Raw genomic sequence first — 57,671 nt, 5'->3', positions numbered from 1 at the left:
CGCCTCATAGCCCTTGCCGCGCAGGATCACCATCAGTTGCTGGCTATTGCCATCAACCGACAGGAACTGCTCCTCGCGCATGGGCGAGGTCTTGCCTTTTATGGTCGAGGTGCCGACGGCGTCCAGGTACGTGAGCGGCTGTGCCGGCTTGGGCAGTTGCAGGCGCTCGAGGGCGACCATCACCGATGGGCTGACCGGCGGCAACACCGCCGTGACGATCGGAGCCTTGAAGCGCGGGCTGAATGGCGCCAGCTGCGCGACTTTATCCTGCGTGGCGCAGGCCAGGGCGAACAGCGCCTGGTAGTCGGCGTTGCTGTCGGCCACAGGCTCGGGCTTGGGCAGTGACGGGACCATGCCGTCGGTGACCCGGTTGTTGGCATCGACATCGTAGCCGGCCAGCAGGGTGTAGGTACCGGTGCTGCAGTTGAAGCGGTGATGCTCACGCTTTTGCGCGTAGGGCGCGTTGTACGGCAGGTCGAGGAGGATGCTCGGCTGGTCGAAGGCGGCCCACAGGCTGACGTCGTTGCCCATCTTGTTGATGCTGTTGCGATCGACCAGCACCCATGGCTCGCCATCTTCACCTTTAAGCTTGCGCCAGTCGGCCTTTGCTTGAGTCTTGCAGGCCCCGGCGAAGCTTGGGTTGTTCATCAGGATGGCATGGAAGCGATCAGGCATCGGCTGCGGCGGGGCGTAGCCGCTGGGGTTCTTGAAGTAGGCGCGCTGATCGGCATCCAGGTACATGATCGCCACGTTCGGCTCAGCGCAGGAGGCTTCGAGCTGGAAGCTGCGATCAGTCAAGCCGTTGTTGGCCGGTACGTTAACCTGGAAACTCAGCACATCGCCTTCACGAAACAGGCTGTAGGTCGACAGCGGCTGGGCGAGCATGGTGCCGATATACTGGTCGAGGCTTTCCTTGGAGGGCGTCGCGCAGCCGGCGAGGGCGGCGGCGGACAGGGCGGTGAGGATCAGGCGTTGCACAACAGTCTCCGGTGAGTCCATTCAGGATGGCAGCATTGTATCGAATCGTGCCGCCGGTGCCTTGGGCAATTCGCGTTTGTGCCGGGTCTTGTCGTAGGCATTGATGATGATGGCTGCGACCGCGTCATCGACGTTTTCACCCTGCAGGAAGGCATCGATCTGCGCGTAGCTGACACCATGTACCTGCTCGTCGGCCAGGCCCGGGCGCAGTTCTTCAAGGTCGGCGGTAGGCACCTTGTGCACTAGGTGTTCCGGCGCACCCAGCGCGGCGGCGATGGCCCGCACCTGGCCCTTGCACAGTCCGCTTAGGGGGGCCAGGTCGCAGGCGCCGTCGCCGAATTTGGTGAAGAAGCCCATCACCGCTTCGGCGCCATGGTCGGTGCCGATCACCAGGCCATTGCGGGCGTTGGCCAGGGTGTACTGGGCCAGCATGCGCAGGCGCGCCTTGACGTTGCCGAGGACGAAATCCCGTTGCCCGTCAGCGAGCTCGGCCAGTTGCGGCAGTTGCCCGGCAAGGCCGTTGACGCCGTCTGCAATGTTCACCGTGATGCACTCATCGGCGCCGACAAAGGCCAGCGCCGCCTGGGCATCGGGCTCGTCATGCTGGGTGTTGTGCGGCAGGCGCATGGCGATGAAGCGATAGCCGCCGTCGGCTTGTTCGGCGCGCAATTGCTCGACCGCCAACTGCGCCAGGCGCCCGGCGGTTGACGAGTCGACGCCGCCGCTGATGCCCAGCACCAACACCTTCAAGCGCGCATCGAGCAGGGTCTGCTTGATGAAATCGATGCGCTGGCGGATCTCGTTCTGTACTGCCGCGTTATCTGCGAAGGGCGCCACCACGCCCAGGGCCTTGGCAATCTCGATCTGACGACTGTTCATGTGCTTCTCCTTTACTGGCCTTCAACCTTGAACACGTGCTTGAGGTAGCTGACGAAGTTCTCGTCACGGCATTGGGTCTTGCCTGGGCTGTCGGAGATCTTCGCCACCGGCGCGCCGTTGCAGGCGGTCATCTTGATCACGATGTTCATCGGCTCAACGCCGGGAATGTCGCAGGTCAGGTTGGTGCCGATGCCGAAGCTGACGTTGATTCGTGGGCTGAGCTCGCGGTACAGGTGCAGGGTCTTGGCAAAGTTCAGGCCATCGGAGAACACCAGGGTCTTGCTCTTCGGGTCGATGCCGAGTTTCTCGTAGTGGGCGATGGCCTTGTTGGCCCACAGCAGCGGATCACCAGAGTCGTGGCGCAGGCCGTCGAACAGCTTGGCAAAGTACAGGTCGCAGTCCTTGAGGAAGGCATCCATGCCGATGCAGTCGGTCAGGGCGATACCCAGCAGGCCGCGGTATTCCTTGACCCAGCACTCCAGTGCCGCGACCTGGCTGTCGATCAGCCTCGGGCCCAGTTGCTGGTGGGCCATGAACCACTCGTGGGCCATGGTGCCGATCGGCTTGATGTCCAGTTCGCGCGCCAGGTGCACGTTGCTGGTGCCGACAAAACGCCCCGGGAAGTCCTGCTTGAGGGTGTGCACCACGTGCTCCTGGACCCGGTAGGAGAAGCGCCGACGGGTACCGAAATCAGCCAGTTGCAGGCCGGCCAGTTCCGCAGGCGACGCTTCGGCCTTGAGCCAGTCGAGTTTTTCGTACAGGCGCTCACCCACTTGTTCCATCACCACTTCACGGTAGCGGTAGCGGTTACGCACTTCGGAGACGATCGCCAGCAGCGGGATCTCGTAGAGGATCACGTGCAGCCAGGGCCCGCGCAGGCGGATCGCCAGTTGCCCGGCATCATCGACGCCAACGTGCACGTAGCGCAGGTTGAAGCGGAACAGGCTGAGGAAGCGGATGAAGTCCGGCTTGATGAAAGGGATGCGCCCCAGGTACGCCAGTTGATCCTGAGTGATCGAGACCTCGGCCAGTTGCTCGATCTGGTAGCGGATCTCGGCCAGGTACGGGGTCAGGTCTTCACTGTTGCGGCAGCGGAACTCCCATTCCACCTCGGCGTTGGGGTAGTTGTGCAGCACCGCCTGCATCATGGTGATCTTGTAGAAGTCGGTGTCCAGCAGGTTCTGGATGATGCTTGGGCCGAAGACGCTCTCGCTCATGTTCATGCTCCCTTGAATGCGTTCAGTTGCTGGTCGAGGCTGGCGAGGTCGGCGCAGGCGATCACGCCCTGGCCGGTCATCTCGGCCATGGCCGCTGCGGCGCCCTGGGCGGAAATCGCCCGGCATGCCGGTTGGTAGATAAACACCTGCAAGCCTGCGGCCTGCAGTTGCAGGGCGGTGTTCTTGACGCAGAAATCCAGGGCCAGGCCGCCAACGATCACCGCTTGCACGCCTTGCACCTTGAGGTACTCGATGACCCCGGTGGAGCGGCGGTTGGCCAGGTCGTGGTAGCAGGCGCCGTAGGGGTGCAGGTCGGGTTCGATGCCTTTCCAGACGAAGAAGTCGTAGTCGATCGGCGCGGGCAGGCCGGCCAGCAGCTCGAAGCCCGGCGTGCCCGGCACGCAGTGGCTGACCCAGGTCAGGTCGGCGTTGGCCATGTCCAGTGGCTGCAGCATCTCGGCGTGACTACCCACCACCCAGGCGGCTTTCGGCGTGTGGGCATCCTTGCTGCCGATGCGCAGGCTGGCGCGCTTGGCCATGGCGTTGAGTGCCGGGGCGATCTCGGCGCCGCCGGGGACTGGCAACTCGGAGGGGGCGTTGTCGGTGAAGCCGTTTTGGGCGTCGACATCGAAGCTGGCGATTTTCATGGGGTGGCTCCTGCACTGGGTGTGGACACATAATTCACTAGGTGTAATATGTATGTCAACCGCTTTTTCTTTTTCAGAAGCAACCACGGTGGATATAGTATGCATAGTGAAATATATGAGTCGGGCCCGGTGCGGTTTCGTCTGGCTGTGTACGGTGGTGCTTTCGACCCACCGCACCCCGGCCACCTGAGCGTGATCACCCGGGCGCTGGAGTGGGCCGATCAGGTGGTCGTGGTGCCCAGTTACCGGCATGCCTATGGCAAGCGCATGGTTGACTTCGACCTGCGTTGTCGTTGGTTGCAGCGGCTGATCGAGCGGCTCGGGAGCGAGCGGGTCAGTTGCTCGGCCGTGGAGCGTGAGCTGGGCGGCGAGGGCGGGGCGGTGTACAGCTATGACCTGCTGTGCGCGTTGAGCAAGCGCAGCGGTATTGCCCGCGCTGATATCGCCCTGGTCATCGGCGAGGATAACCAGGCCAATGTTGCTGGCTTTTATCGAGGCCAGGAACTGCTGGACGACTTCGGCCTGCTGGTGGCCGAGGAGCAACTGGGCGTGCACAGCTCGGCCATCCGCGCCGGCCTGCGCAATGGCCAGGCGTTGCCGGCAGCCTGGTGCCTGCCCGACATCGTTGAAGAGTTTGAGGTGTATAGGAGTCCACAGTGAGTGCTGCAGAAGTACTGGCCAGCGTCGACATCGTCGCGTTGCGCCTGAACCCCGAGAGCAAGCAGCTGGAAGTGCTGTTGTACCGGCGTGAGCGTGCGCCCCACGAAGGTGAATGGGCGCTGCCGGGGGTGATCGTCAACGGCCGCACCCCGGACAACACCCTGGCGGCGGCGGCTGACCGGGCGATGAGCGAAAAAGCCCGGATCCTGCCGCGTCACCTGGAGCAGGTGGGCACCGAAGGCAATGCCTTTCGCGACCCGCGTGGCTGGTCGATGAGCACCTACTACCTGGCCTTGCTTGGCCCGGACGTCGAGGCCGGCACTGAGCAGCTGTGCTTTGTCGAGGTCGCCAGCGTCATCGGGCGCAAGCGGGTGCTGCCGTTCGACCATAACCTGCTGGTGCAACTGGCGTGCGAGCGCCTGGCGTCCAAGGCGGTTTATACCAACCTGCCGCTGTACCTGGCGCCCGAGCGCTTCACCGTGCTCGATGCACTCAACGCCGTGCAGGTCTGCCTCGGTCACCCGGTCAACAACACCTCCCTGCGCAAGCGCCTGGAGCGCATGAAGGAGGAGGGCTGGATTCGCGACACCGGCGACAAGAATTTCCCGAAAATGGGCCGGCCCCAGCAACTGTTCGAACACACGCCGAAAGCCGAGACGCCCTTCGTGTTTGACCGTAGTCTGTTGCCCGAGCGCTCGGGCACCTGAGCAAAACATAAAAAGGACTGCACATGCCGAACCTGGAATGGCTTGAACACCACATGCAGCACTGCGACACCTTCGCCGAGCGGCTGTATCGGCAGTTCAGCTACGAGTACGCCGATATTTCGCTGGAAGCATGGCAGCGAGAGTTCGCCGAGGGCCAGCGCAACGGTGACTGGCAATGCCTGGTTGCGCTCGATCAAGGACGCTTGCTCGGTGGCGCTGCGCTGGCCCGCGATGACCTGCCCGGGCGCCCGGAGCTAGGGCCCTGGCTCGCTTGTGTGCTGGTCGAGCCGCAGGCTCGCGGGCAGGGTCTGGCGGAAAAACTGATTGAAGGGATTTGTCAGCGAGCCCGGGAGCGCGGCGTGGCCACCTTGTACCTGCACACCCATGACCAGAGCGCGTACTACGCCAAACGCGGCTGGAGCGTGCGCGAGCGGTTCGAGGCCTGGGGCAAGGAGCAGTGGTTGATGTCGCGGGAGTTGCTCGGCCAGTAGGCCCTCGGGGTTGCCTTGCAACCCATCGCTGGCAAGGCCAGCTCCCACAGGTTTGCCGCTGTTCTCAGGAAAGGTGCAGGGCCTGTGGGAGCTGGCTTGCCAGCGATGAGGCCTTCAAGTCAGCAGGTAGCGGCCCTGAGAGTCTTTGAGTGGTTGCGCAATCTTCAGCACCTGCTCGACCGCCTTCAGCTCCCGACCTTCCAGCTTGCGCCGGCCAAACGAATAGAAAGCCCCGCCCGGGTCGACATGCGCCGAGAACAGCCCGACAACCTCATCGCCTGTCACCTCGAGTATCAGCTCCATATGCGCTTCGAACGGCGTGCAGGCATTCAGATAGGTCAGCCCATCGACCACCGCGCTGGCACTCCAGCAGGCTTCCTCCAGGGCAAAGATCTGTCCCACCTCGCCACCGACTTGCTGCAGTGCCCAGGCGCCCTGATCGCGGGGCAGGGACCTGAGCATTGGCAGTAGCCGCTCACTGCCAAGGATGTCGAGTTCATAGGTGTCGCCCATGCTGCTGAGCACGAGCGCAGTCAGCAAGTAGCTCAGGGCAATTTCCGAAGGCTGTTCGCTCCAGCCATTGACGGCAGACACCGGAGGGCACCAGAGCAGTTGCACGGTATCGCCAGCCTGCACCGTGTCGCGCCTGTCGAACCGCGCCCAGGCCTTTTCGCCGGCGTTGGGCACAATGGCCTGCAGGTCGATGGTCGCTGCGCTGTAGTCGAGGCCGGGCACATTGCACCAGCCTAGGGGCCAACAGGTTTTCAGTGTTGCAGGCATGGGATGGGTGTTCTGGTGTGCCAGGGGTAGTGCCGATGCTAATGAGTGGTTAGCATAGATGTCCACCTCGCAAGGATCGCAGATGAACCTCCTGAAAAAGCTACTCGACTCATTTAAACGACCAGCGCCCCAGGAAGATTCGCCAATCGCGCAAGCCGAAGATGCCAACCAGGCCGCGAGGCTTGCCGGTGAAGCCTGCCTGGATCGTCACTGGAGCAGCGTCGGTAGCGTGGAACGGGATGTCCTTGCCTACCTCATCAGCCCGAGTTTTTCCGGCGGCCCGCACTGGCCCTCGACCCGTCAGGCCTATCGGGTAGTGCGCCGTGGCGACTCAATTATCCTGGCGACCGAAGGCTTGTCCGACCCCTTCGATGATGCCCAGGGGCAAGGCAATGGTTTCGAGATGGAGTTGTTCGTCGAAACGCCGGACATCCCGGAACATGCCCGTGGACCTTTGGGCGAAGTCGACCCGTTCAAGCGCAGCTGGGCATTCGAGTTGATCGAGAACATCGCCAAAACCGTGGCCGATGCCGGCGGCATCACCCAGCAGTTGGCAAGGTACGGTGCGTTGTCTCTGGAGCTGCCCGGCTTCAGCCAGTCGCACCACATCAGCGGCCAGCTTCCCGAGCATTTCGTGACCGAGGACGACTGCATCGGTGTGCTGCTGGGCGGCCCGGCGCCGGATTTCCCGACCCGTCTGGAGGGCATGCCGCTGTCGCCGGTGACCCTGGTGCCGGTGGTGTTGATCACCGCGGCCGAGCTTGAATACATCCGCGCAGGTGGCGGCGAGGCCCGTGGCGATCTGGTCAGCCGCTTGCAGGCGGCCGGTGTGGGACATGTCAGCAGCCTGCAGCGCGCCAGCGTGGTGTGATGCAATAGCTGGAGTAATGATTTACGGCGCCACTAGAATATGTCGACGCATGCGCTACTTGGTTTCAGGTTTGGGGGGGCTGTTCTTGAGGAGCAGATCAATGAGAGCCATGGAGAGGCTTAGCATTTCTTCGACAAAAGTCAGCACTTCATTTTGGTGGTCTTCGGGGGCGTCGAACTGCAGGGCCGCGACCAAGGTCGAGTGTGCAGACGAGGTGGAAAGGCTGCGGTACTTGCTGTGATATAAGAATTCTAGGCCTGCTGTTTTCGACATCTCGTGCAAACTGGCGCCTTGATATTTTTCTTCCTTTGTGGCGGTTAAATAATCACTTAAATCACTTGCGTTTTCTTTGGTGAGGGTGCTGGAGGATAAGGCGTCGTTGTGTATTGCATCGGCCTGCTTTCTAAGCTCTTTACTTAAATTATTGGTTAGTTTGTCCAGTGTTTCAGGTTTTTTTACCAAGGCCCCGAGGTGGAATAAGTTTTCCAAGGCGAGTCGTGTCGTGGCCATTGCCTCATTTTCAAAGCCTTCACGCATCAGCAGCAGGGCGGCATTACAATTGCTGATAAGTTGTTTCCAGAAGGCAATGACCAATTGCTCGGGTCTTCCATTGAGGCGGCTGCTTGTAGTAGTTAAGAGCCTATTTGAGTCGCTAAGTAACTCGTTAATTTTTTTGGTGCGCTGCTCTTTTGTAAGGGGGGCGTGCTCAATGCTCATCTAAAGATCCTTGCAGGTAGCTGTTGAAATTTCTATCGTCCGTGATGGCTATATAGAGTAGTAAGTCGAAGGAATTTAACCAAATACCGCCCTCTGCCAATGCTCCTCGCTAACAATCGCAATCCCTCCCCCAGCCTCCCTGATCTCCACGGCCTTCTTGATCTTCGTACCATAACTACTGTGCAGCCATTGCTCGTTCCCGACACTCCCGACCACCAGGAAGTGCACCTTTTTGCTCACCGAGCCGCCAATCAAGCCTCCGCGATCTAGCACAAGGGCCTCACACTCCTTACGTGGCCCATAGGCCATGGCGCCAGTAAAAAGGTACACCCTATCTGGCCAGTCGAGGGCAGGTGCTGGATCATTAAGGGGGAGTGTGGTGGGCGCAGTAAAAGGGCGAGGACTATTACTGGGGGCACCGGTAAATTGCTGGAGTATCTCCAACAATTCCGTCGACTCGTCGGCATCCAGAATTCCATCGCTGAGCATATTGGCCAGGCGTCGGTAGAGCAGGTTGATCACTGGATCATCCAGGTGTGCCAGATGCTGCTCGATCCAGTTTTTTAGAAACTCAGCCTCTCGCTGGTTGATGGTGTTATCTGCAGTGAGCCCTGCGGCAATGCCGAGTAAGGCGTCCGCCGAGCGTCGGTCGATACGGGCCTGGTGGTAGAAACGACTGTTTTCGAATTCCTGATGCAAGTCGACCATGATGCAAGCTTCCTTACTCTTCGTTTTCAACCTGTGAGTTGTAGTATTTGCTTTGCTCGGGTGTGAAAGTCACGACCATCCCTGTACGGCTGCAGCTAATCGTCAGTTCCGCTGTGGTATCGATTTGCAGGTCGTCACCGCGTAAACCTTGCCAGTGAGCCAGATACTTGAGCGAGCCGAACTTCTCGAGTTTCTTCAAGGTGCGTTCGACACCACCTTTCCAGCCCAGCACGGGGAGCTCACCGGCGATGCAGCGCCGGGCAATGTCGGGATGTTTGAGGGCTCGTTCACGACCAGCCTCCCAGCAGCGGATCAGACCTTGGTCAGGGCCCTGCCAGGTATCGGACCAGCCGAGAGTGGGGCGTAGAGCTGCGTGGATGGGTCGATGGACAATCGTGTTCATTTAGCCTCCCTGGCTGGTGATAGTCGTATTGAGTTACGCAGTCCTGCTGATTGGATGCTACTAAGTGGCCAGTATTGATGTCCAGCCCAGAGAGTCGGGGCTTGATAGTTCATCGTTGGGTAGGTCTTTGGAGGTTGGACGCAGGATTTGTGGGAGCTGGCCTTGCCAGCGATGGGCCGCACCTGCGGCCCCAAAACCAGGCACTTGCGTCCCCCTGGATTGTTACCTGGCTGCCTTGCGCTCCAAGGCTTGTGCCTCGATCCCATCAAGCAAGGCATCCACCAGTCCCTTGGCCATCTCGACCGAGTGCAGTGTCGCCCAAATCGTTCCACGGGCGTCGGCATCAACCTTGTCGCATGCCTGCATGCCAGTGTCATGGGCGCAACGCAAATACATCGACGCATGCACCAACGCGTCATGCGCCTCGATACCGGCGCGTACAGAAAACAACGGGGGATGACCTGCAGCACAAGCCCCGAAAGGCGTGTCGGCAGTGTGAGGAAGGGCGCCGGCTGGCGGTGGATCAGGAACGATCTTGATCATGCTGCATCTCCTATATCAGCCAGGAAACTGCCAGCATCCGCTTGCACACGAATGGGTGGCAGCTGTGCGCAGGTGTGCAAGACCGAGGATATAGGACCCGGCAGACCCGAAGGCCTCCCACGCACAGCCACCATAAAACTATTCCTCGGACGCAAAGACGCGCCGGGAAGGTCTCAAGGTACTGATTGCTCCACATCGTTCGGGCTTGCACACCCGGTCGCTGAATTGGCAGCGACTGAAGGAGGGTAACGGGGTTGGGGTGGGTATTCAAGCGTGGTGTCGACCAGGGTTGATGCATTGTCTGTGGGAGCGGGCTTGACCCGCGATGTCGCCGTACAGCCAACACACCAGGCATTGCCTGAGATACGAGCGCTACGCGCTCGATCACTGGCAAGTCCAGCTCCCACAGGATTTGCGCTGCTCTCTAGATCAAGCACCCTGGCGGCGCATGGTCAGGATCGCCGCACCAAAGCAGATAAACGTCGAGCCCACCACCCGGCTGACCCACCTGGAAAACTCAGGCCGGGTCAGTACGCCCTTGGCCCGCGAGGCCAGGGCGGCATACAGGCTCAAGGAGGTCAGCGACAAGGCCATGAAAATCGCGGTGAGGATCAGGAACTGCGGCAGCAGCGCAGCGCTCTGGTCGATGAATTGCGGGAACAGGGCGGTAAAGAACATCGTTGCCTTGGGGTTGGTGGCGGCGGTGAGGAAGGCCGACTTGTACAGCTTCAAGCGCGATGGCTTGACCGCTGCCTGGCCCGCCGCAACGTCGCTCGCCAGCATCGGGCTCTTTTTCATCAGCTGCTTGGCACCGAGATAGAACAGGTAGCCGGCGCCAAGAATTTTCACTGCGTTGAACAGCCACTCGGAGCTGGCGAGCAGCGCGCCGAGGCCGAGCATGGCCGCCGCCGACAGGCAGAACAGCCCGCTGGCATTGCCCAACGAGGACCACACCGCATATCGCGGCCCATAGGCCAGGCTGTTGTTGATCGCCATCAAGGTGGCGGGGCCGGGGCTGGCGATGGCAATCGCGGCAACCAGGGTGAAGGCGAGAAGTGCGTGAAGATCCATTTTCAGGCTCTGGAGGGTTGGACAGGCGGTAAATGTAACAGGATCAGCGACCGTGCTGCTCGGCAAACCACTGCATTACCACCGCGCACGCCGGATGCCCAGCCCCTGCGGCCTGCAGGCACAACGAATAGACACCGCCGGTTTTCAGCGGCTGGCCGAACGGCATGGAACTGAGCGCCAGCCTTACCCGGCCGATGACTGACGCCGAGTTCAGTGCCATCGCCCGCCTGAGCACGCGGCTGTGGACCAAGCTCAAGTCCAATACCTGAAACCAGGGCGCTACCGCGCGCGGACTAATTTGTCGGGCCTGTCGCTCGTTCTCTAGAACGCCAGCGTACGCCACGCGCGTGACGGGCCCAATCAATCCAGGAGACAGGCAATGACATCCGTATTCGACCGCGACGACATCGTGTTCCAGGTAGTGGTCAACCACGAAGAGCAGTATTCCATCTGGCCCGACTACAAGGCGATCCCGGCGGGCTGGCGTAGCGTCGGCAAGAGCGGCCTGAAGCAGGAGTGCCTGGCATACATCGACGAAGTCTGGACCGACATGCGCCCGTTGAGCCTGCGCCAGAAGATGGCCGAAACCGCTGCGGCGCAGTAAGGGGCACCTGTGTCTGCATTGACCCTGTTGTGCCTGCCGTACTCGGGTGCCAGTGCCATGGTCTACAGCCGCTGGCGGCGCAAGCTGCCGGCCTGGCTGAACCTGCGCCCGGTGGAGCTGCCCGGGCGTGGCGCGCGCCTGGGCGAGGCGCTGTTGACCGACATGCAGGTGCTGGCGCGCCAGCTTGCCCATGAGCAGCGCCTGGCCGCCAGCCAGCCCTATGCCTTGCTCGGGCACAGCCTGGGGGCCTTGCTGGCCTTCGAGCTGGCCCACGAACTGCAGGCCCTGGGCTGCCCGCCACCGGTGGCACTGTTTGCCTGCGGCACGGCTGCGCCAACCCGCCGCGAAGATTACGACGGCGGCAACTGGCGCGAGCCCAAAAGCGATGAGGTACTGATCGACGAGCTGCGCACGCTGCAGGGTACGCCGGAAGAGGTGCTGGCCAACCAGGAGCTGATGAGCCTGACCCTGCCGGTGCTGCGTGCCGATTTCATGCTGTGCGGGCGTTATGTGTATCGCCAGCGTGGGCCCTTGCGTTGCCCATTGCATGTGTTGGGCGGGGAGGCCGACAAGGCCAGCGAAGCGCAATTGCTGGCCTGGCGCGAGGAAACGCTCGGCGACTTCTCGCTGGACATTTTCCCTGGCGGCCACTTCTTCATCCATGAGCATGAAGAGCGGGTGCTCGGCGTGCTCAGCGCCGCCCTGGAACCTCATCGCCTGTCGGCTTGAACGTTGACGCAGCGACGGCGAATGGGCGAGCCTTGGGGTTTAGCCAGAGCACAGGTGCACGCGATGTTGATCAAGCCGAACCAGGCCAGCCTGCTGGTCATCGATGTTCAGGAAAAACTCATTGGCGCGGTTAGCGACCCGGCCGGCACCCTGGCGCGCACCCGCTGGTTGTTGGCGGCGACCGCTACCCTGGGCCTGCCGACGGTAATTTCCGAACAGTATCCCAAGGGGCTGGGGCCGACCGTGGCGCAGCTCAAGGAGGCCTCGCCGGCGGCTCAGGTGGTCGAGAAGCTGCACTTCTCCTGCGTCGCTGCCCAGTGCCTGCCGGCATCGCTGCTGGCCCGCGAGCAGGTGATCGTCTGTGGCATGGAAACCCATATCTGCGTGCTGCAAACCGTGCTCGACCTGCTGGAACTGGGCAAGCAGGTATTCGTGGTCGAGGACGCCTGTGATTGTCGCGGCGCCCACAACCGCGATGCTGGCATTGCCCGCATGCGTGCCGCCGGGGCGCAGATCGTCACCCGCGAGATGGTCGTTTTCGAGTTGCTCGGCAGCTCGGCCCACGAACAGTTCCGCGCTGTCAGCAAGACCTACATGGTTGGCGAGCAGCCGTGAGCGTCGGGCTCGGGCACTGGCCAGTGGTGTTGTGCGCGGCGCTGCATTAAAGTGCGCGCCACTTCATTGCTTACAGGATGTTCAGATGAAACCGCGTGCACTGCTGACTATCGGCTCGACCCTGACCCTGGTCTGCCTGCCGTTGTTCGCCCAGGCCCAGGCCACTGTCGCCCAGGTCTTCAACGGTGAAATGCTCGGCACCAACCTCAAGTACTTCGAGTCGGTCGCAGGCATCGCCCGCACCAGCTTAGGCGACAAGCACACCTACAAGGTGCAGGGCTGCGAGATCACTGCCGACGCTACCGGTGGCAGCATCAACGACCTGCGCCTGGAGCTGTCGCCGACCTGCAAGGCCGACCTCAGCTCGTTCATCGGCACCTTCGCCCCGCCAGCCAACCAGCCGCTGACCTTTGCTGCGCTGCATGAGTCTACCGGTGGCCCGCTGGAGTTCTATGCCGACTGCCTGGAAATGTGTGGCAACGCCGCCGATCCGTCGGTGTATGCCCTGTGGGAAGGGCCGCGTGCGGTCGGCTTCACCCAGGTCCTGGCCGAAGTCATGCTCACCGACGACGCGGCCATCGCTGCCTCGAACACATGGGCGGACGAGATGAAGAAGCACAAGGGCGAAGACTTTGTCATGGAAACCAAATACAACTGCGAACGCAGTTTCGACCCGGTCGCCTTGCAGAGCTTCAAACCGGTGGCGATCACCGCGGTGACCATCGGCACGCAACTGAGCAAACCAGGCTGCTGATTGCAGTCGTGCCCGACCGCCGCTACTGTGCAGCTGTTGCCAGATGTGGCGGGAGAGCCCATGCAAGTACCCGGTTGGCTGGTGGTTTTCAGCGTGCTGTTAACGGTTCAGGGCTGCGTCACCCAGCGTGAAGCGCCTGAGCAGGCCCCGGCCAAGGTGCGCGCACAGATCGTGCGCCTGCTGCCGGCCAGCACCAAGGACCGTGAAGGCTGGGCGCGGGATATCCAGAGCGCCTTCGCCGCGCAGAAGATCAGCGCCAGCAAGAGCAACCTGTGCGCGGTGCTGGCGGTCACTGAACAGGAATCGACCTTCCAGGCCGACCCGAAAGTGCCGGGCCTGGGCCGCATCGCCCGGCAAGAGATCGACCGCCGCGCGGCCAGCCTGCACATCCCCAAACTACTGATCGACGCCACCCTGCAAACCCGCTCGCCGACCGGCAAAACCTACGGCCAGCGCCTGGATGCGGTGCGAAGCGAAAAAGAACTCAGCGACCTGTTTGATCAATTGATCGGCGCCTTGCCCATGGGCAAGACCCTGCTCGGTGGTTTGAACCCGGTGCGTACCGGTGGGCCGATGCAGGTGAGCATCGACTTTGCCGAACAGCATGCCCAGGGCTACCCCTACACCTATGGCGGGACCATCCGCCAGGAAGTCTTCAGCCGCCGTGGCGGCCTGTATTTTGGCATCGCTCACCTGCTCGGCTACCCCACCCACTATGATCGCCCGCTCTATCGTTTTGGCGACTTCAATGCCGGCTGGTACGCCAGTCGCAACGCGGCGTTCCAGAGTGCCTTGAGCCGCGCCACGGGCGTGCAGCTGGCCCTGGACGGCGACCTGATCGCGCCGGGGGCGATCATGCCGGGTACCACCGAGCAGGCAGCAAGGCGCCTGGGGGTGAAGCTGGATTTGCGCAACGTCAGCATCCGCGACCAGCTGGAGAAGGGCGACAGCCTGGCGTTCGAAGACACCCGCTTGTACAAGGGTGTCTATGCCCTGGCCGATGGCACGGCGGGCAAGGCCGTGCCGCGGGCGCAGCTACCGGGCATTGAACTGAAGAGCCCGAAGATCACCCGCAAACTGACCACGGCCTGGTTTGCCAAGCGGGTGGATGAACGCTATCAGCGCTGCATGAAACGTTGAGTCGGTGGTGGCTTCATCGCTGGCAAGCCAGCTCCCACAGGTCTTGCATACACCCTGAGAACACTGCAATACCTGTGGGAGCGGGCTTGACCCGCGATGAGGCCCTCAGCTGCTACCCGCCAGCAACGCCCCCACCACCTGCTCGACACTGGCCTTCAGCCCCGCCAGCGAATCCTGCGCATCGGTCTCCACCACCAGCAGTTTGGCCCCGGACGTGGCGATCACCTCGGTCACTGCCTGGCCTGGCTGCTTGTGATGCAGCACCAGCGCCACGTCCTGGCCCTTGAGTTCATCGCCCAGACGCTTGAGCGCCGCCGCATCCCACTGGTCATCGGCCACCTGCGGGTGATCGATCAGGTCCAGGTTCAAGCCGCTGACCAAGTAATCCAGGCGATCCGAGAGGTTGACCACGCTGAGGTTGTCCGCTTCGGCCAGCCGCGCTTCGCTGCCGGCGCTGAGCTCCAGCAGTTGGCGCTTGAGGGCCGCCAGGTTGCTCTGGATTTTCGGCTGGTCCGCCGGGCTCAAGCGCCCCAGGTCGTTGGCCAGGACATCGGCCATGCGCCCAAGGTTGCTCGGGTTGAGCCAGGGGTAGCCGGCAAAGGCATTGCTGCCCTGCACGGCGATGCCCGGCAGGGCGCCATCCACCGGGCGCGCGGCGTCGATTTCGACGATGCGGATATTGCTGCGCCGGGCCACCGGGTACAGCGGATCGTCGCTCCAGATCGAGCGCAGGCCGATCACCGCATCGGCGCCGCCGGCCGCTTTTTGCAGGCTGGCGCCACCACGGCCGCTGAAGTACGACGGTTGGCGCGAGGCCGGAATATTCGCTGGCGCTGCCCGTTGCAGTTTCACCGAGGTGCCGTCGAGCAGGGCGCTGGCCAGGCTGTGGGTCACCGGCAGCGACGCCAGGACGGTAACCCCGGCCGCTGCTTGCTTGGCCGCTGCCGGGGCGCTCTGGGCCAGGCTCAGGGTGGGCAGGCCGGCGAGCGCCAGGGCCAGGCACAGGTGCTGGAGTTTGAAGGTCATGCCGGGTTTCCTTGCAGGCGTGGAACAAGGCCGCGGGCGAGGGCGGCGAGGGCGAAGCAGCAGCCGGCGACGAGGATGATCGCCGCACCCGAAGGCACCGGCAGGTCGAAGACGATCGGCAGCAGAATGCCCACCAGGGTGCTCAGGGTGGCGATCAGCACCGAGGCCCAGAAAAAGCCCTTGAGCGACTGGCTGATCAGGCGCGCCGCGGCTGCCGGGATCACCAGCAGGGCGCCGACCAGGATCGCGCCGATGACTTTCACCGCTGCTACGGTGACCAGGGTCACCAGTACCACGAACAGGTAGTCCAGGCGTTTCACCGCGACGCCGCGTACCGCTGCCAGTTGCGGGTTGAAGCTGGCCAGCATGATGCGGTTGTACAACGGCAAGGCCAGGGCCAGCACCAGGCTGGCGACGATGCCGAGCACCAGCAGGTCCTGGCCACTGACGGTCAGCACCGAGCCGAACAGCACGTTCTCGAGGATGTGCACGTTGATCTTGCCGGCCAGCATCAGCAGCAGGCTGGCGCCCAGGGCCAGCGACACCGAGAGGAACACGCCGATCAGGGTGTCGGGCGACAGCCCGGTGCGGTTGCGCAAAAAGTTCAGCAGGATGCCGAACAACAGGCAGTAGCCGAACAGGCTGCCATAGGGGCCGGTGTAGGGCTCGCCAAGCAAAATGCCGATGGCCACCCCAGTCAGCGCCGCATGGCCGACGGCTTCGGAGAAGAAGGCAAAGCGCTTGACCACCACCAGGGTGCCGAGGCCGCCGAGCACCGGGCCGATCATCAGGCCGGCGAGCAGGGCATTGACCACAAAGCCATAGGCCAGGGCTTCTGGCAGGTAACCGGCGGTAGCCCAGCCCTGGATCAGCAGGCGAAATTCTTCGTAGTTCATCAGGCGGTGCTCTCGCTGCGCGGGTGAATGGAGAACAGGCTGAGCAGGCGCTCCGGGGTCAGCGCCTGGGTTGGCGGCGCGTCGAACAGCACCCGGCGGCTGAGGCCGGTGACGCGGTCGGCCAGGCGCGCCACGGCTTGCAGGTCATGCTCGATCCACAGCACCGTGGTGCCGGCGGCGCGCCAGTCGTGCAGCAGGCGTTCGAATACCTGGATACCGGCTTCGTCCAGCGCCGACATCGGCTCGTCGAGCACCAGCAATTGCGGTGCCGGGATCAGCCCCTGGGCCAGCAGCACGCGCTGGCGCTCGCCACCGGAGAGGGCGCCCATGCGCCGCTTGCGCTTGTCGAGCATGCCGACCCGCTGCAGCGCGGCATCGATGGCCGGCGCCACCTTGCGTGACAGGCCAAGAAACGCCGGGCGACGCTGGCACATGGCGGCCATGAAGTCATCGACGGTCATCGGCAGGCCACGGTCGAACTCCAGGGCCTGGGGCACGTAGCCGATGATCTGCTCGTCGCCGGGCCAGGTCAGGGTCAACTGGCCCTGGTGCGGCATCTGCCCGAGCAGGGTCTTGATCAGCGAGCTCTTGCCACCGCCGTTGGGGCCGACCAGCGCATGCACGCTGCCGGCGGCGACGTTGAAGCTGACCTTGTCGAGGATCCGCGTGCGGCCCAGGGTCAGGTCGACCTCGGCAAAGGCGATGTCCGGCCCGCAGGCGCGATTGAGCAGCGGCTGGGCCACGGTCATGCCTGGGACTCCTTGATCGCCCGCACCACGGTGTCGAGGTTGCGCTTCATCTCGACTTCGTACTTCTCCTTGCTGTAGTCGCCGTAGGAGATGTGCGTCAGCGGGTAGATCTTCACCCCCGATTCGCGCTGGATGGTTTCGACATAGGCCGAGGGGAAGTCCATCTCCGAGAAGATCACCTTCACGTCCAGGGCCTTGAGCTGGTCGATGGTCTTTTTCAGCTGGCTGGGGCTGGGTTCGATGCCGTGGGCCGGCTCCACCACTGCGGTGACTTCCAGGCCGAACTCGCGCACCAGGTAGTCGTAGGCGGCGTGGATGGTCGCCACGCGAAATTCAGCGCCCGGCGCTTCGGTGACCTGGGCCAGGGCTTCGGCGCGCAGCTTGCGCAGGCGCTTGGCGTAGGCGCGGGCGTTCTGGCTGTAGTACTTGGCGTTGTCCGGGTCGAGCTTGCCCAGCTCGCGGGCGATGTTGTTGACCTGGGCGATGCTGGCGCTGATCGACAGGAAGGTGTGCGGGTTGACCACCTTGCCGGCGCCGCGTGCGGCCACGCCGGTAGCGGCCAGCAGCGGCACGTTGCTGTTGGATTCGATGGTGGTGATGTTGGGTTTTTCGCTGGCGGCGATCATCCGGTCGGCAAAATCATCATGGCCAACGCCGTTGAGCACGATCACGTCCAGGGTGCCGATGCGCTTGATGTCCTCGGCGCGCGGCTCGTAGGCGTGGGGGTTGAAGCCGGCCGGAATCAGCGGCACCACCTCGGCCTTGTCACCGACGATGTTGCTCACGTAGCTGTAGTACGGGTGCAGGGTGATGCCGATGCGCAGCGGCTTGCCGGTATCGGCCAGGGCCAGGGCGGGCAGGGCGCAGGCGAGGAACACACTGAGAAGGCGACGGGCGAGGGTGGCGCGAAACATGGGGCGTCCTTGTGTCAATGACGATGCTGGCGGGTGACGCCGGCGTCGTAGTGGGCGGCGATCTGTTGCCAGCCGGCGGCGATCAGGGCGGCCTGGCTGAAGTCGGCAGGCACGCTGGCGCTGGCGCTGCGCTGCAACCAGACGTCAGCGGCGCCGTCCTCGGCTTCGGGCACCAGCAGGAGGAAACTGCCGGCCACCTCGCGGGCCTGGCTCAGGCCCAGGTAGGCGCGCGGCGCCAGCAGCTGCCACTGGTGCTGGCCGCGGCTGGCGGCGCTGGCGTCGGCCACGAAGGGCGGGAAGCCTTCCTCGGCCAGGACCTCGACGGCCAGCAGTTGCGGCTCGTCTTCGCGGCGCGCCTGGATCTCGTCGAACGCCACCCGCAAGTCGGCGTACACCCCTTGTTCGGCGGCATTGAGGTCGCGGCGGGCATCCAGCTGATGGGCCTCGATGCTGACCTCGTCAAGGCGTTCGCCGCGCAGGGCAACGATGCCGGCGGCCACGGCCAGGATCAGCAGGCTGACCAGCAGCACGTAAAGGGTTTCATGCCCGGCGCCGGCCGGGCGCACTACCTGGACGCGGCTCATTGCTCGATATCTGCGTAGTCGATTTCCACCACGTGGCCGGGGCCGGCGTCGAACAGCACGTAGAACTCGCCGTCCGGGCGCTTGAAGGTCAGCTTCGAGTCATCGCCAAGCTTGCCGGGCACCAGGATCGATTCGTCATAGCCGATCACATCGAGGGTGACCCCCGGCGCGCCGCTGCCATCGGAAAAACCGCCGGTGCACTGGATCTGGCCGCCATCGACGGCCTTGCATTCGCACATCGGGTTGTGTGCCAACGCCTGGCCGGCAGCGCCGAGCAGCAGCAAGGGCAGGAGCTGCTTACGAAATTTCATCATTTGCCTCCTTGTTTGTTCAGCCAGGCAACGGTAGCCGGCGAGGCCTTGCTCAACGGCACGGCGGCCTGGTGCATGCTGCCGTCCCAACCTTCGAGGGTGATCCAGAGCTCGGCGTCCGCACGGGTCTTGAGCGGGATCGGCAGGCCGGTGCTCATGCGGTACGGGGTGCCGAAGAAGATCGTCCCGGCGGCGCGCAGGCTGCGCGGCTTGCCGATGCGCAGGTAAGCGGCCTTGACCTCGGCGATGCAGGCCTGGCACAGGGCGATATTGAACGCCTTGAAGTAACCGGCAGGGCCATCGGCGCGCGGTGCCTCGTCGCGCAACTCGGCCAGTTGCACGCTCCACGGGCCGACCTTGACCTCGCCGAGCTCACGCTCGCCCAGGCCGCTGTCACCGCGAAACATCGCGGCGTCGGCAAAATACTTGGGCATGAAGCCAAGCGGGATCAGCAACAGCAGGATGTTCAGGTGAAAGCGCCATTTGTGCCAGAAGCGGCTCAGCGGGCTTTGCGGCATAACGGCTGCCTTGCTCATAGGCTCGCCTCCGTGACGGTATCGGTAGCGGTGGTGGGCTGCTTGTGCGGCTTGCGCTCGCGCTTGAGGGCAGCGGCGGTGGCCTGGGCGGTGCGCTTGGTCCAGATCAGCAGGCCGCTCAACACCATCATCGACAGCACCAGGCCGAAGAAGGCCCAGATCAGCTTGATGGTCAGGCCGCCGAAGTCACCGGTGTGCAGCGGTCGCATGGATTCGGTAACGAACTCCAGGGTCGAGCGGTCGTCGATCAAGAACTGCGACTCGATCTTGCTGTTGTACGGGTTGACGTTGACCGTCTGGAACATCAGCGGGTACCAGCCGCGCCCGCCCAGGTAGAGGTGGGCATAGGCGTTGCCGGGCAGGGAGACGAAGCTGACGTCCAGGCCGGCGATCTGCTCCTTGGCGATGCGCGTGGCGTCATCCAGGCTGATGCGCGGGGCAGGTGTGCCGGCTTCGGTGCGTGGCACGTCTTCGCGGGCAATTACTGGCACCACCGGCTCGGTGGAGATCGTGACGTGGTTGTCGGCCAGGATCGCCTGGATCAGGAACCAGGTGCCGGTGATGGAGATCACTGCAATGAACCAGATCGACCAGATGCCGCTCAGGCGGTGGAAGTCGCCCCAGAAGATCCGCGCGCCATGGTTAAAGCGCAATGTCGGCTTGAAGAAGCCCTTCCAGAACCGTTTATAGACCACAAGCCCGGTGACCAGCGAGGCCAGCATCGGCAGGCCGAGCAGCGACACCAGGTACCAGCCCCAGCTGTAGCCGTTGGTGAACGGCACCAGCCACCAGCCGTGCAAGGCACGGGTGAAGGCCTCAAAGTTGAACGATGGGCTCTTGCCCTGGATCGCCCCGGTGTAGGGGTTGACGTACAGGGTCGGCGCGCTGCCATCGGGGAAGGTCACCGCCGCGGTCAGTGCAAAGTGCGAACCGTCCGGCTGGCTGATAAAGCGCACCGCCATGTCCGGTTCGGCCTTGTGCAGGGCATCGAGCACTTGCTGGAAGCTCAGCCGCTCGGCGTCGCCATCGGGCTTGCTGGCGCGCACATCGGGGTTGGCCAGCCAGACGATTTCCTGGCTGACCACCGCCAGGGTGCCGGTAACGCAGACGATCAGGACGAAGAACCAGATCGGCAGGGCAAGCCAGCTATGGACCAGGAACCACAGTCTGGATTTGGACTTTTTCGGTTTTTGGGACATTGCAGGTGTCTTTTCAGAGAAATTGAGGTCGAGCCGATGCTCAGCCTTGGGACTGCAATAGATAAGACGAACGAGAATCGTAAAACCCGCAGGGTTAGTTGAAAGCAAATGTTTCAGAGGCACCGGGGGATCTGGCCAGTTGCGCTTAATTTTCCTTCGCAGTCATCCGTTTTTCTTGAATTACCGGGCCTGCGGGCTCGTTGTTCCTCTGGATGGATGAAAGTCGATGAATGCCGAAGATGCTCGCAAGCTTGCCCGCCGATTCATAGAGTTGCCGCTGGAAAAGCGCCGGATCTTCCTCGAAAGCCTTCGCCGCGAGGGTGTCGACTTTGCCCAGTTTCCGATTCCGGCGCAGATTGCAACGGCCGATCAGGGAAGCCTTTCGTATGCGCAACAGCGCATGTGGTTGCTCTGGCAACTGGAGCCCGGCAGTGGCGCCTACAACCTGCCCAGCGCCGTGCGCCTCAACGGTGCCCTCAACATCCAGGCGCTGGAAGCGGCCTTCGCCGGCCTGCTGGCGCGTCACGAAACCCTGCGCACCGCGTTCATCCAGGGGGCGGATGACCTGCCGCAGCGGGTGCCGGTGACGCAGGCGCTGCAGATTGCCCGGCACGATGTCAGCGACCAGCCTGAAGACCAGCGCGAAGCCTGGGTGCGGGCCGAAGCCGAGCGCCAGGCCCTGTTGCCGTTTGACCTGGCCCAGGGGCCACTGCTGCGGGTGAGCCTGGTGCGTATGGGCGAGCAGGCGCATGTGTTGCTGCTGGTCATGCACCACATCGTCGCCGACGGCTGGTCGATGAACGTGCTGATCGACGAATTCATTCGCCGTTACGACGCTGCCGACCGTGGCCAGGCGCTGGACCTGCCGGCCTTGCCGATTCAGTACAGTGACTATGCCCTGTGGCAGCGGCGCTGGCTGGAGGCGGGTGAGCAGGCCCGGCAACTGGACTACTGGCGCGCCCAGCTGGGTGATGAGCACCCGGTGCTGGCGCTGGCGCTGGATTATCCGCGTCCGCCACGGCCCAGCCAGGTCGGCGCCCGACATGAATTCAGCGTGCCGCCAGTGCTGGCCGAGCAACTGCGCGGCGCCGCCCGCCAGCACAACATCACCCTGTTCATGCTGTTGCTGGGCGGCTTCGGGCTCTTGCTGCAGCGCTACAGCGGCCAGGACGACATCCGCATTGGCGTGCCCATCGCCAATCGCAATCGCAGTGAGGTCGAGGGCCTGATCGGCTTCTTCGTCAACACCCAGGTGCTGCGCCTGCAGTTCGACCCCAGTGCCGCCGTCAGTACCTTGCTGCAACAGATCAAGGGCACGGCGCTGGGGGCGCAGGCCCATCAGGAATTGCCGTTCGAGCAATTGGTCGAGGGCCTGCGCGTAGAACGCGACAGTGGCCACAATCCGCTGTTCCAGGTGATGTACAACCATCAGCCGCAAGTCGCCGACCTGAGCGCCGTGCATAGCGCTGGCGGCCTGCAGTTGCAGGCGCTGGAGTGGACCAGCCGGACCACCCGCTTTGACCTCACCCTGGACACCTTCGAGCGCGGCGGGCAACTGCATGCGGCCTTCACCTACCGCAGTGAACTGTTCGCCCCGGCCACCATCGCGCGCATGGCCGAACACTGGCTGAACCTGCTGACGGCGATGGTCCAGGCGCCGCAGCTGGCGCTCGGCGAATTGCCGATGCTCTCGGCGCAGGCCCGCGAGGCGGTGCTCCAGCAGTCGGGCCCGAGCCCGACGGTGAGCGATGCGCGGTTGTGCATCCACCAGTTGATCGAGCGCCAAGCCGTTGCCTGGCCGCAGCGCACCGCGGTGACCTTTGCCGGGCGCAGCCTGAGCTATCAGCAGCTCAACGCCCGGGCCAACCAGCTGGCCCGCCATCTGCAGGCCCAGGGCGTAGGCCCGGATGTGCTGGTGGGGATTGCCGTTGAGCGCTCGCTGGAGATGATCGTCGGCCTGCTGGCCATCCTCAAGGCCGGTGGGGCCTATGTGCCGTTCGATCCGCAGTATCCGCGCGAGCGCCTGGCCTACCTGCTGCAAGACAGCCAGGTGAGCCTGCTGTTGACCCAGCAGGCCCTGCTTGAGCGCTTGCCGGCGCTGGACACGCTGCAGGTGCTGCTGCTCGATGGCGAGCAGGCATCGACCAGCGCATACCGTGACGATGACCTGCAGCTGGCGCTGGACCCCGAGCACCTGGCGTATGTGATTTACACCTCCGGCTCTACCGGCCAGGCCAAAGGCGTGACCCTGGCCCATCGCTCGCTGGTCAACTATGTCCAGGGCATCTTGCAGACCCTGCCGCTGGCCGGGGCGCAAAGCATGGCGGTGGTCTCGACCATTGCGGCCGACCTGGGCCACACCACCCTGTTTGGCGCGCTGTGCTCCGGTTGCACCCTGCATGTGCTCGACCTTGACCTGACCCTGGATGCCGAGCGTTTTGCCGCCTACATGGCGCGCGAGCAGATTGATGTGCTGAAAATCGTCCCCTCGCATATCGAGGCGTTGCTCAGCGACAGCCACCGTGGTGCCGGGTTGCCGCGCCAATGCCTGGTGCTGGGCGGTGAAGCGGCCTCGCCGGCCTTGCTTGAACGCATTGCCGCCTGGGCGCCGGCCTGCCAGGTGATCAACCACTATGGCCCGACCGAGTCGACCGTGGGCGCGCTGACAGCGCCGATCGAGCCGAGCCCGGGCAGCGTCCCGGCGTTGGGCCGGCCATTACCGAACCTGTGCGCACGGGTGCTGGACGGCAACCTGCAGGTGCTGCCGGCGGGCGTCAATGGCGAGCTGTTGCTCGGCGGCGCCGGCCTGGCCCGCGGTTATCACCGGCGCCCAGGGCTGACCGCCGAACGTTTTGTTCCCGATCCCCATGGCCAGGCCGGTCAGCGCCTGTATCGCACCGGTGACCTGACCAGCTACCGCGACGACGGGCAGATTCGTTTCCACGGACGTATAGACCATCAGGTGAAAATTCGCGGCTACCGCATCGAGCTCGATGAAATCAGCGCCTGCCTGCGGCGCCAGGTGGCGGTCAGGGACGCCGTCACCCGCCTGGCCACTGTCGGCGGCCAGGCGCAGATCGTCGCCTATCTGGTGCTGGACGAGTCCCAGGCCAACAGCGGCGAACATGCCTTTACCGCACAGCTGCAGCAGCGCCTGGGCGAGGTGCTGCCGGAGTACATGCTGCCGGCCCATTACGTCGTGCTGGCGGCGCTGCCGCTGACCTTGAACGGCAAGCTCGACTTGCGCGCCCTGGCGGCCATCGAGTTGCAGGCGCGGCAGGTGCCCTACCAGGCACCGCAGAACGCCGTGCAGGAACAGCTGGCACAGATCTGGGCACAGGTGCTGGAGGTCGAGCGGGTGGGGCTGCAGGACAATTTCTTCAACCTTGGCGGTCATTCGTTGCTGGCCACGCAGATTATTTCCCGGGTGCGCCGGCTACTGCAGGTCGATGTGCCGCTGCGCAGCCTGTTCGAGAGCGCAACGCTTGCCGAATTTGCCCGCCAGGTGCAACAGGCCGGCACCGCCAGCAGCCGCCCGGCGTTGCATCGGGTGTCGCCAGGGCAGCCGTTGCCGGCGTCGTTCGCACAGCAGCGGCAGTGGTTGTTGTGGACCCTGGAACCGCAAAGCCAGGCATACCACACGCCGATTGTGGTGCAGTTGCGGGGGCAACTGGAGCGTACCGCCCTGGAGCAGACCTTTGCCGCCCTGGTGGCTCGGCACGAGGCCTTCCGCACCCGTTTCAGCCAGCAGCAAGGGACCCTGTACCAGATTGTCGACGCCGATGATCCGCTCATTGTGCGCTGGGAGCGCCTGGAACAGGCGGACAGCGCGCAGATCCAGGCCAGCGTCGGCGCCGAGATCGCCACGCTGTTTGACCTGGAGCGTGGCCCGCTGCTGCGGGTCAAGGTGCTGGAAGTGGCGGCCGAGCACTTCATCCTGGTGGTGACCCTGCACCACATCATCTCTGACGGTTGGTCGATGGGCGTGCTGGGGCGTGAGTTCGCCGCCCTGTATGGCGCCTTCCAGCGCCAGCAGCCGCTGAGCCTGGCACCGCTGGCGGTGCAGTACGGCGACTATGCGCACTGGCAGCGCCGCTGGCTCGAAGGCGGTGAGCTGGCGCGTCAGCTGGACTACTGGCGTGGGCAACTGGGCAGCGAGCACCCGGTGCTGGAGCTGGCCACCGACCATCCGCGCCAGGCCGGCCAGCACTACCGGGAAGGGCGGGTCGAGCTGCACTTGCCGGTGGAGCTCGAACAGCGCATCCGCCAGTTGGCACGGCGCAACAACCTGACCCTGTTCCAGGTGTTCATTGCTTCGTTTGCCCTGCTGCTGCAGCGCTACAGCGGCCAGGACGATATCCGCATCGGCATGCCGATCAGCAACCGCAACGCCGAAGAGCTCGAAGGCCTGGTGGGCTTCTTCGTCAATACCCTGGTGATGCGCCTGCCGTTGGCGGCGCAGGCCTCGGTCAATGCCCTGCTGGCGCAGGCGCGCGATACCGCGCTGGCAGCCCAGGCCCATCAGGACCTGCCGTTCGACAAATTGGTCGAGGCGCTCAACCCGCAGCGTAGCCTGCAGCACAACCCGTTGTTTCAGGTGATGTACAACCACCTCAACACCGTCGGTGCCGCAGCTGCGGGCAACAGCCTGCCGCACTTGAGCGCGCAGGAAATGCTGCTGCCTGGCGGCATGGCGCAGTTCGAGCTGACCCTGGAAACCCTGGAAACCGATCATGGCATCCAGGCGGCGTTCATCTATGCCGCCGAGCTGTTCAATGCCGCGACCATCGAAAGCATGGCCCGGCACTGGCAGAACCTGTTGCGGGCCATGGTCGAGCAGCCTGAGCAGGCCATCGGCCAACTGCGCGTGCAGGATGACCGGCAATGGCAGGCGTTGCTCGCCGGTGCCTGCGGCCAGGCGCCGGCAGTGCATGCCGAATCGCTGGTCGAGCTGTTTGCCGCGCGTGTGCAACAGCAGCCCGAGGCGCTGGCACTGATCGAGGGCGAGCAGCGCTTGAGCTATGCCGAGCTGGATCGGCGCAGCAATCAATTGGCCCGTCATCTGCGCGCCGCCGGGGTGGGCCCGGAGGTGCGCGTGGGGCTGCTCGCCGAGCGCGGCATGGCGCTGGTGACCGCGCTGCTGGCGATCTTCAAGGCGGGCGGTGCCTATGTGCCGCTGGACCCACAGTATCCGCCCGAGCGCTTGAACTACATGCTCGAGGACAGTGGCGTGCAGTTGCTGCTCGGCCATCGGCAACTGCTCGATGGCTTGAGGCTGGACAGCACCTGCCGGCGCCTGGTGCTGGAAGACCCGCTGGGCAGTGGCTCGAGCGAGGCGCTGGAGCACGCGCAGGTCTCGGCGCAAAGCCTGGCCTATGTCATCTACACCTCCGGCTCGACCGGCCAGCCCAAGGGGGTGGCGGTCGAGCATGGCGCCCTGGCCATGCATTGCCAGGCAGCGGCAGCGCGTTATGCACTGAGCGCCGAAGATCGCCTGCTGCAGTTTGCCTCGGTGAGTTTCGATGCGGCCGCCGAGCAGATCTTCATGCCGCTGATCCAGGGTGCGGCGCTGCTGGTCGGCGACGTGACTCACTGGAGCTATGAAGCGCTGTTGGCCCAGGTTCAAGCGCATGGCTTGAGTGTCCTCGACCTGCCGCCCAGCTACCTTACCGGCATCATCGCGGCCGCCGCCCCGGGCAGCCCGGCGCTGAACGTGCGTGCCTGCATTCTCGGCGGGGAAGCCTGGAGCCAGCAGCAAGTGGCGGCGCTTGAGCACTTGCGCGGCGTGCAGCTGTACAACGCCTACGGCCCCACCGAGGCGCTGATCAGCCCGTTGATCTGGGCCTGCGAGCCCTCGGGTGAAGCGGCGCCGTATGCGCCGATCGGGACCCCGGTGGGGGCACGCTCGGCCTATCTGCTCGATGCCCAGCTCAACCCGGTGCCTGGGGGCGTGGTTGGCGAGCTTTATCTGGGGGGCGAGGGCTTGGCCCGTGGCTACCTGCAGCGCCCGGGGCTGACTGCGCAGCAGTTCGTGCCGGACCCGTTCGGGGCCTCCGGTGCGCGCCTGTACCGCAGCGGCGACCTGGGCCGTCAGCGCGCCGACGGGGTCATCGAGTACCTTGGCCGTATCGACCACCAAGTGAAGATTCGCGGCCTGCGCATCGAGCTGGGCGAGATCGAGGCGCGCCTGCGTGCGCACCGTCAGGTAAGTGCCGTGGCGGTACTTGCCCAGCCTGGCGCCCAGGGGCCGCAACTGGTGGCCTATGTCGTCGCGCCCGGGGCTGACCAGGGGTTGCTGGAGCAGCTCAAGGCGCACCTGCGCACCCGCCTGCCGGAGCACATGCTGCCGGTGCACTGGCTGCTGCTCGAGCAATTGCCGCTGAACGCCAACGGCAAGCTCGATCGCCAGGCCTTGCCGCTGCCGCAGGTAGCGGCACAGGCTGCGTTCCAGGCGCCGCGCAACGCCATGGAAAGGCAGCTGGCCGCCATTTGGGCCGAGGTGCTCAAGCGTGAACAGGTGGGCGTGCAGGACAACTTCTTCGAGCTGGGTGGCGATTCGATCATCTCCATCCAGGTGGTCAGCCGTGCCCGCCAGGCCGGCATCCACTTCAGCGCCAAAGCGCTGTTCCAGTACCAGACGGTCCAGGGTGTGGCCGCTGTCGCCCGGCGCGGCGAGGCACCCGCAGCGCTTGCCCGCGGCGAGGTCAGTGGCGAGCAGATCCTGCTGCCGATTCAGCAGGCGTTTTTCGCCGAGGCCATCGCCGAGCGCCAGCACTGGAACCAGTCGGTGTTGCTCGAGCCCCAGCAGCACCTGGACCCGCAACACCTGGAGCAGGCCTTGCAAGCCTTGGTCAAGCACCATGATGCACTGCGCTTGAGCTTTGTCGAATCAGCCGAGGGCTGGTCGGCGCACTATCGCCAGGCGCCGTTGCCCGGCTTGCTGGTTCAAGCCCGGGTGCAGGACAGCGCCGGGTTGACCCGCGTGTGCGATGAGCTCCAGCGCAGCCTCGACCTGGCCCAGGGGCCGCTGCTGCGCGGCCTGTTGGCGACCCTGGCCGATGGCAGTCAGCGACTGTTCCTGGCCATTCACCACCTGGTGGTGGACGGGGTGTCCTGGCGCATCCTGTTTGAAGACCTGCAGAGCGTTTACCGGCAATTGCACGCTGGCCAGGCCGTTGCATTGGCGGCACGCACCAGCGCCTATCAGGGCTGGGCCGAGCACCTGCAACGCCTGGCTGACAGCCCGCAACTGCGCGATGAACTGGCGTTCTGGCAGGCCCAGGGTCAAGGCGCAGGCGGGCCGTTGCCCGGCAGCCGATCGCTGGCGCCTGCGCTCAACCGCCATGCGCACACGCTGTACAGCCGCCTGGATGCGGCAACCACCCGCCAGTTACTGCAACAAGCGCCCCAGGCGTACCGGACCCAGGTCAACGACCTGCTGTTGACGGCGCTGGCGCAGGTGATCTGCCGCTGGACCGGTGAACCCAGCTTGCATATCCAGCTCGAAGGCCATGGCCGTGAAGAGCTGTTCGAAGGCCTGGACCTGAGCCGCACCGTGGGCTGGTTCACCAGCCTGTTCCCGTTGCGCCTGACGCCCCGGACCGAGGTGGGGGCATCGCTCAAGGCAATCAAGGAACAACTGCGTGCGGTGCCGAACAAGGGCATCGGTTACGGCGTGCTGCGTTACCTCGCCGACCCGGCTACCCGCCAGCAACTGGCGGCATTGCCCGGCGCGCCGATCATCTTCAACTACCTGGGGCAGTTCGACGGCAGCTTTGCCGACGCCCAGGCCTTGTTGCGCCCGGCCGGCGACAGCGGTAGCCGCGACCAGAGCCCGGATGCGCCGCTGGGTGCGCCGTTGACCCTCAATGGCCAGGTCTATGAGGGCCGGTTGAGCCTGGGCTGGACCTTCAGCACCGAGGTATTCGAGCCTGCGTTGATCGCCCGTCTGGCCGAGGACTACAGCGCCGCCCTGCAAGCGCTGATCGAGCACTGCTGCGCCCCGCAACAGGGCGGCCTGACCCCCTCGGATGTGGCGCTGGCGGCCTTGGACCAGGCGCAACTCGACAGCCTGCCGTTGGTGCCGGGCGAGATCGACGACCTGTATCCACTGTCGCCGATGCAGCAGGGCATGTTGTTCCATGCGCTGTATGCCCAAGGCAACGGGGACTACGTCAACCAGATGCAGGTCGAGGTGCGCGGGCTGGAGGTTGCCCGCTTCCGCCAGGCCTGGAAGCAGACCCTGCAGGCCCATGACATCCTGCGCAGCGGGTTTATCTGGCAGGGCGAACTGCCCCAGCCGCTGCAGTTTGTGCGCAAGCAGGTCGAGTTGCCTTTCGCCGAGTTCGACTGGCGCGGGCGTGCCGACCTGGACCAGGCGGTACAGGCCCTGGCGCGCAGTGACCGCGAGCAGGGGTTTGACCTGCAGCAGGCGCCGTTGCTGCGCCTGAGCCTGGTGCGCTGCGACAACGATCGTTACCAGTTCATCTACACCAACCACCATATCCTCATGGACGGCTGGAGCTACGCGCAGTTGCTCGGCGAGGTGCTCGAACGCTACCACGGCCATACCCCGTTGGCGGCGGCCGGGCGTTACCGTGACTACATTGCCTGGTTGCAGGCGCAAGACGCCGCGGCCAGCGCAGGGTTCTGGCAGCAGCAGTTGGCCGGGCTGGAAGCGCCGACGCACCTGGCACCGGCATTGGCCGCCTATGGTCAGGTAAGCGAGGCGGGCGGGCGTGCCACCTATGCGCAGAGCCTCGACCGCTCGGGCACCGAGGCCCTGGTAAGCTTTGCCCGGGCCAGTAAAGTCACCGTCAACACCCTGGTGCAAGCGGCCTGGCTGTTGCTGCTGCAACGCTATACCGGCCAGGCCAGCGTGGCCTTCGGCGCCACGGTTGCCGGGCGCCCGGCCCAGGTGCCCGGCGCCGACCGGCAGATCGGCCTGTTCATCAACACCTTGCCGGTGATCGCCAACCCGCAGCCGTTCTTGACCGTTGGCCAGTGGCTGCAGCAAGTGCAGGCGTTGAGCCTGGCCATGGGTGAGCATGAAGCGACGCCGCTGTTCGAAATCCAGCGTTGGGCGGGGTTGGGCGGTGAGGCGTTGTTCGACAGCCTGTTGGTGTTCGAGAACTATCCGGTCGCCGAGGCCTTGCAGCGCCAGGCCGACAGCGGCCTGCAGTTCGGCCCGCTGCGCAGCCACGAGCAGACGCATTACCCGCTGGCCTTGGCTGTGGAACTGGGAGAGTCGCTGCACCTGGGCTTCGACTATGCCGCCGGCCAGTTCAGCGCGCAGGCGGTGCAGCGCCTGGCGGCGCATGTGCTCAACCTGTTGGAGCAGTTCATGGCTGGCAGCGATGTTCGCCTCGGCGAGATCGCCTTGCCGCTGGCCGCTGAACGTGCCCAGGCACATCAGCGCAACCTGCAGCAAGGGCCGGGCGATTATCCGCTGGTGCATCAGCGCATTGCCCAATGGGCCTCGCAGCAGCCGCAACAACCGGCGGTGCTGCAAGGCGAGCGGGTCCTGAGCTTCGCGGCGTTGGAGCGCCGTGCCAACCAACTGGCGCATGCCCTGGTCGCCCGTGGCGTAGGCCCGGAAGTACGGGTAGCGGTGGGCTTGGGCCGCGACGAAGCGATGCTGGTGGCGCTGCTGGCGGTGCTCAAGGCCGGTGGCGCCTATGTGCCGCTGGATATCAATTACCCGGCCGAGCGCCTGGCCTACCTGCTCGAAGACAGTGCTGCGGCCTTGCTGCTCAGCGACTCCCGCCTGGCCTGGGAGGTGTCACTGCCGGCGCAGCTGGAGGTGCTGCACCTGGACCGCCTGTGCCTGGACGACTGGCCGCAACAGGCGCCGGTGGTCGCGATCGAGCCGGACAACCTGGCCTACATCATCTACACCTCCGGCTCTACCGGTCAGCCCAAGGGCGTTGCCGTGGCCCACGGGCCGCTGGCCATGCACTGCGCGCGGATCGGCGAGCGCTACGGCATGAGCGCCAGCGATTGCGAGCTGCTGTTCATGTCGTTTGCCTTCGACGGCGCTCACGAACGCTGGCTGACCACCCTGACCCACGGCGGGCGCGTGCTGTTGCGTGACGACAGCCTGTGGACCCCGGAACAAACCTTTGAGGCGTTGCACCGCCACGGGGTGACGGTGGCGGCGTTCCCGCCGGTGTACCTGCAGCAATTGGCCGAGCTGGCCGAGCGCCGCGGCAACCCGCCGGCGGTGCGCATCTATTGCTTTGGTGGCGACGCCGTGGCGCAGGCCAGTTTCGAACTGGCGCGGCGGGCGCTCAAACCCGAGTTCATCATCAATGGCTATGGCCCGACTGAAACCGTGGTCACCCCGCTGATCTGGAAAGCGGCGGCGAGCGACACCTGTGGTGCGGCGTATGCGCCGATCGGCAGCCGGGTCGGCGAGCGTAGCGTGCAGGTACTCGATGCTGCATTGAACCTGCTGCCCGATGGCCTGGCGGGTGAGTTGTACCTGGGGGGCTATGGGGTGGCGCGGGGCTACCTGAACCGTCCGGGGCTGACGGCCGAGCGTTTCGTGCCCGACCCGAGCGGCAGCATTGGCGGGCGCCTGTATCGTTCCGGCGATCTGGTGCGCCAGCGCGTCAGTGGCATCGTCGATTGCCTGGGGCGCATCGACCACCAGGTCAAGGTGCGCGGTTTCCGTATCGAACTGGGCGAAATCGAAGCCTGCCTGCAAGCCCAGCCAGGGGTTGCCGAGGCGGTGGTGGTGGCCCGTGACGGCGCCCATGGCAAGACCCTGGTCGGTTACCTGGTCGCCAGCCGCGACGGCCTGGCCGAGGCGCCTGCAACCTGGCTCAGCGCACTCAAGGCGCAGCTGCAAAGCCAGCTGCCGGCGTACATGGTGCCGAGCCAGCTGATGCAGCTCGAACAGTTGCCCGTGACCCCCAACGGCAAGCTTGACCGCAAGGCCTTGCCCGCACCCCAGGCGCTGCACGGCAGTGAGGCTTACCAGGCCCCGGCAAGCGACCTGCAACGCCGCCTGGCGACGATCTGGCAGCAGGTGCTCAAGGTCGAGCGGGTCGGTCTGCTGGATAACTTCTTCGAACTGGGCGGGCACTCGCTGCTGGCCACCCAGGCTACCGCCCAGGCGCAGCTGGAGCTTGGCGCGGACCTGGCCCTGGAGCTGATTTTCAAGGCCCGCAGCCTGGCGGAATACGCCGAGGCCGTGGCCGCGTGCATGACATCGAATCGAGAGGAAGACCTGAGCGACATGTTTGACTTTCTCAACGAACTGGAGGCGAACTGACATGGCTGGAATGGACAATACGCAGCTGGTGCAGCGCTTCATCAAGCTGCCTGCGCAGCAGCGCCGGCTGTTCCTGGAAAAACTCGCCGGCAAGGGCATGAGCCTGGCGCAACTGCCGATCCCGGTCAGCCGCCTTGAACACGGCGACCTGCCGCTGTCCTACGCCCAGCAGCGCCAGTGGTTCCTCTGGCAACTGGACCGGCACAGCAGTGCCTACCATATTCCGGCCGCCTTGCACCTGCACGGCGCGCTCGACAGCCAGGCCCTGCAGCGCAGCCTCACGGCCCTGGTCGCGCGTCACGAAAGCCTGCGCACCACCTTCGAGCAACAGGCCGAGCACGCCGTCCAGCGGGTACAGGCACACGCCGAACTGGCGCTGGAGCTGCACAGTGTTGAGGCGCCGGCCCAGGCCCCGGCGCGCCAGGCGCTGATCGATGCTTTTGTCGACAGCACCCTGCAACAGCCCTTTGACCTGCAGCACGGGCCGCTGCTGCGTGCGCGCTTGCTGCGCCTGGACGAGCAGGAGCATGTGCTGGTGCTGGCGCTGCACCACATCGTCGCCGATGGCTGGTCGATGCAGGTGCTGGTGCAAGAACTGGTGGCGCTGTACCTGGGCTTCAGCCAGGGCCAGCCGGCCTCGCTGCCGGCGCTGCCGATCCAGTACGCCGACTATGCGCTGTGGCAGCGTTGCTGGATGGAGGCCGGCGAGCGCGAGCGGCAACTGGCTTACTGGACCGCACACCTGGGTGATGAGCAGGCCTTGCTGGAGCTGCCCCACGACCGCCCGCGCCCGGCACAAAGCAGCTACCGTGGCGGGCGCTGGCAGATTGACCTGCCGCCTGAATTGCTCAGTGGCCTGCGGCGTACCTGCCAGCGTGAAGGGGTGACCCTGTTCATGCTGCTGCTGGCATCGTTCCAACTGCTGCTGCACCGCTACAGCGGCCAGCAGCAGATCCGCGTCGGGGTGCCGGTGGCCAACCGCAACCGCGCCGAAACCAAGGGCTTGATCGGCTTCTTCGTCAACACCCAGGTGCTCAAGGCCGAGGTGCACGGGCGCGAGACGCTGAGCGCGTTCATGCAACAGGTCAAACACACCGCGCTCGCCGCCCAGGCCTACCAGGACCTGCCGTACGAGCAACTGGTCGAAGCCCTGCAGCCGGAGCGCAGCTTGAGCTTCAATCCGTTGTTCCAGGTGATGTTCAACCACCAGGTCGACGCCGGGCAGGGCGCCAGTGCTGCCGGGCTTGCCGGCAGTTTGCGCATCGAGGCGCTGAACTGGGACAGCCATGCCTCGCCCTTTGACCTCAACCTCGACACCTTCGAGGAGGGGGAGCGTCTGTGGGCATCGCTGACCTACGCCCTGGACCTGTTCGATGCAACCACCATCGAACGCATGGCCGGCCATTGGCAGGTGCTGTTGCAGGCGTTCGCCGGTGATACCCGGCAGCGCCTGGAGGCCATTGCCCTGGACGCCGAGCCTGCCTGTGCGCAGGGCCTGGCAGAGCAGGCGCCGGGCGAACTGCTGTTGCCGATGTTGCGTGCCCAACTGCAACGCCAGCCCGACGCGCTGGCGTTGATCGTCGCCGGGCAGTCGTACAGCCACGGCGAACTTGAGGCGCGCAGCAACCGTCTGGCCTGGCAACTGCGCGAGGCCGGCATTGGCGTGCAAAGCCTGGTGGGCCTGGCGCTGGAGCGCAGCCTGGAGATGGTCGTGGCGCAACTGGCGGTGCTCAAGGCCGGTGCGGCCTATGTGCCGCTGGCCCCGGATTACCCGCGCGAGCGCCTGCAGTACATGATCGACGACAGCGGCATGCAGCTGTTGCTCAGCCACGCCGCACTCAGTGCTCGCCTGGGGCCGCTGTCGGCGCCACGTACGCTGCTGCTCGACGAGCAGGCCCTGGGCGTACCGGCCAGCGACCCGGGAGCGCCCGCGCTGGTGCTGCACCCGCACAGCCTGGCCTATGTGATCTACACCTCCGGTTCCACCGGTCAGCCCAAAGGTGTTGCCATTCGCCACGGCGGCTTGGCCAACCACATGCAGTGGATGATGCGCGCCTATCCGCTGCAGGCCGATGACCGGGTGCTGCAAAAGACTGCCTGCAGTTTCGATGCCTCGGTCTGGGAGTTCTGGCTGCCGCTGCTGTGCGGCGCGCCGTTGGTGCTGGCACCGGCCGAGCTCAACGAGGACCTGACCCAGCTGTGGCCACTGGTGGCCGAGCAGCGCATCAGCGTGTTGCAACTGGCACCCTCGCTGCTGCACGGGCTGCTCAGTTCGTTGCAGCCTGGGCAACTGGCGTCGCTGCGGCTGTTGTTCGTCGGCGGCGAGGCGCTCAAGGCCAGCCTGGTAAAACAGTTGGCGCAGCACTGGCAGGGCCGCGTGATCAACCTTTATGGCCCGACCGAATCGACCATCGATGCCAGCAGCCATGAGCTGACCTGGCAGGAGCCCGAGGACATCATCCGCATCGGCGCACCGATCAGCAACGTCAGTGCCCAGGTGCTGGACGCCAACCTGCTGCGCTGCCCACAGGGCGGCCTGGGTGAGCTGTACCTGGGAGGCGCCTCGCTGGCCAGCGGTTACCACCGCCGGCCCGGGCTGACCGCCGAGCGTTTCATCCCCGACCCTTACGGCGCCCCTGGCGCGCGCCTGTACCGCAGTGGCGACCTGGTGCGCCGCCGGGCGCAGGCTGAGCTGCATTATGTCGGGCGTATCGATCATCAGCTCAAGCTGCGCGGCCTGCGTATCGAGCTGGGTGAAATCGAGGCCTGCCTGCAGGCCCAGGCCGGTGTGCGCGAAGCGGTGGTGCTGGCCCAGGAGGGGCCGCGCGGGCCGCAACTGGTCGGCTACGTGGTGGCCGAGGAAGAGGTCCAGGTGCACGCCCTGCGCGAAGCGCTTGCCGTTCGCCTGCCGGCGCACATGGTGCCGAGCCACCTGCTGCGGTTGGCGCAACTGCCCCTGACGGTCAACGGCAAACTGGATCGCAAGGCATTACCGCTGCCTGAAAACGAGGTGGGCAGCACAACCTTCAGCGCGCCTCAGGGCGATCTTGAGCAAGCTATCGCGCAGATCTGGGCGCAGGTGCTCAAGCGTGAACAGATCGGGCGCCAGGACAATTTCTTCGAACTGGGCGGTGACTCGATCGTCTCCATCCAGGTGGTCAGCCGTGCGCGTCAGGCCGGTATTCATTTCAGCCCCAAAGACCTGTTCCAGTACCAGACCGTGCAAAGCCTGGCCACGGTGGCCAGCTTCACCGGCCACGCGTTGCAGGTCGAGCAGGGCCCGGCCAGCGGCGAGCTGGCGTTGTTGCCGATTCAACGGCAGTTCTTCGACAGCCCCGTGGCCGAGCGTCATCACTGGAACCAGTCGGTGTTGCTGGCGCCGCGTCAGGTGCTGGAGCCACAACGCCTTGAACAGGCATTGCAGGTGCTGGTGGCGCATCACGATGCGCTGCGCCAACGTTTCGTGCACGGCCCACAGGGCTGGCGTGCCGATCACTGCGCGGCAGTCGGTGAGGGCCTGGTGTGGCAGCGTCGCGCCGCCTCGGCAGAGCAATTGCTGAGCCTGTGCGAGCAGGCCCAGCGCAGCCTCGACCTGGGTGCCGGGCCTTTGCTCCGGGCCTTGTTGGTGGATCTGGACGAGGGTGGCCAGCGCCTGCTGCTGGTGGTCCATCACCTGGTGGTCGACGGTGTTTCCTGGCGAATTCTGTTCGAAGACCTGCAAGCCGTTTATGCCCAACTGGCCGCTGGCCAGGCCGCGCAACTGCCGCCGCGCACCAGTGCCGTGCAGGCCTGGGCCGGGCGCTTGCAGCAGTACGCCGGCAGTGCCGACAGTGCTGGCGCCGCGGCGTACTGGACGGGCCTGAGCGCTAGCGCCGGCGAGGACCTGCCCTGCGACAACCGCAACGCCAGCTTGAGCAAGGATCAGGCCTGCAGTGTGCGCAGCCGTCTCGACGCACCGCACACGCGTGCCTTGCTGCAACAGGCACCGGCTGCCTACCGCACGCAGATCAACGACCTGCTGTTGACTGCCCTGGCGCAGGTGATCTGCCAGTGGAGCGGCCAGGCTTCGACCTGGGTCCAGCTTGAGGGGCATGGCCGCGAGGCGCTGTTCGAGGACATCGACCTGACCCGTACGGTCGGTTGGTTCACCACGGCGTTCCCGGCCTGCCTGACCCCAGGCAACAACATCGGCGCCTCGATCAAGGCGATCAAGGAGCAGTTGCGGGCGATCCCCAACAAGGGCCTGGATTTTGGCGTGCTGCACGCCTACGGCAGTGCCGAGCAGCGCCAGGCGCTGGCCCGCCTGCCGACGCCGCGCATTACCTTCAACTACCTGGGCCAGTTTGACGCCAGCTTCGATGACCCGCATGCCTTGTTCGCCCCGGCCAGTGAAGCGTCCGGGGCCGAGCAGGGCGACCAGGCACCGCTGGGTAACTGGTTGAGCATCAACGGCCAGGTGTATGGCGGTGAGCTGACCCTGGACTGGACCTTCAGCCAGGCCATGTTCGCCCCGGCCACGGTACAGCGCCTGGCGGATGCCCTGAGCCAGCAACTGGTGCAACTGGTCGAGCATTGCCTGGCACCCGGCAACGGCGCGGTAACGCCGTCGGACTTCCCCCTGGCGGCACTCAGCCAGGCGCAGCTCGATCGCCTGCCATTGGCGCCAGGGCAGATGGCCGATATCTACCCGCTGTCGCCGATGCAGCAGGGCATGTTGTTCCACGCCCTGAATGCGCAAACCTGCGGTGACAACATCAATCAGCTGCGGGTGCAGGTCCAGGGCCTGGACGTCGAGCGTTTCCGTCACGCCTGGCAGGCCACGCTGGATGCCCATGACAGCCTGCGCAGCCAGTTTCACTGGCAAGGCGATTTCGCTGCGCCGGTGCAGGTGGTGGTGCGCGATGTGCCGCTGGCGTTTGCCAGCATCGACCTGCGCGGGGCACCGCACGGTGCCACGGCGCTGGACGACCTCGCGGCCCAGGAACGCAACGCCGGCTTTGCCCTCGACAGCGCGCCATTGCTGCGCCTGAGCCTGATCCGTCGCGACGAGCAGACGCATGAGATGATCTTCACCAGCCACCACATCCTGATGGACGGCTGGAGCAATGCACAGCTGCTGGCGGAGGTACTGCAGCGCTACGCCGGTGAAACAGTGGACGCGCCGATCGGCCGCTACCGCGACTACATCGGCTGGCTGCAGGGGCGCGACGGCGTTGCCTGCCAGGCGTTCTGGCGCCAGCAGTTGCAACACTTCGACGGCCCGACCCTGCTGAGCCAGGCCATCGCCCGCGAACCCGCTCAGGCCGCAGTGGGCAGCGCTCAGCACCAGCAGGCCCTGAGCATCGGGCAGACCCAGCGCCTGCACGCATTTGCCAGGGCGCAGAAGGTCACCCTCAATACCCTGGTGCAGGGCGCCTGGTCATTGCTGCTGCAGCATTACAGCGGCCAGGACAATGTCACCTTCGGCGCCACCGTGTCCGGGCGTCCGGCCGAGCTCAAGGGCATCGAGCGGCAGATCGGCCTGTTCATCAACAGCCTGCCGGTCATCGGCGGCGCGCGGGCGCAGCAATCGTTGCAGCACTGGCTGCAGGCCCTGCAGGCGCACAACCTCAACCTGCGCGAGCAGGAGCATACGCCGCTGTACGAGATCCAGCGCTGGGCCGGGCACAGCGGTCAGCCGCTGTTCGATACCTTGCTGGTGTTCGAGAACTACCCGGTGGCCCAGGCCCTGGAGCAGGGTGCGCCGGCCGGCTTGCGCTTTGGCGAGGTGATCGGCCATGAGCAGAACGGCTTCCCGCTGACCCTGCTGGTGGATGCCGGCGAGCAGCTGAGCGTGACGTTCAAATACACCTGCGCCGATTTCGATGCCTCGGCGGTGCAGCGCCTGGGGGCGCAACTGCACCAACTGCTGCTGCAACTGGGCGACTGCCAGGGGCATGAGGCGGTCGCCAGCCTCAGCCTGTTCAGCGCCGAGGCGCGCGCTCAGCAGGTTGCCCAGGGCGCGGGAGAGCTGGCCGACTATCCGCTGCAGTGCAGCATCCAGCAGTTGATCGAGGCCCAGGTACAGCGCACGCCCCAGGCACCGGCCCTGGTGTATGACGGGCAGAGCCTGAGCTACGCCCAGCTCAATGCCCGCGCCAACCGTCTGGCCTGGGCGTTGATCGGCCAAGGGGTTGGGCCGGATGTGCTGGTGGGGATTGCCGCCGAGCGTTCGCTGGAGATGGTCATTGGCCTGCTGGCGATCCTCAAGGCCGGCGGCGCCTATGTGCCACTGGACCCGGACTACCCGCGCGAGCGCCTGGCGCATATGTTCGCGGACAGCGGCATCGAACTGCTGCTGACCCAGTCCTGGTTGCTCGATGGCTTGCCGCCGACCCCGGGGCTGCGCACGCTGCTGCTCGACCAGGCGCACACGGTCGCCAGCCGCGAAGACGATCCGCAGGTGGCGGTGCAGGGCGAGCACCTGGCCTATGTGATCTACACCTCCGGCTCCACCGGCAAACCCAAGGGGGCGGGCAACCGCCACAGTGCCCTGGTCAATCGCCTGTGCTGGATGCAGCAAGCCTATGGCCTGGATGCCAGCGACGCGGTGCTGCAGAAAACCCCGTTCAGTTTCGACGTGTCGGTCTGGGAGTTCTTCTGGCCGCTGATGACCGGCGCGCGCCTGGTGGTTGCCGCGCCGGGCGATCACCGCGACCCGGACCGCCTGATCGAGTTGATCGAGCGTGAGGGCATCAGCACCTTACACTTCGTCCCGTCGATGCTCCAGGTGTTCCTCCAGGCGCCGCAGGTTGCCCGCTGCACCGGCTTGTCGCGGATCATCTGCAGTGGCGAGGCGCTGCCGGTCGAAGCCCAGCAGCAGGTGTTCGCCAAGCTGCCGGCGGCCGCTCTGTTCAACCTCTACGGGCCGACCGAAGCGGCCATCGACGTGACCCACTGGCAGTGTGTCGATGACGGCCGTACCAGCGTGCCGATCGGCCACGCCATCGCCAACCTGCGCACCTACATCCTCGATGGCAACCTTGAGCCGGTTGCCGAGGGTGTGCTGGGAGAGCTGTACCTGGCCGGTGCCGGCCTGGCGCGCGGTTACCACCGTCGCCCGGGGCTGACCGCCGAGCGCTTCCCGCTCGACCCGTTCGTGCCAGGCCAGCGCATGTACCGCACCGGTGACCTGGCACGCTTTGGCGCCGACGGCGCAATCGAGTATGCCGGGCGTATCGACCATCAGGTCAAGATCCGCGGGCTGCGCATCGAGCTGGGGGAAATCGAGGCGCGGCTGCTGGAACACCCGGCGATACGCGAAGCGGTGGTGGTCGCCCGCGAGGCGGTCGGCGGCACGCAACTGGTGGCCTACCTGGTTGCCGAAGGCCAGGCCAGTGCCGAGGCCATCGCCGGCTTGCGCGAGTTCCTGCGCCAGGTCCTGCCTGAACATATGCTGCCCAGCCACCTGGTGGCCTTGAGTGAAATGCCGCTGAGCCCCAACGGCAAGCTCGACCGCCGGCAATTGCCCGCGCCGCCAAGCCTGAGCGCTCAGGCGCTGCATCGGGCACCGCAGTCGGCGCTGCAGCAGCAGGTGGCGGCGACCTGGCAAGCGGTGCTGGGCACGGAGCAGGTAGGCCTGGACGACAACTTCTTCCAGTTGGGCGGCCATTCGTTGATGGCCACCCAGGTGGTGATGCGCCTGCGCGACCAACTGGCCCTGGAGGTGCCGCTCAAGCTGCTGTTCGAAGCCGAGCACCTGGAGGCCTTCTGTGCCCAGGTCCAGGCCTTGCAGGACGCGCTTTCGCCGCTACAGGACGAGTTGACTAAATCCCTGGAGGCTCTCAAACGTCTATCTGCCGAAGATCTTGAGAAACTGCTTTCCTGACAAGGGGTCGTGGCGTGCAAAAGTTAATAGAGTCTGTGGGGGCGCTTTCCTCGAAAGAGCGCAAAGCGCTGGCTGTCCTGCTGAAACAGAAAGGGATCAACCTGTTCGGGATCGCTCCTGTGTTCCAGCGTGCCGAGGACGAGCCGCTCCTGCTTTCCTATGCCCAGCAACGCCAGTGGTTTCTCTGGCAGCTGGAGCCGCACAGCCCGGCGTACAACATCCCGCTGGCGATCCGCTTGCAGGGTCGCCTGGACGTTGGTGCCCTGCAGCGCAGCCTGGATGCGCTGGTTGCCCGCCACGAAAGCCTGCGCACGCTGTTCATCGAAACGCCGGACGGGGTCAGGCAGCAGATACAGGCGCCGTCTGGCCTGGCGCTGGCGCGCCAGACCTTGCCCGGCGCAGTGGAGGCCGAGGCCGGGATTCAGGCGTTTCTGGCCGGGCAGGGCGCTCAGGGTTTCGACCTGGCCCGTGGGCCGTTGCTGCGGGCCGCCTTGTTGCAGGTCGAACACGAGCAGCACGTCCTCAGCCTGGTCCAGCACCACATCATCTCCGACGCCTGGTCGTTGCAACTGATGGTCCAAGAGCTGATGCAAACCTATGCCGCCTACAGCCAGGGCCGGGAGCCAAGCCTGCCGGCCTTGCCGGTGCAATATGCCGATTACGCGTTGTGGCAACGGCAGTGGATGGACAACGGCGAACGCGAGCGTCAGTTGGCCTACTGGAGCGAGCAATTGCAGGGGTCGCTTGAAGTCCTGCAGTTGCCGCTCGACCGCCCGCGCCAGGCCGAACGCAGCTATGCCGGCGCCAGCCTGGATGCCGCGCTGGACGCCGGCCTGGGCGAGCAGCTCAAGGCCCTTGCCGCGCGCCAAGGGGTGACGGTGTTCGTGCTGATGCTGGCGGCGTTCCAGGCCCTGCTGCAGCGCTTGAGCGGCCAGCAGGAGATCCGTGTCGGGGTGCCGATCGCCAACCGCGGGCGGCCTGAGACCGAGCGCCTGATTGGCTTCTTCGTCAACACCCAGGTGATGAAGGCACAGGTGTGCGGTGAGCAGCGCTTCAGCGAACTGCTTGCCCAGGTGCGCGAGGCGGCCCTGCAGGCCCAGACTTACCAGGACCTGCCCTTCGAGCAGTTGCTCGACGTGCTCAAGGCCGAACGCAGCCTGAGCCATTCGGCGTTGTTCCAGGTGATGTTCAATCATCAGCGCGAGGAGCCTGGCAGTGCCTCGCCAGCCCTGGCCGGCTTGCACATGACGCCACTGGTGCAACCGCTGACCACCAGCAAGTTCGACCTGACCCTCAATACCCTGGAGCATCCGGGCGGGATCGAGGCGACCTTTGTCTACGCCAGCGACCTGTTCGATGCCTGCAGCATCGAGGCCATTGCCGGGCAGTGGCGAGGGCTGTTGCAGGCCATCGTTGACGACGTCCAGGTGCGCATCGAGGACCTGCCGCTGCTGTCGGCCACTGAGGAGCAGCGCCTGGCCGCGCTTGGCCAGGGGCCGCAATGCAGGTTTGCCGCCAGCAGCGTGCTGGCGCTGTTCGAGCAGCAGTTGGCGGCCACGCCAGAGCGCCTGGCAACGGTGTGTGCGACGCAGCAATTGAGCTACGCCGAAGTCGATCAGCAGGCCGGGCGCCTGGCCGCCCACCTGCGCGCATTGGGCGTGGGCCGCGAATCGCGGGTGGCGATTGCCCTGGAGCGCAGTTCGGCACTGGTCGTGGCGATCCTGGCGGTGTTCAAGGCCGGGGCCAGCTACTTGCCGCTGGACCCGCAAGCCGCTCCTGATCGCCTGCGCACGCTGCTTGAGGACAGTGGCGCCCAGGTGCTGCTCTGCGATTCGGCGGTGCAGGCCGACATGCCGCGGGTAGCGGGTCAGGTGCTGGTCTGTGTCGACCGCCCCGGCGCTGAAGCGCTCGCCAGTGGCGAACGGCTGCACACGCTGCCGCTGGCCGAGAGCTGCGCCTATGTCATCTACACCTCCGGCTCCACCGGGCAGCCCAAAGGGGTGATGGTCAGCCATGGCGCCCTGGCCAACTATGTCCAGGGCCTGTTGCAACGCCTGCCGCTGGAGCAGGCGCAGAGCATGGCGATGGTCTCCACGGTCGCCGCCGACCTCGGCCACACCGTGTTGTTCGGCGCGCTGTGCTCGGGGCGGACTCTGCATCTGTTCGACCCGCACACGGCGATGGACGCCCAGGCCATGGCCGGGGCCATGCAGCGCCAGCAGGTCGATGTGCTGAAGATTGTGCCTTCGCACCTGGCGGCGTTGATGGCCTCGGCCCAGGCCGCCGAGGTGTTGCCGCGCCGCCTGCTGGTGCTCGGTGGCGAAGCCTGTCCGCCGGCGCTGCTCGCGCGCGTGCGGCAACTGGCGCCGCAGTGCCGGGTGTTCAACCACTATGGGCCGACCGAATCCACTGTCGGTGTGCTCGCCGGGCCGCTCGAGGCCGCGCCGGTCAGCCTCGGCCAGCCCTTGGCCAATACCCGCGTGCGGGTGCTCGACCCCAGCCTGCAGGTGGTGGCGGACGGCGGCACGGGCGAGCTGTACATCGGTGGCCAAGGCCTGGCGCGCGGCTACCTCGGGCAACCGGGGCTGACCGCCGAGCGCTTTGTCCCCGACCCCTTCAGCAGCAACGGCGAGCGCTTGTACCGCAGTGGCGATGGCGTGCGCCTGAGCGCCGGACAGTGGCACTATCAGGGACGCATCGACGATCAACTGAAAGTTCGCGGTTTTCGCGTCGAGCCCGGCGAGGTCGCTGCGTGCCTGCGCAGCCTGGATGGCGTGGAGCAGGCGGTGGTCGTCGGCCACGCCAGTGAGCGCGGCCAGCAACTGCTCGGTTACGTGGTCAGTCGTATCGGCAGCACGGCCGAGGTGGCGGCCGCCTTGCTGGGCGAACTGCGCGCACGCTTGCCGGACTACATGGTCCCGGCGCAGTTGATCCTGCTGCAGCAGCTGCCCCTGACCGCCAACGGCAAGCTCGACCGCAAGGCGCTACCGGCGCCCGCCCAGCAGGCGGCGAGCGATGCCTACAGTGCACCGCAAGGCGAGCTGGAACAGCAACTGGCGGCAATCTGGGAGGACGTGCTCAAGGTCCCGCGGGTTGGCCGACAGGACAATTTCTTCGAGCTGGGCGGCGACTCGATCATCTCCATCCAGGTGGTCAGCCGCGCGCGTGAAGCGGGTATCCGCTTTACCCCCAAGGACCTGTTCCAGCACCAGAGCGTGCAACGCCTGGCCAGGATTGCCAGTGCCGGTGCGGCCCAGGCGCCCAGTGCGAGCGGGCCGGTCGAGGGCCGCCTGACCCTGCTGCCGATCCAGCAGATGTTCTTCGAGAACGAGGTGGTCGACCGTCATCACTGGAACCAGTCGGTGCTGCTTGCCCCGCGCACGCCGTTGTCCGCGCCGGCCCTGGCGGCGGCCTTGCAGGCCTTGCTGAGGCAACACGATGCCTTGCGCCTGCGCTTTAGCCAGACACCTGACGGCTGGCTCGCCGAGCACCACCCCGGCGCGGGCGCTGACGAGCTGTTGTGGCAGCGCAACACCTGCCTTGAGCAGCTGCCGGCGATCTGCGAGCAGGCCCAGCGCAGCCTCGACCTGGCCCATGGGCCGTTGCTGCGGGCGGTGCTGTTGAGCCTCGAAGATGGCCAGCAGCGCTTGCTGCTGGTGGTGCACCACCTGGTGGTCGATGGCGTTTCCTGGCGCATCCTGCTGGAAGACCTGCAGAGCGCCTACGGGCAATTGGCCGCCGGCCAGGCTTTGAGCCTGCCGGGCAAAACCTGTTCGGCCCAACACTGGGCCGAACGCCTGCAGGCGCGCGCGGGCAGCGCCGCGTTGCAGGCCGAACTCGGCTATTGGCAGGCGCAGGCGGCGGTTCACGACCTGCCGGTGCGCGATGCCCGTTGCCCGTTGTTGCAACGTGATGCCCGGACCGTCTACAGCCGTCTGGACAACGCCGCCACCCAGCGTTTGTTGCAACAGGCGCCCGCCGCGTACCGCACGCGCATCAACGAGCTGCTGCTGACTGCCCTGGCCCGGGTGATCTGCCGCTGGAGCGGGCAGCCAAGTACCCAGGTGGTACTGGAAGGCCATGGCCGCGAAGAGCTGTTTGCCGATCTCGACCTGACCCGCAGTGTCGGCTGGTTCACCAGCAAGTACCCACTGGCGCTGACGCCGGCGCCTGGCCTGGCCGAGGCGATCAAGGCGATCAAGGAGCAGGTCCGGGCGGTGCCCGATAACGGCATCGGCTATGGCCTGCTGCGTTACCTGGGCGATAGCACGGCGCGCCAGGCGCTGGGCCAGCGGCCGTTGCCGCGCATCACCTTCAACTACCTGGGGCAGTTCGACAACAGCTTCGACGGCCAGAGCGACGATGCGCTGTTTACCGTGGCCCGTGAAGCCTCGGGCAGCGAGCGCGCCGAGCTGGCCGAGCTGGGCAACTGGCTGACCCTCAATGGCCAGGTGTACCAAGGGCGGCTGAGCATCGGCTGGATCTTCAGCCCGCAGATGTTCGACAGCCAGGTCGTCGAAGGCTTGGCCGCCGACTATGCCAGCGAACTGCAGGCGCTGATCGAGCACTGTTGCCATGAGGCCAGCGGCGGCCTGACCCCGGCGGACTTCCCCCTGGCCGGGCTGACCCAGGCCCAGCTCGACGGCCTGCCGGTGCCGGCGCGCGAGGTGGCCGATATCTACCCGTTGTCGCCGATGCAACAGGGCATGCTGTTCCACTCCCTGGAAGCCGACGAGGCCGGCTTGTACATCAACCAGACCAGCGTCGCGGTGCAGGGGCTTGAGCTTGAGCGCTTCGTTGCGGCCTGGGACCTGGCAGTGGCCAACCACGACGTGTTGCGTAGCGGGTTCTGGAACGCCAGCCACCTGGCCCAACCGCTGCAGGTGGTGAGCAAGCAGGCGCCGTCCGTGGTGCGTGTGCTCGACTGGCGTGGCCAGGCGGTAGCCAGCGACGCCATCGAGATGCTGGTGCACGCCGATTGCCGCGAGGGCTTCGACCTGCTGCGCGCGCCGCTGATGCGGGTCACCCTGGTGCGCCTTGACGATCAGCGTTGCCACCTGATCTGGACCCGTCACCACATTCTCATGGACGGCTGGAGCAGCTCACGCCTGCTCGCAGAGGTGTTCCAGGCCTACCATGGGCGCCCGGTGCAAGTGCAAGGGCGCTACGGCGACTACATTGCCTGGCTGCAGCAACAGGATGACCAACAAGCCCTGGAGCAGTTCTGGCGCCAGCAATTGCGCGACCTGGGCGAGGTCACCGAGCTTGCGGCCTGCACCTGGCCGCGCCCTGCGGCCCAGTTGCACGGCCACGATGCGCTCTACCTGGATTGGGATGCTGCCCGCACCCGCCAGTTGCGCAACGCCGCCCAGCAGTTGCGGGTCACCGCCAACACCCTGGTGCAGGCCGCCTGGTTGCTGCTGTTGCAGCGCTACACCGGCCAGCAGAGCGTCTGTTTCGGCGCGACGGTGGCCGGGCGCCCGGCCAGCCTGCCTCAGGCCGGCGAGATGCTCGGGCTGTTCATCAACACCTTGCCGATCCTGCAAAGCCTGCGGCCAGACCAGCGCGTCGGCGACTGGCTGGAGCAACTGCAGGCCTACAACCTGGACGTGCGTGACCACGAGCATGCATCGCTTGCCGACATCCAGCGCTGGGCCGGGCACAGTGGCCGCAGCCTGTTCGACAGCATCATCGTGTTCGAGAACTACCCGGTCGACGAGCGCCTGCGGGAGGTCGGCCAGGGCTCGTTGCAGTTTGGCGCCACCAGCGGTCGCGATGTCACCAACTACCCGATGGACCTGGCGGTCAATCTGGGCGAAACCCTGAGCATCGAGTTCCTCTACCTGCGCAACCGCTTCAGCGCCGACAGCGTGGTGCAGATCCGCGCCTGTTTCGAGACGCTGTTGCAAGCCTTGCTGGAGCAGCCGCAGGCGACCCTCGGCAGCCTGGCCATGCTCGATGCCGGCGGCCTGCAGGCGTTGGCCGCGGCCAACCCGGTGCTGCCAGCAGAGCCCCAGGCGCCGAGCCTGCTCGAGCGGGTCCAGGCCCATGCCGCAAGCCAGGGCGATGCGCCGGCGGTGGTCTGCGCCGGGCAGCAGTTGAGTTATGCCGAACTCGAAGCGCAGGCCAATGCCCTGGCGCACTGCCTGCGTGCCCAGGGCGTAGGGCCGGAAGTGCGCGTAGGGGTTGCGTTGAACCGTTCGGTGCAGATGATCGTGGCCCTGTACGCCGTGCACAAGACCGGCGCCGCCTACGTACCGCTGGATATCGACTACCCGCAGGAGCGCCTGCAATGGATCGTCGAAGACTCGGCCATGAAGGTACTGCTGACCCATAGCCGGGTGCTGGCGCGCCTGCCGCAGACCACTCAGGCGCAGGTGCTGAGCCTCGACACCCTGGCACTGGATCAGTACCCGCAAACAGCGCCGCCGGTGCACATTGAGGCAGAGCATCTGGCGTACCTGATCTACACCTCCGGGTCCACCGGCAAGCCCAAGGGCGTTGCCGTGGCGCGCGGGCCGCTGGCCATGCATTGCCAGGCGATCGGCGCGCTGTACCAGATGACCCCGGCAACCCGCGAACTGCTGTTCATGTCGTTCGCTTTCGACGGTGCCCAGGAGCGCTGGTGGTCGACGCTGTTGGCCGGCGGTTGCCTGGTGCTGCGTGACGACAGCCTGTGGACCGCCGAAGAAACCTGGGCGGTGCTGCATGAGCAAGGCATCAGCATTGCCTGCTTCCCGCCGGCCTACCTCAAACAGATCGCCGAGTATGGCCAGGGCCAGGACAACCCGCCGCCGGTGGACATCTACTGCTTTGGCGGCGATGCCGTCGCCGAGGCCAACTTCGACCTGGTCCAGCGCACCCTGCGCCCGCGGATGATCACCAACGGCTATGGCCCGACCGAAACCGTGGTCACCCCGATGCTTTGGCGCGCCGCCGCCGGGGCCCGCTGCGAAGCGGCCTATGCGCCGATCGGCGAGCGTGTCGGCAACCGCAGCCTGTATGTCCTCGATGCCCAGCTCAACCCCTTGCCCGACGGCGTCGCCGGCGAGTTGTACATCGGCGGCGAAGGCTTGGCGCGCGGCTATCACCAGCGCCCGGGGCTGACCGCCGAGCGCTTCATTGCCAGCCCGTTCGAGGCCGGCGGGCGCCTGTACCGCTCCGGTGACCTGGTACGCCGCCGCGCCGACGGGGTGATCGACTACCTGGGACGCCTGGATCATCAGGTGAAGATTCGCGGCTTTCGCATCGAGCTGGGTGAAATCGAAGCCCGTCTGCGCGCTCAGGCCGGGGTACGCGAGGCCGTGGTGGTGGCCCGCGACAGCGAGGCGGGCAAACGCCTGATCGCTTATGTGGTGGCCACGGCGCAGGGGCTGCAGGTCGAGCAGTTGCGCAGTGCCCTGCAGGGCGAACTGCCCGATTACATGGTGCCCGCGCAGATCCTTGAACTTCAGGCCATGCCGCTCAACCCCAGTGGCAAGCTCGATCGCCTGGCCTTGCCCGACCCGGACTTCAAGGGCAAGGCGTATGTCGCCCCGCGCAACGCCCTGGAACGCCTGCTGGCGGCTATCTGGGAGGAGGTGCTGGAGCTTGAACAGGTCGGTGCCACGGACAACTTCTTCGAGCTCGGCGGCGATTCGCTGCGCACCCTCAAGGTGTTGAGCAAGGTGCGCCAGCAAGCACCGGCCGGCTTTGAACTGAAGCTGCGCGACATGCTGGCCAAGCCAACCATCGCTCAGTTGTCGGGTTATGAGGAGCAGGCAGGCGAGCTTGACCCGGTGCTGGCGCTCAATGGCGCCACGCAGCCAGGCCCGGCGCTGTTCTGCCTGCACGCAGGCTTCGGCACGGTGTTCGACTACGAACCGTTGGCGCGGCGCCTGCAAGGGCAGTGCAGGGTGTATGGCCTGCAATGCCGAATGCTCCTGGACCGTGACTGGGAGGATGACTCGCTGGAGTCGATGGCCATCGATTACGCCCAGTACATTCGCCAGAAACAGGCACAAGGTCCGTACCGTCTGTTGGGCTGGTCGCTGGGTGGCACCCTGGCGGTGCTGGTCGCCGCAGAGCTGGAAAAACAAGGGCAGACGGTGAGCTTCCTGGGCCTGGTCGACAGTTTTATCCCACGGCGCGATCCGTTGGCGCACGCGGATGACTGGCGTGACGACCTGCCGGCGTTTCTGGCCCAGACCGCCAATCTGCGGGTCGAACCTGGCCAACTGCCGAGTGACGAGCCTGACCTGGCGCAGCTCAGCGCCTTGTTGGCCGCGCTGCAGCCGGCTACGCCGGCCCAGGCCAGCCGCTTCGAAGCCGATGAACTGGCCCGTGCCTTCCAGGTGGGCTTGCGCCTGAAGGCCCTGTCCCGGCACGTGCAACCATTGCCGCGCAGCGCCTGTGCGGCACAGGTGTGGTGGCGCGCTGAACTGCCGGTTGAGCTGCTCGAGGCCTATGAAGCGAGCCTGCACGTGCAGGCCGCAGGGCAGCGTATCGACGCCGGTCACTACGACATCCTGGCCAACAGCGAGCTGCTTGCCCAGCTGCAGCGGCACGTGTTGCGGGCTGAAACGCTGGTCGATTGAACCCGGGGCGGGGCCGTCCGGCCCCGCCTTTTTTCCTAATATTCTGTCTGGATGCTTCCATGTCCTTGCACCCTGATCTTTCTGCCTTTCTGGAGCTTGCCGAGTTCGGTCGCCTGACCGGCAAAAGCCAGCCTCTGCACGCGTTGCCGCTGGCCAAGGCGCGTGCCGATTTCGAGGCCACTTCGCAGATCCTTGACCCCAACCCGCCGGGCGAGCTGCAGGTCAGCGCCCTGCAGTTGCCGACCCGCGACGGTAGCGAGATTGCCGCGCGGCTCTATCGCCGCAGCGCCAGCGCCGCTAAAGCCTTGCCGGTGATGCTCTATTTTCATGGTGGTGGCTATGTGGTCGGCAGCCTCGATTCCCATGATTCGGTGTGCCGCCGCCTGGCGCTCAGCGGTGAGTTCGCGGTGTTGGCCCCGGCCTACCGGCTGGCACCGGAACACCGCTTCCCAACTGCCGTGGAGGATGCCGCCGACAGCCTGGCAGCGCTCGTCGAGCAGGCCGGCGCCCTGCACCTGGACAGCGCTAAAGTGGTGCTGGCCGGTGACAGTGCCGGGGCGACCCTGGCCACGGTGCTGGCGGCGATGGCCGCGTCCGGGGCGTTGCCAGCGGCACTGCGGCCGGTGGCGCAGTTACTGTTCTATCCGGTGACCGACATCAGCCAGCTGCGGGCGTCCCATCAGCGTTACGCCGAAGGCTACCTGCTGGAGTCGGCCACCCTGGAGTGGTTTTACCAGCACTACGCGCGCACGCCAGCCGACCGTCTCGACTGGCGCGCCTCGCCGCTGCTCGGCAGCGCCATTGCCCAGGTGCCGGCCTACGTGGCGCTGGCCGGCTACGACCCGCTGCATGATGAAGGCCTGGCCTATGCCCAGTGGTTGCAGGCGGCGGGTACCGAGGTGACCTTGAGTGTCGAAACCGGTCTGTCCCATGATTTCTTGCGCATGGGCGGCATCGTCGCCCAGGTGGAGCAGGTCTACGCACAGGCATCGGCCTGGCTTGGCCAGGTGCTCGAACGCTGAGGCCCGAACAGCAAAACGCCGCCCCGGCAAAGGTCGCTCCCAGGAGCCTGGCCTTTGCCGGGGCGGCGTTTGTGTGCAGGACGATCAGAACTCGTACTTGGTGCTCACCAGGAAGCTGCGCGGTTCACCGTAGGAGCCGCTGTAGAAGTTGTCATCCAGGGAGCTGATGTACTTCTTGTCGAACAAGTTGTTGACGGTGGCGGTGGTCGACCACTTGGGCGTCAGCTGATAGCGGGCCATCAGGTTGAAGGTCGCGTAGTCGCCTTGCTTGGCCTTGGCCGGCGCACTCAGTTGCCAGGAGTCGACAGTGAAGTGAATGCCGCTCTGCCAGTTCATGCCACCGCCGACGGTCAGGCGATCCAGCTCGCCGGGCAAGCGGTAGGTGGTCCAGAGTTTGAACAGGTCGGTCGGGACGATGGTCTTGACCCGCTCGCCGTCATGGTCCTTGACCACCGCATGGGTATAGCTGGCGGCGATGTTCCAGTCCGGCATGATCTCGCCGTTGACTTCCAGGTCGATGCCCTTGGTCTTGGTTTTTTCCGCCTTGTAGGCGGTGATCAGGTCGTTGCTGGGCAGGGTGCCGTTTGGGATCGCATCGTTGTCCAGCTTGACCTCGAACAGGGCCAGGGCGGTGTTCAGGCGGCCGCCGAAGTATTCGCTTTTCAGGCCGATCTCGTAGTTGTCGCCTTCACGTGGGTCGAGCAGCTTGCCGTCGCGGGAGCGGTAGGGCTGCGGCTTGAAAATGCTGGTGTAGCTGGCATACACCGAGTGGATGTCGTTGAGGTCGTAGACCACGCCGGCATACGGGGTGACTTCGCCGCTGACCTTGACCGAGTCATCGGTATTGTTGCGCACCATTTTCGGGACGTTGTAGTGCAGCATGGCGTCGTACTTGTAGTTGCTGACCCGCGCGCCGAGGATCACCGAGAGGTCGTCGGTGGGCTTGAGGCGGGTGGCCAGGTAGGCGCCGTTCTGCCGCTGCTTGAGGTTGTCGTCTTCGCGGTTCATGGTGTAGGTCGGGTTGGGCGCATAGTTGTCCCAGGTCCAGATGTTCACCGGCTTGCCGCTGACGCCGTTGTCGCTGCCGCCATCGGCGGTCGGGTGGCCGAAACCGTTGCGGCGGTTTTCGTAGTCCTGGTAGTTGAAACCGACCACCAGTTCGTGGGTGCGCCCGCCCAGCTCGAAGGGGCCGGACAGCATGATGTCGAGGCCGCGCTGTTCCTGGGTGTTGTCGCCCTTGGTGGCGGTGTATTTGAGTTTGTCGCCGGTTTCGGCGTTGACGAAGCCGGTGGAGGTGCCGACGATGATCGAGTTGTAGTCGCGGGTGCCGTACAGCGAGTTGGCGGCGACCTTGAGGGTCCAGTCGTGGGCCAGTTTCTGTTCGATCGAGGCGAAGGCGTTGACTGTCTCCTGGCGGTTGGTGCTGTTGCGGCTGGCACCGTTGGCCGAGCGCTGCATGTGCACGCGGTTGCCCTTGTTGTCGACGATCGGCAGGCCGGTGGTGGAGAAGCCGCGTGGGTCGCTGTTGAGGTAATCGACGCCGACGGTGAGCAGGGTGCTGTCGGTCAGGTCGGCCTCGACGATCCCGTAGAGGATGGTCTTTTCCTGCTGCAGGTGGTCGGTAAAGCTGTTGCCTTGCTGGTAGGCGGCCACCGCGCGGCCGCGCAGCTTGCCGTTTTCGGTCAGCGGGCCGGAGACGTCCACTTCACTGCGGTACAGGTCCCAGGAGCCGAGGCCGCCGCTGACGTAACCCTTGAAGGTGTCGGTGGGGCGCTTGCGCACCAGGTTGATGGTCCCGGACGGGTCACCGGCACCGGACATCAGGCCGGTGGCGCCGCGAACCACTTCAATCCGGTCATAGATGGCCATGTCCGACAGCGCCTGGGGCAGGGCCTGGCTGAAGGCGAAGGAAGTGGTGGGCAGGCCGTCGTACTGGTAGTTGTCGATGGCCAGGCCGCGCGAGTACACATACAAGCGGTCACTGCCCGGGCTCTGTACGTTGATGCCGGCCGTCTGTTCCAGCACCTGGCCGATGCTGCGCAGGTTCTGGTCGTCGATGCGCTGGCGGGTCATGACGCTGACCGACTGCGGCGTTTCGCGCAGGCTCAGGTTGAGCTTGGTGGCGGTGTTGGTCGAGCCAGTGGTGTAGGAACCTGTGCCTTCAGTGGTGCTCCCCAGCCCGGTGGCACCAATGGTCGTCGCCCCCAGTTCGACCGAGCTCGACGAGCCGCGGCCGGTGACGGTCAGGGTATCGCCCTGCAGGCTGTAGTTGAGGTTCGTGCCGCCGAGCAGGATACCAATCGCCGCTTCCGGCTGCAGGCGCCCTTGCACCGGCGCACCACGCAGGTTCATCACATCGTCAGGGCTGAACAACAGCTGCACGTTGGCCTGCTGGCCGAAGCTCTGCAAGGCGCTGGACAGCGGTTGCGCCGGAATGTCGAAGGCCACTTCCCGTGCCTGCACCTGGGCAGCCAGCGGCAGGGCCAGTGCCAGGCCGAGGGTGGTGGAAACAATGCGCGGTTTGAGCAGCCTGCGCATCATCAGCGCTTTGGCTAGAGGTGAAAGGGCGTGTGCTGGCATGGTGTGCTCTTGGCAGGGTGGCTACTTGATTGATAATGATTTCTATTACTGGTGATGAGACGTTCGTAGGCCCGCAAACCGGAAAATTATTTTCGGCCGCGGGCTTTTTCAGTGCGAAGGGATCAGGCCAGTTGCGGTTCGCTGACGACGCTGCCGGCGTTCATGCGCACCAGCTGGTCGGCGACGTCGAAGTAGCGATCGTCGTGGGAGATGACAATGATGGTCTTGCCCAGGCGTTTGAGGTCCGGGAGCAATTCGGTGTAGAAGATCCGCCGGAAGGTCGGGTCCTGGTCGGCGGCCCACTCGTCGAACACCAGTACCGGGCGTTCTTCGAGCCAGGCATTGAGCAGGGCCAGGCGTTTGCGTTGCCCGGTCGACAGGTCGGTGGTGCTGAACACCCCGTCGCGGACACTGACTTTGTGGTCGATTTCCAGGCGCCGCAGGTAGCGGTCGGCGTCGGCGGGAATCTGCGTGTCACCCTGGACCACATCGTCGAACAGGTAGTAGTCGGCAAAGATGGTGGTGAACAACTGCCGATAATCGTCGCGGGTTTCGGCCACCACCGGCGTGCCGTTGAGCACGATGCTGCCACCTTGTGGCGCGTACAGGCCCAGCAGCAACTTGATCAGGGTGGTCTTGCCGCAGCCGTTTTCACCGACGATGAAAATGATCTCGCCCTGTTCGATGCGCAGGTTCACCGGCCCCAGCCGAAACGGCTCGAAGCCCTCCACGCGGGGGAAGGTGTAGGTCACATCGGTCAGTTCCAGGCTGTTTACCGCAGGCGCTGGCGCGCCGTTGTCGCTGAGCAGCAGGTGAGCCTCGGGTGAGGAGAACTGCTGCGACAGTTCGGCGATGCGCCGAAACGCAATCTGCGCGCGGCTGACGATCGGCAGGGTGCTGACCAGGTGATCGAGCGGGCCTTTCATGTACAGCAGCACCAGCACGAAGCCGCTCATCGCCGCCTTGTTGTCGCTCGGCCATAACGACTGCATGGCCAGGGCCAGGCCGATGACCACGAAGAACAGCATCGAGCCGAAGCTCTTGGCGATCACGAAGGTGTTGATCGAGCGGATCTGCGTGGCGCAGATCCGTTCGGCGGTGCCCTGGATGCCCTGGACGAACATGCGCTGGCGCCGTGGGCGGTGGATGCGCAGTTCCTTGGCCCCTTCGGCGATGGCGTGGTAGTGCTTTTGCAGTTCGTCCTCGGCTTCACGCGCCGCTTCAAAGCCTTTCAGGCCGCGTGCGCGGGCGATGAATTGCACGGCGGTGCCCAGGGCAATGGCCAGCAGGATCAGCAGGAACATCGGCCACGACAGCATCGCCAGGTAGCCCAGGCAGCCGAGCACCACGGTCAGGGAAATCGCCAGCGGGGCAAAGGCGAAGGCGAAATCGCTGATGGTGTCGACGTCATGGGTGAGCACCGGAATCAAGCGGTGGCTGCGGTATCGCTCGATCTGGTCGATGGGCGCGGCGAGCACCTTCTCGCCCAGTGTCTTGCGCAGTTTGGCGATGATGTGCTGGCCGACGTGGTTGGTGCCGATGTCGGAGCAGATGGTGCTGAGCAGCGCCAGCAGGCACAACCCGGCAAAACCCAGGACAACGCCCTGGGTCAGGCCGCTGTCGCTGTGCAGGGCGCTGTTGATGGTCGCCAGCAGCGTGGTGACGCTGATGCCGCCGACCATGCCCAGGGCGATGGACATCGCCACCAGCGGCCAGAACGGTTTGAGCAGGCCGAACAGGTCGCGAACGGCGCTGCGGGATGGACGGGTCATTGACGTCTCTCGCTTCAGGCGTTGATGAGGTCGGCGGCCAGCGGGCTCTCGCGCAGGGTGCGCGGCGTGTCCAGCGCGTGGTACAGCGCCTGGCTGATCTCGTCGGCGCGCGCCGGCAGTACTGACAGCAGGGTGTCGCTCAGGCCGTGGGAGGCCTCACAGAAACCTTGCAGGTAGATGCCCGCTTTCAGGCGTGGATCGCTCAGGGCGCGGTAATGGCGATCGACCTGGAAGTCCTGCAGGTACTCCTGCAGCGGCGCCAGCAGCTCGCGGTGCGAGCGGCGCTCGTAGCCGGTGGCCAGAATCACCGCGTCATACCGGTGGGTCTGATCCTTGCCGGTGGCGTGATCGCGCAGGGTCAGTTCGATGCCCTGGTCGGTGGCCGAGACCGCTTCCACTTCACGGCGGCAGAGTACCGAGTGGCGGAACTGGTGCGCGACTTTCTGCCGGTAGAGGATGCCGTAGATGCGCTCGATCAGGTCGACGTCAACCACCGAGTAGTTGGTGTTGTGGTATTGCTCGATGAGTTTTTCGCGGTCCTGGGGTTGTTGCTCGAACACCAGGTCCGTGTAGGCCGGGGCGAAGATCTCGTTGACGAACGGGCTGTCATCGGCAGGCTTGAGGGCCGAGGAGCGCAGGATCATGTCGACCTTCACCGACGGGAAGCTGTCGTTGAGGTCGATGAAGGCCTCGGCCGCGCTTTGCCCGGAGCCGATGATGGCGATGCGCATGGCCTGGCCCTGGGCGCACGGCAGTTGCTCGAGCGCCGCCAGGTACTGGGAGTGGTGGAACACCCGCGGGTCTTGCTTGAACGGTGCGAAAAGCTTGGGAATACGTGGCGAGCCACCGCTGCCTACCACCACCGAGCGGGTCAGGCGGCTGTGCTCGCGGCCCTGGCTGTCACGCGAGACCAGCTTGAGCAGGTCGATGGCGTCGCCGTTGAAGTGCGGCTCGATGCGCACCACTTCTTCACCGTAGACGGCCTGGTCGGCAAAGTGCTCGGCAACCCAGCGCAGGTAGTCGTTGAACTCCAGGCGGCAGGGATAGAAGGTGCCCAGGTTGATGAAGTCGACCAGGCGCCCTTGCTTGTGCAGGTAGTTGACGAAGCTGTAGGGGCTGGTGGGGTTGCGCAGCGAGACCAGGTCCTTGAGGAAGGAAATCTGCAGCTCGCTCTGGGTGGCCAGGGTGTTGCCGTGCCAGCGGTAGTCCTGCTGCTTGTCGATAAACAGTGCCTTGAGTGCCTGGCCGCTGCTTTGCGCGCGCTCCTGCAGGGCAATGGCCAGGGCCAGGTTGGAAGGGCCGAAGCCCACGCTGATCAGATCGTGGAGGGTATCGTGCGAAGTCGTCTGGCTCATGTCGTCGATTCCTTGAAGGAGAAATTCGGGGCGGGTGCGATGGCAAACAGGCCCCGCTGCGGTCGATGGCAGCGGGGGATCTACCGTTTGAAACGAGTGGATAGACGGGGAATTTAGCGCGCGGCCCGGTGGCTTCCGGGCCATGCGCCAGGCATCAGAGTTCGCGGGCTACGCGCAGGCCAAGCCAGTCGCCGCGGATATCGGCCGGGCGATCATTGCGATTGCCGGAGCGGGAAAAGATCGGTGCCTCGCCCCAGTCGTTACCGCGAATGTGGCGGGTGGTGCAGCCAGGTTCCACCCAGGCGCTGCCGTCGCTGGGGGCGCCGACATAGTTTTCGTGCCAGCAGTCGGCAACCCACTCGTAGACATTGCCGTGCATGTCGTAGACGCCAAAGGCGTTGGCCGGGTAGCTGCCCACCGGCGAGCTGAAGCTGAAGCCGTCACGCGGGCCGTAGGTGTTGGCGTTGCGGGTGATCTGATAGTCGGCGCCAGGGTCCATGGCAAAGGGGAACGGCCCGCTGCTGCCGGCGCGGGCGGCGTATTCGCGCTCGGCCTCGCTGACCATGCGGTAGTGCTTGCCGGTCTTTTTCGACAGCCACTCAGTGTAGGCCTGGACATCGTGGTAGCTCATGCACACCGCCGGCTGGCGTGGCTTTTGTTCATAGCGCGGTTTGCTCGCCTTGCATTCGCGGCCGGGGCGGGTGTCGCCGTCGGCAATCACCACGCCGGACTCACGCAGGTAGGCGTCCCACTCGCCAGCGGTCACCTGAAAGCGGCTGATGGCGAAGGGTTTGGCGAACGTCACGGTGTGCAGCGGGCCTTCATCGGGCTGGCGCCCGACTTCGTCATCGGGGGTGCCCATCTGATAACTGCCGGCGGGTAGCACGACCATTTCCGGGCAGGCTGCCTTGCAATCGCGAAACACCGTACCCGGTGTCTGGGCGTTGGCGGCCTGGGCACTCGATAAGCCAAGTGCGGTGAGCAGGGCGGCCAGGGAGAGGCGGTACATCAAGGGTGCGGACATGAGCGAGCCTTTTCAGAGTTTCTTGATCAGGAGGGCCATGGCCCGGTCGATTTCCTGCTCGTTGTTGAGCAGCCCCGGGGCCATGCGCAGCACTGGGCCGGCGTCGCGGTCGACGGCGTCGACGACGATGCGGTTGCTGGTGAGGTAATTGGCCAGGGCGTCGGGGTCCTGGCCCTTGACCCGAATGAAGGTGAAGCCGGCCGAGTGTTCGCGGCTGAGCGGGGTCACCAGCTCGATGGCCTTGTGTTCGAGCAGGCGCTGCTTGAGGTAATCGTTGAGCTGGTGGATACGCGCCTGAACCTCGGCCTTGCCCAGTTGCAGGTGCAGTTCGAAGGCCTTGCCCAGTGCCCAGCGGTGCTCGAAGGCGTGGTAGCCGCCCGGGGTCATGATGGTGGCAAAGTCCTCGTCCTCGGAGAACGTGGCAAAGGTTGGCACCAGGTTGCTCATCTGCTCGGAGGCGGCGCAGATGATCCCGGTGCCGCGCGGGCCGAACATCCACTTGTGGGTGCCGGAAATGAAATAGTCGCAGTTGAAATCGGCAAAGTTGGCGTCCTCCACGCCGAAGCCGTGCACGCCGTCCACCACGTAGAGAATGCGCCGGTCTTCGTCACGGTCGCGATTGTGCTGGCGCACCAGTTCGCCGATCTGGCCAATGGGCAATTTCACCCCGCTGCCGGAGTGCACCCAGGTCATGCCCAGCACCCGGGTGTTGGCGTTGATGGCCTGGTCGAGGGTGCTCAGCACCTGGTCGGTGGAAATCTCCCGTGGCTGCTGGAACAGCCGCAGCTTGCGCACCTGGGTGCCCTCATGGCGCTGGCGGAACGCCAGGGCTTTGCGGGTCGCATAGTGTTCGTGCTCGGTGGTGAGAATTTCCTGGCCGGGGGCGACTTTGAGGCGGCCATAGATCATTCCCAGGCCTTCGGTGGTGCTGCCGGTCAGGGCGATCTGCCGCGGGCGTACCGCCAGGTAACGGGCTGCCCAGTCGCGCACCTCACCTTCGCGCTGCCATTCGATCTGGGTTTCCCAGTCAACCCAGTGCGCCGGGTTGCGGTCGATCTCGGCGCGGTAGTAGTCGATGGCCTCCTGCACCGGGCGCGGGTGGGCGGTGACCAGAAAGTTGGCGAAGTGCGCATAGGCCGGGTCCAGGGGAAACAGTTGGCGCAGGTTGTGCCATTTGTCCTTGCCGCTCAGTGGCGCCGGCGCGGCTGCCAGGGCCTGGGGCAACAGCGGCAGGCTGGCGGCGAGCAGGCCGGCCTGCTTGAGAAAGGTGCGACGGTCAGTCATGTCTAAAGCTGCCTGGATTCAAGGAGTAGAGGTACTGGCAATGGGGCGGGCGGCTCGTTGCACCTGGTCCCAGACCCGCAGGAAATTGCCGCTCCAGAGCTTGGCGATGTCGGCTTCGGAGTAACCGCGGCTGAGCAGCTCGGCCGTCACGTTGCGGATCTCGCTGACATCCTTCCAGCCCTCC

General features: G+C 65.3%; 37 protein-coding genes and 1 pseudogene (2 of these 38 running past the window's edge). 13 read left to right on the top strand and 25 right to left on the bottom strand.

Annotation, left to right across the window (positions count from 1 at the left end; genetic code table 11):
- The 4 genes in view from BV82_RS17845 to BV82_RS17830 are tightly spaced (at most 21 nt apart) and all read right to left on the bottom strand, a layout consistent with a single transcriptional unit that may run on beyond the window.
- Nucleotides 1-978: the 5' portion of a hypothetical protein gene (locus BV82_RS17845; protein WP_036996325.1), read on the bottom strand. It extends 411 nt beyond the left edge of the window; 978 of the gene's 1,389 nt are visible here — the first part of the coding sequence; the start codon lies at nt 976-978; its stop codon lies beyond the left edge, outside the window.
- A gap of 21 nt (nt 979-999) precedes the next feature.
- Nucleotides 1,000-1,857: an ammonia-dependent NAD(+) synthetase gene (gene nadE, locus BV82_RS17840; protein ID WP_036996324.1), complete on the bottom strand. Its 858-nt coding sequence runs from the start codon at nt 1,855-1,857 to the stop codon at nt 1,000-1,002.
- 11 nt (nt 1,858-1,868) lie between these two features.
- Entirely contained in the window at nt 1,869-3,074 is a 1,206-nt protein-coding gene (pncB, locus tag BV82_RS17835; RefSeq protein WP_010222497.1) for a nicotinate phosphoribosyltransferase, read from the bottom strand.
- A gap of 2 nt (nt 3,075-3,076) precedes the next feature.
- Entirely contained in the window at nt 3,077-3,721 is a 645-nt protein-coding gene (locus BV82_RS17830) for an isochorismatase family protein (RefSeq protein ID WP_036996321.1), read from the bottom strand.
- A 99-nt stretch (nt 3,722-3,820) separates the two neighbouring features.
- Between BV82_RS17830 and BV82_RS17825 the strand changes: the two genes are divergently transcribed.
- Genes BV82_RS17825 through BV82_RS17815 form a run of 3 tightly spaced genes read left to right on the top strand, consistent with a single transcriptional unit; the run spans nt 3,821 to nt 5,579 of the window.
- Nucleotides 3,821-4,381 (top strand): adenylyltransferase/cytidyltransferase family protein, encoded by a 561-nt coding sequence (locus BV82_RS17825; protein ID WP_010222495.1) that lies wholly within the window; start codon nt 3,821-3,823, stop codon nt 4,379-4,381.
- On the top strand, nt 4,378-5,088 hold the full coding sequence (locus BV82_RS17820; RefSeq protein ID WP_036996319.1) for an NUDIX domain-containing protein: 711 nt from the start codon (nt 4,378-4,380) through the stop codon (nt 5,086-5,088). The genes BV82_RS17825 and BV82_RS17820 overlap by 4 nt, the downstream gene beginning before the upstream one ends.
- Before the next feature lie 23 nt (nt 5,089-5,111).
- Nucleotides 5,112-5,579 carry a GNAT family N-acetyltransferase gene (locus tag BV82_RS17815; protein ID WP_036996316.1) on the top strand — a complete coding sequence of 156 codons (468 nt, stop codon included), beginning with the start codon at nt 5,112-5,114 and terminating at the stop codon, nt 5,577-5,579.
- 114 nt (nt 5,580-5,693) lie between these two features.
- Here the strand turns inward: BV82_RS17815 and BV82_RS17810 are convergent, their stop codons facing one another.
- Entirely contained in the window at nt 5,694-6,314 is a 621-nt protein-coding gene (locus tag BV82_RS17810) for a hypothetical protein (protein WP_051636798.1), read from the bottom strand.
- Between the two features lie 127 nt (nt 6,315-6,441).
- Between BV82_RS17810 and BV82_RS17805 the strand changes: the two genes are divergently transcribed.
- Nucleotides 6,442-7,230, top strand: coding sequence for a suppressor of fused domain protein (locus tag BV82_RS17805; RefSeq protein ID WP_036996313.1), 789 nt, complete (start codon nt 6,442-6,444; stop codon nt 7,228-7,230).
- Between the two features lie 54 nt (nt 7,231-7,284).
- Here BV82_RS17805 and BV82_RS17800 read toward each other — a convergent pair whose 3' ends face one another.
- The 6 genes and pseudogenes from BV82_RS17800 to BV82_RS17775 all read right to left on the bottom strand — a co-directional run.
- Nucleotides 7,285-7,947: a DUF5677 domain-containing protein gene (locus tag BV82_RS17800; protein ID WP_036996312.1), complete on the bottom strand. Its 663-nt coding sequence runs from the start codon at nt 7,945-7,947 to the stop codon at nt 7,285-7,287.
- A 75-nt stretch (nt 7,948-8,022) separates the two neighbouring features.
- Nucleotides 8,023-8,655, bottom strand: a complete 633-nt coding sequence (locus BV82_RS17795; protein ID WP_036996310.1) for a BRCT domain-containing protein — start codon at nt 8,653-8,655, stop codon at nt 8,023-8,025.
- 13 nt (nt 8,656-8,668) lie between these two features.
- The gene (locus BV82_RS17790) at nt 8,669-9,058 is read right to left on the bottom strand and encodes a hypothetical protein (RefSeq protein ID WP_036996308.1); all 390 of its coding nucleotides are present in this window, start codon (nt 9,056-9,058) and stop codon (nt 8,669-8,671) included.
- 222 nt (nt 9,059-9,280) lie between these two features.
- On the bottom strand, nt 9,281-9,601 hold the full coding sequence (locus BV82_RS17785; protein WP_036996306.1) for a DUF6124 family protein: 321 nt from the start codon (nt 9,599-9,601) through the stop codon (nt 9,281-9,283).
- 429 nt (nt 9,602-10,030) lie between these two features.
- Nucleotides 10,031-10,672, bottom strand: a complete 642-nt coding sequence (locus BV82_RS17780; protein ID WP_010222490.1) for a LysE family translocator — start codon at nt 10,670-10,672, stop codon at nt 10,031-10,033.
- Nucleotides 10,673-10,715: 43 nt separating this feature from the next.
- Nucleotides 10,716-10,838: pseudogene (locus tag BV82_RS17775) on the bottom strand (LysR family transcriptional regulator); the annotation flags it as partial.
- A gap of 213 nt (nt 10,839-11,051) precedes the next feature.
- Here BV82_RS17775 and BV82_RS17770 point away from each other — a divergent pair.
- From BV82_RS17770 to BV82_RS17750, 5 genes are all read left to right on the top strand, one after another.
- Entirely contained in the window at nt 11,052-11,276 is a 225-nt protein-coding gene (locus BV82_RS17770; RefSeq protein ID WP_010222487.1) for an MbtH family protein, read from the top strand.
- Between the two features lie 9 nt (nt 11,277-11,285).
- Nucleotides 11,286-12,005 (top strand): thioesterase II family protein, encoded by a 720-nt coding sequence (locus BV82_RS17765; protein ID WP_036996305.1) that lies wholly within the window; start codon nt 11,286-11,288, stop codon nt 12,003-12,005.
- A gap of 63 nt (nt 12,006-12,068) precedes the next feature.
- Nucleotides 12,069-12,620, top strand: a complete 552-nt coding sequence (locus tag BV82_RS17760) for a hydrolase (protein ID WP_036996304.1) — start codon at nt 12,069-12,071, stop codon at nt 12,618-12,620.
- A gap of 85 nt (nt 12,621-12,705) precedes the next feature.
- Nucleotides 12,706-13,374, top strand: coding sequence for a hypothetical protein (locus BV82_RS17755; protein ID WP_036996299.1), 669 nt, complete (start codon nt 12,706-12,708; stop codon nt 13,372-13,374).
- Between the two features lie 60 nt (nt 13,375-13,434).
- Nucleotides 13,435-14,514 (top strand): DUF1615 domain-containing protein, encoded by a 1,080-nt coding sequence (locus BV82_RS17750; protein ID WP_051636797.1) that lies wholly within the window; start codon nt 13,435-13,437, stop codon nt 14,512-14,514.
- Between the two features lie 105 nt (nt 14,515-14,619).
- Here the strand turns inward: BV82_RS17750 and BV82_RS17745 are convergent, their stop codons facing one another.
- Genes BV82_RS17745 through BV82_RS17710 form a run of 8 tightly spaced genes read right to left on the bottom strand, consistent with a single transcriptional unit; the run spans nt 14,620 to nt 20,729 of the window.
- Complete coding sequence (locus BV82_RS17745) at nt 14,620-15,540, bottom strand: metal ABC transporter solute-binding protein, Zn/Mn family (RefSeq protein ID WP_036996297.1); 921 nt, start codon at nt 15,538-15,540, stop codon at nt 14,620-14,622.
- On the bottom strand, nt 15,537-16,436 hold the full coding sequence (locus tag BV82_RS17740; RefSeq protein WP_010222479.1) for a metal ABC transporter permease: 900 nt from the start codon (nt 16,434-16,436) through the stop codon (nt 15,537-15,539). The genes BV82_RS17745 and BV82_RS17740 overlap by 4 nt, the downstream gene beginning before the upstream one ends.
- On the bottom strand, nt 16,436-17,185 hold the full coding sequence (locus BV82_RS17735; RefSeq protein ID WP_010222478.1) for a metal ABC transporter ATP-binding protein: 750 nt from the start codon (nt 17,183-17,185) through the stop codon (nt 16,436-16,438). Before BV82_RS17735 ends, BV82_RS17740 begins: the two co-directional genes overlap by 1 nt.
- Nucleotides 17,182-18,099 (bottom strand): metal ABC transporter substrate-binding protein, encoded by a 918-nt coding sequence (locus tag BV82_RS17730; protein ID WP_010222476.1) that lies wholly within the window; start codon nt 18,097-18,099, stop codon nt 17,182-17,184. Before BV82_RS17730 ends, BV82_RS17735 begins: the two co-directional genes overlap by 4 nt.
- A gap of 14 nt (nt 18,100-18,113) precedes the next feature.
- The gene (locus tag BV82_RS17725; protein WP_159388921.1) at nt 18,114-18,683 is read right to left on the bottom strand and encodes a DUF6162 family protein; all 570 of its coding nucleotides are present in this window, start codon (nt 18,681-18,683) and stop codon (nt 18,114-18,116) included.
- The gene (locus BV82_RS17720; protein WP_193384792.1) at nt 18,680-18,997 is read right to left on the bottom strand and encodes a hypothetical protein; all 318 of its coding nucleotides are present in this window, start codon (nt 18,995-18,997) and stop codon (nt 18,680-18,682) included. Before BV82_RS17720 ends, BV82_RS17725 begins: the two co-directional genes overlap by 4 nt.
- The gene (locus BV82_RS17715; protein ID WP_010222472.1) at nt 18,994-19,530 is read right to left on the bottom strand and encodes a hypothetical protein; all 537 of its coding nucleotides are present in this window, start codon (nt 19,528-19,530) and stop codon (nt 18,994-18,996) included. The genes BV82_RS17720 and BV82_RS17715 overlap by 4 nt, the downstream gene beginning before the upstream one ends.
- Nucleotides 19,527-20,729 (bottom strand): PepSY-associated TM helix domain-containing protein, encoded by a 1,203-nt coding sequence (locus BV82_RS17710; protein ID WP_036996293.1) that lies wholly within the window; start codon nt 20,727-20,729, stop codon nt 19,527-19,529. Before BV82_RS17710 ends, BV82_RS17715 begins: the two co-directional genes overlap by 4 nt.
- A 226-nt stretch (nt 20,730-20,955) precedes the next feature.
- Here BV82_RS17710 and BV82_RS17705 point away from each other — a divergent pair, with 226 nt between their 5' ends.
- Genes BV82_RS17705 through BV82_RS17690 form a run of 4 tightly spaced genes read left to right on the top strand, consistent with a single transcriptional unit; the run spans nt 20,956 to nt 49,472 of the window.
- Nucleotides 20,956-32,007: a non-ribosomal peptide synthetase gene (locus BV82_RS17705; protein ID WP_036996290.1), complete on the top strand. Its 11,052-nt coding sequence runs from the start codon at nt 20,956-20,958 to the stop codon at nt 32,005-32,007.
- Between the two features lies 1 nt (nt 32,008).
- Nucleotides 32,009-39,874 carry a non-ribosomal peptide synthetase gene (locus BV82_RS17700; protein ID WP_036996289.1) on the top strand — a complete coding sequence of 2,622 codons (7,866 nt, stop codon included), beginning with the start codon at nt 32,009-32,011 and terminating at the stop codon, nt 39,872-39,874.
- A 14-nt stretch (nt 39,875-39,888) separates the two neighbouring features.
- Nucleotides 39,889-48,450, top strand: coding sequence for a non-ribosomal peptide synthetase (locus BV82_RS17695; RefSeq protein ID WP_051636796.1), 8,562 nt, complete (start codon nt 39,889-39,891; stop codon nt 48,448-48,450).
- Between the two features lie 59 nt (nt 48,451-48,509).
- Nucleotides 48,510-49,472: an alpha/beta hydrolase gene (locus BV82_RS17690; RefSeq protein ID WP_036996287.1), complete on the top strand. Its 963-nt coding sequence runs from the start codon at nt 48,510-48,512 to the stop codon at nt 49,470-49,472.
- Nucleotides 49,473-49,556: 84 nt separating this feature from the next.
- Here the strand turns inward: BV82_RS17690 and BV82_RS17685 are convergent, their stop codons facing one another.
- The 6 genes from BV82_RS17685 to pvdM all read right to left on the bottom strand — a co-directional run.
- Nucleotides 49,557-52,052, bottom strand: coding sequence for a TonB-dependent siderophore receptor (locus BV82_RS17685; protein WP_036996285.1), 2,496 nt, complete (start codon nt 52,050-52,052; stop codon nt 49,557-49,559).
- Between the two features lie 122 nt (nt 52,053-52,174).
- A complete protein-coding gene (locus BV82_RS17680; protein ID WP_036996283.1) occupies nt 52,175-53,824 on the bottom strand; it encodes a cyclic peptide export ABC transporter in 1,650 nt (549 codons plus the stop codon).
- A 14-nt stretch (nt 53,825-53,838) separates the two neighbouring features.
- Nucleotides 53,839-55,179, bottom strand: coding sequence for a lysine N(6)-hydroxylase/L-ornithine N(5)-oxygenase family protein (locus BV82_RS17675; RefSeq protein ID WP_036996282.1), 1,341 nt, complete (start codon nt 55,177-55,179; stop codon nt 53,839-53,841).
- A 154-nt stretch (nt 55,180-55,333) separates the two neighbouring features.
- Nucleotides 55,334-56,188 (bottom strand): dihydropyoverdine dehydrogenase, encoded by an 855-nt coding sequence (pvdO, locus tag BV82_RS17670; protein WP_026001275.1) that lies wholly within the window; start codon nt 56,186-56,188, stop codon nt 55,334-55,336.
- A 27-nt stretch (nt 56,189-56,215) separates the two neighbouring features.
- Complete coding sequence (pvdN, locus tag BV82_RS17665; protein ID WP_010222458.1) at nt 56,216-57,487, bottom strand: pyoverdine-tailoring periplasmic protein PvdN; 1,272 nt, start codon at nt 57,485-57,487, stop codon at nt 56,216-56,218.
- 18 nt (nt 57,488-57,505) lie between these two features.
- Nucleotides 57,506-57,671, bottom strand: partial view of a pyoverdine-tailoring dipeptidase-like protein PvdM gene (gene pvdM / locus BV82_RS17660; RefSeq protein WP_010222457.1) — the 3' portion only. It continues 1,196 nt past the right edge of the window; 166 of the gene's 1,362 nt are visible here — the last part of the coding sequence; its start codon lies off the right edge, out of view — the gene reads right to left on this strand; its stop codon occupies nt 57,506-57,508.

The sequence above is a fragment of the Pseudomonas donghuensis genome, from assembly GCF_000696345.2.
Classification (GTDB): domain Bacteria; phylum Pseudomonadota; class Gammaproteobacteria; order Pseudomonadales; family Pseudomonadaceae; genus Aquipseudomonas; species Aquipseudomonas donghuensis.
Note: the sequence above shows the minus strand (reverse complement) of the source record. Positions and strands in the feature narration are given on the sequence as shown.

Excerpts from the sequence above, each read along its gene's own strand:
- BV82_RS17685 (WP_036996285.1), bottom strand. The coding sequence starts at position 52,052 with ATGCCAGCACACGCCCTTTCACCTCTAGCCAAAGCGCTGATGATGCGC.
- BV82_RS17740 (WP_010222479.1), bottom strand. The coding sequence starts at position 16,436 with ATGAACTACGAAGAATTTCGCCTGCTGATCCAGGGCTGGGCTACCGCC.
- pvdO (WP_026001275.1), bottom strand. The coding sequence starts at position 56,188 with ATGTACCGCCTCTCCCTGGCCGCCCTGCTCACCGCACTTGGCTTATCG.
- BV82_RS17725 (WP_159388921.1), bottom strand. The coding sequence starts at position 18,683 with ATGAGCCGCGTCCAGGTAGTGCGCCCGGCCGGCGCCGGGCATGAAACC.
- BV82_RS17720 (WP_193384792.1), bottom strand. The coding sequence starts at position 18,997 with ATGATGAAATTTCGTAAGCAGCTCCTGCCCTTGCTGCTGCTCGGCGCT.
- BV82_RS17785 (WP_036996306.1), bottom strand. The coding sequence starts at position 9,601 with ATGATCAAGATCGTTCCTGATCCACCGCCAGCCGGCGCCCTTCCTCAC.
- BV82_RS17730 (WP_010222476.1), bottom strand. The coding sequence starts at position 18,099 with ATGTTTCGCGCCACCCTCGCCCGTCGCCTTCTCAGTGTGTTCCTCGCC.
- BV82_RS17790 (WP_036996308.1), bottom strand. The coding sequence starts at position 9,058 with ATGAACACGATTGTCCATCGACCCATCCACGCAGCTCTACGCCCCACT.
- BV82_RS17700 (WP_036996289.1), top strand. The coding sequence starts at position 32,009 with ATGGCTGGAATGGACAATACGCAGCTGGTGCAGCGCTTCATCAAGCTG.
- BV82_RS17715 (WP_010222472.1), bottom strand. The coding sequence starts at position 19,530 with ATGAGCAAGGCAGCCGTTATGCCGCAAAGCCCGCTGAGCCGCTTCTGG.
- BV82_RS17800 (WP_036996312.1), bottom strand. The coding sequence starts at position 7,947 with ATGAGCATTGAGCACGCCCCCCTTACAAAAGAGCAGCGCACCAAAAAA.
- BV82_RS17735 (WP_010222478.1), bottom strand. The coding sequence starts at position 17,185 with ATGACCGTGGCCCAGCCGCTGCTCAATCGCGCCTGCGGGCCGGACATC.
- BV82_RS17675 (WP_036996282.1), bottom strand. The coding sequence starts at position 55,179 with ATGAGCCAGACGACTTCGCACGATACCCTCCACGATCTGATCAGCGTG.
- BV82_RS17770 (WP_010222487.1), top strand. The coding sequence starts at position 11,052 with ATGACATCCGTATTCGACCGCGACGACATCGTGTTCCAGGTAGTGGTC.
- BV82_RS17750 (WP_051636797.1), top strand. The coding sequence starts at position 13,435 with ATGCAAGTACCCGGTTGGCTGGTGGTTTTCAGCGTGCTGTTAACGGTT.
- pncB (WP_010222497.1), bottom strand. The coding sequence starts at position 3,074 with ATGAGCGAGAGCGTCTTCGGCCCAAGCATCATCCAGAACCTGCTGGAC.
- BV82_RS17805 (WP_036996313.1), top strand. The coding sequence starts at position 6,442 with ATGAACCTCCTGAAAAAGCTACTCGACTCATTTAAACGACCAGCGCCC.
- BV82_RS17795 (WP_036996310.1), bottom strand. The coding sequence starts at position 8,655 with ATGGTCGACTTGCATCAGGAATTCGAAAACAGTCGTTTCTACCACCAG.
- BV82_RS17755 (WP_036996299.1), top strand. The coding sequence starts at position 12,706 with ATGAAACCGCGTGCACTGCTGACTATCGGCTCGACCCTGACCCTGGTC.
- BV82_RS17825 (WP_010222495.1), top strand. The coding sequence starts at position 3,821 with ATGCATAGTGAAATATATGAGTCGGGCCCGGTGCGGTTTCGTCTGGCT.
- BV82_RS17830 (WP_036996321.1), bottom strand. The coding sequence starts at position 3,721 with ATGAAAATCGCCAGCTTCGATGTCGACGCCCAAAACGGCTTCACCGAC.
- BV82_RS17680 (WP_036996283.1), bottom strand. The coding sequence starts at position 53,824 with ATGACCCGTCCATCCCGCAGCGCCGTTCGCGACCTGTTCGGCCTGCTC.
- BV82_RS17710 (WP_036996293.1), bottom strand. The coding sequence starts at position 20,729 with ATGTCCCAAAAACCGAAAAAGTCCAAATCCAGACTGTGGTTCCTGGTC.
- BV82_RS17760 (WP_036996304.1), top strand. The coding sequence starts at position 12,069 with ATGTTGATCAAGCCGAACCAGGCCAGCCTGCTGGTCATCGATGTTCAG.
- BV82_RS17780 (WP_010222490.1), bottom strand. The coding sequence starts at position 10,672 with ATGGATCTTCACGCACTTCTCGCCTTCACCCTGGTTGCCGCGATTGCC.
- nadE (WP_036996324.1), bottom strand. The coding sequence starts at position 1,857 with ATGAACAGTCGTCAGATCGAGATTGCCAAGGCCCTGGGCGTGGTGGCG.
- BV82_RS17690 (WP_036996287.1), top strand. The coding sequence starts at position 48,510 with ATGTCCTTGCACCCTGATCTTTCTGCCTTTCTGGAGCTTGCCGAGTTC.
- pvdN (WP_010222458.1), bottom strand. The coding sequence starts at position 57,487 with ATGACTGACCGTCGCACCTTTCTCAAGCAGGCCGGCCTGCTCGCCGCC.
- BV82_RS17705 (WP_036996290.1), top strand. The coding sequence starts at position 20,956 with ATGAATGCCGAAGATGCTCGCAAGCTTGCCCGCCGATTCATAGAGTTG.
- BV82_RS17745 (WP_036996297.1), bottom strand. The coding sequence starts at position 15,540 with ATGACCTTCAAACTCCAGCACCTGTGCCTGGCCCTGGCGCTCGCCGGC.
- BV82_RS17815 (WP_036996316.1), top strand. The coding sequence starts at position 5,112 with ATGCCGAACCTGGAATGGCTTGAACACCACATGCAGCACTGCGACACC.